This is a genomic window from Streptomyces qinglanensis (assembly GCF_900111245.1).
Classification (GTDB): domain Bacteria; phylum Actinomycetota; class Actinomycetes; order Streptomycetales; family Streptomycetaceae; genus Streptomyces; species Streptomyces qinglanensis.
Genome location: NZ_FOGO01000012.1, coordinates 172055 through 229725, shown reverse-complemented (window position 1 = coordinate 229725; position 57671 = coordinate 172055). Strand labels below are relative to the sequence as shown.

General features: G+C 73.3%; 47 protein-coding genes and 1 tRNA gene (2 of these 48 running past the window's edge). 27 read left to right on the top strand and 21 right to left on the bottom strand.

What is annotated here, in order from left to right; genetic code table 11:
• From BMX65_RS23815 to BMX65_RS23800, 4 genes are all read right to left on the bottom strand, one after another.
• Positions 1-726, bottom strand: partial view of an S-methyl-5'-thioadenosine phosphorylase gene (locus tag BMX65_RS23815; protein WP_075002386.1) — the 5' portion only. It extends 111 nt beyond the left edge of the window; only the first 726 of its 837 coding nucleotides appear in the window; it begins with the start codon at positions 724-726; its stop codon lies off the left edge, out of view.
• 161 nt (positions 727-887) lie between these two features.
• Positions 888-1253: an FmdB family zinc ribbon protein gene (locus tag BMX65_RS23810; RefSeq protein WP_075002385.1), complete on the bottom strand. Its 366-nt coding sequence runs from the start codon at positions 1251-1253 to the stop codon at positions 888-890.
• 67 nt (positions 1254-1320) lie between these two features.
• Positions 1321-2691 carry an MFS transporter gene (locus tag BMX65_RS23805; protein WP_177214337.1) on the bottom strand — a complete coding sequence of 457 codons (1371 nt, stop codon included), beginning with the start codon at positions 2689-2691 and terminating at the stop codon, positions 1321-1323.
• 553 nt (positions 2692-3244) lie between these two features.
• Complete coding sequence (locus BMX65_RS23800; protein ID WP_075002384.1) at positions 3245-4795, bottom strand: potassium/proton antiporter; 1551 nt, start codon at positions 4793-4795, stop codon at positions 3245-3247.
• 336 nt (positions 4796-5131) lie between these two features.
• Here BMX65_RS23800 and BMX65_RS23795 point away from each other — a divergent pair, with 336 nt between their 5' ends.
• Entirely contained in the window at positions 5132-7954 is a 2823-nt protein-coding gene (locus BMX65_RS23795; RefSeq protein WP_075002383.1) for a penicillin acylase family protein, read from the top strand.
• Positions 7955-8216: 262 nt separating this feature from the next.
• Here BMX65_RS23795 and BMX65_RS23790 read toward each other — a convergent pair whose 3' ends face one another.
• Positions 8217-8831, bottom strand: a complete 615-nt coding sequence (locus BMX65_RS23790; protein ID WP_275435228.1) for a 5-formyltetrahydrofolate cyclo-ligase — start codon at positions 8829-8831, stop codon at positions 8217-8219.
• Between the two features lie 106 nt (positions 8832-8937).
• Here BMX65_RS23790 and galU point away from each other — a divergent pair, with 106 nt between their 5' ends.
• The 7 genes from galU to BMX65_RS23755 all read left to right on the top strand — a co-directional run bounded on the left by galU (position 8938) and on the right by BMX65_RS23755 (position 15177).
• Positions 8938-9840 (top strand): UTP--glucose-1-phosphate uridylyltransferase GalU, encoded by a 903-nt coding sequence (gene galU / locus BMX65_RS23785; protein WP_075002427.1) that lies wholly within the window; start codon positions 8938-8940, stop codon positions 9838-9840.
• Positions 9841-9843: 3 nt separating this feature from the next.
• Positions 9844-11187 carry a molybdotransferase-like divisome protein Glp gene (gene glp, locus BMX65_RS23780; RefSeq protein WP_075002382.1) on the top strand — a complete coding sequence of 448 codons (1344 nt, stop codon included), beginning with the start codon at positions 9844-9846 and terminating at the stop codon, positions 11185-11187.
• A gap of 77 nt (positions 11188-11264) precedes the next feature.
• Entirely contained in the window at positions 11265-11777 is a 513-nt protein-coding gene (gene moaC, locus BMX65_RS23775; RefSeq protein WP_075002381.1) for a cyclic pyranopterin monophosphate synthase MoaC, read from the top strand.
• The gene (locus tag BMX65_RS23770; protein WP_079172046.1) at positions 11774-12556 is read left to right on the top strand and encodes a MogA/MoaB family molybdenum cofactor biosynthesis protein; all 783 of its coding nucleotides are present in this window, start codon (positions 11774-11776) and stop codon (positions 12554-12556) included. The genes moaC and BMX65_RS23770 overlap by 4 nt, the downstream gene beginning before the upstream one ends.
• Complete coding sequence (locus tag BMX65_RS23765) at positions 12553-13182, top strand: GNAT family N-acetyltransferase (RefSeq protein ID WP_075002380.1); 630 nt, start codon at positions 12553-12555, stop codon at positions 13180-13182. Before BMX65_RS23770 ends, BMX65_RS23765 begins: the two co-directional genes overlap by 4 nt.
• Before the next feature lie 187 nt (positions 13183-13369).
• The gene (locus BMX65_RS23760) at positions 13370-15019 is read left to right on the top strand and encodes a gephyrin-like molybdotransferase receptor GlpR (RefSeq protein ID WP_075002379.1); all 1650 of its coding nucleotides are present in this window, start codon (positions 13370-13372) and stop codon (positions 15017-15019) included.
• Between the two features lie 84 nt (positions 15020-15103).
• Positions 15104-15177 (top strand) — tRNA-Ala (locus BMX65_RS23755).
• 1178 nt (positions 15178-16355) lie between these two features.
• Here the strand turns inward: BMX65_RS23755 and BMX65_RS23745 are convergent.
• On the bottom strand, positions 16356-17834 hold the full coding sequence (locus BMX65_RS23745) for an MFS transporter (RefSeq protein ID WP_239502205.1): 1479 nt from the start codon (positions 17832-17834) through the stop codon (positions 16356-16358).
• Positions 17835-18255: 421 nt separating this feature from the next.
• Positions 18256-19086, bottom strand: coding sequence for a DUF2637 domain-containing protein (locus tag BMX65_RS23740; protein WP_239502204.1), 831 nt, complete (start codon positions 19084-19086; stop codon positions 18256-18258).
• Between the two features lie 415 nt (positions 19087-19501).
• Between BMX65_RS23740 and BMX65_RS23735 the strand changes: the two genes are divergently transcribed.
• Positions 19502-20479 (top strand): putative RNA methyltransferase, encoded by a 978-nt coding sequence (locus BMX65_RS23735; RefSeq protein WP_204357586.1) that lies wholly within the window; start codon positions 19502-19504, stop codon positions 20477-20479.
• Between the two features lie 231 nt (positions 20480-20710).
• On the opposite strand, the gene BMX65_RS23730 is transcribed toward BMX65_RS23735, so the two are convergent.
• Entirely contained in the window at positions 20711-21118 is a 408-nt protein-coding gene (locus BMX65_RS23730; protein WP_398761065.1) for a MerR family transcriptional regulator, read from the bottom strand.
• Positions 21119-21214: 96 nt separating this feature from the next.
• Here BMX65_RS23730 and BMX65_RS23725 point away from each other — a divergent pair, with 96 nt between their 5' ends.
• Complete coding sequence (locus BMX65_RS23725) at positions 21215-22060, top strand: alpha/beta fold hydrolase (RefSeq protein WP_075002375.1); 846 nt, start codon at positions 21215-21217, stop codon at positions 22058-22060.
• Here the strand turns inward: BMX65_RS23725 and BMX65_RS23720 are convergent.
• Together BMX65_RS23720 and BMX65_RS23715 are read right to left on the bottom strand one after the other, a co-directional pair.
• The gene (locus tag BMX65_RS23720; RefSeq protein ID WP_075002374.1) at positions 22039-22584 is read right to left on the bottom strand and encodes a hypothetical protein; all 546 of its coding nucleotides are present in this window, start codon (positions 22582-22584) and stop codon (positions 22039-22041) included. The two genes, BMX65_RS23725 and BMX65_RS23720, sit on opposite strands and share 22 nt — an antisense overlap.
• A gap of 399 nt (positions 22585-22983) precedes the next feature.
• A complete protein-coding gene (locus BMX65_RS23715) occupies positions 22984-23598 on the bottom strand; it encodes a DUF1269 domain-containing protein (protein ID WP_075002373.1) in 615 nt (204 codons plus the stop codon).
• Positions 23599-23799: 201 nt separating this feature from the next.
• Here BMX65_RS23715 and BMX65_RS23710 point away from each other — a divergent pair, with 201 nt between their 5' ends.
• The gene (locus tag BMX65_RS23710; RefSeq protein ID WP_075002372.1) at positions 23800-24582 is read left to right on the top strand and encodes an acyltransferase domain-containing protein; all 783 of its coding nucleotides are present in this window, start codon (positions 23800-23802) and stop codon (positions 24580-24582) included.
• Positions 24583-24618: 36 nt separating this feature from the next.
• Here the strand turns inward: BMX65_RS23710 and BMX65_RS23705 are convergent, their stop codons facing one another.
• Entirely contained in the window at positions 24619-25131 is a 513-nt protein-coding gene (locus tag BMX65_RS23705) for a GNAT family N-acetyltransferase (protein WP_075002371.1), read from the bottom strand.
• A gap of 99 nt (positions 25132-25230) precedes the next feature.
• Between BMX65_RS23705 and BMX65_RS23700 the strand changes: the two genes are divergently transcribed.
• From BMX65_RS23700 to BMX65_RS23690, 3 genes are all read left to right on the top strand, one after another.
• Positions 25231-26034 (top strand): exodeoxyribonuclease III, encoded by an 804-nt coding sequence (locus BMX65_RS23700; RefSeq protein ID WP_075002370.1) that lies wholly within the window; start codon positions 25231-25233, stop codon positions 26032-26034.
• A gap of 173 nt (positions 26035-26207) precedes the next feature.
• On the top strand, positions 26208-27119 hold the full coding sequence (locus tag BMX65_RS23695) for an alpha/beta fold hydrolase (protein WP_075002369.1): 912 nt from the start codon (positions 26208-26210) through the stop codon (positions 27117-27119).
• Positions 27120-27244: 125 nt separating this feature from the next.
• On the top strand, positions 27245-28519 hold the full coding sequence (locus tag BMX65_RS23690; RefSeq protein ID WP_075002423.1) for a cytochrome P450: 1275 nt from the start codon (positions 27245-27247) through the stop codon (positions 28517-28519).
• Here BMX65_RS23690 and BMX65_RS23685 read toward each other — a convergent pair.
• A complete protein-coding gene (locus BMX65_RS23685) occupies positions 28460-29299 on the bottom strand; it encodes a MerR family transcriptional regulator (protein ID WP_177214336.1) in 840 nt (279 codons plus the stop codon). The two genes, BMX65_RS23690 and BMX65_RS23685, sit on opposite strands and share 60 nt — an antisense overlap.
• A 321-nt stretch (positions 29300-29620) precedes the next feature.
• On the opposite strand from BMX65_RS23685, the gene BMX65_RS23680 reads away from it, so the two are divergent.
• The 3 genes from BMX65_RS23680 to BMX65_RS23670 are packed head-to-tail and all read left to right on the top strand — an operon-like array spanning position 29621 to position 33110.
• Positions 29621-31264 carry a flavin-containing monooxygenase gene (locus tag BMX65_RS23680; protein ID WP_075002368.1) on the top strand — a complete coding sequence of 548 codons (1644 nt, stop codon included), beginning with the start codon at positions 29621-29623 and terminating at the stop codon, positions 31262-31264.
• Entirely contained in the window at positions 31261-32223 is a 963-nt protein-coding gene (locus BMX65_RS23675) for an alpha/beta fold hydrolase (protein ID WP_075002367.1), read from the top strand. The genes BMX65_RS23680 and BMX65_RS23675 overlap by 4 nt, the downstream gene beginning before the upstream one ends.
• On the top strand, positions 32220-33110 hold the full coding sequence (locus BMX65_RS23670; RefSeq protein ID WP_075002366.1) for an SDR family oxidoreductase: 891 nt from the start codon (positions 32220-32222) through the stop codon (positions 33108-33110). The genes BMX65_RS23675 and BMX65_RS23670 overlap by 4 nt, the downstream gene beginning before the upstream one ends.
• 481 nt (positions 33111-33591) lie before the next feature.
• Here BMX65_RS23670 and BMX65_RS23665 read toward each other — a convergent pair whose 3' ends face one another.
• Both BMX65_RS23665 and BMX65_RS23660 read right to left on the bottom strand, forming a co-directional pair.
• On the bottom strand, positions 33592-33816 hold the full coding sequence (locus tag BMX65_RS23665) for a hypothetical protein (protein ID WP_075002365.1): 225 nt from the start codon (positions 33814-33816) through the stop codon (positions 33592-33594).
• Positions 33817-33917: 101 nt separating this feature from the next.
• The gene (locus BMX65_RS23660) at positions 33918-37421 is read right to left on the bottom strand and encodes a S41 family peptidase (RefSeq protein WP_075002364.1); all 3504 of its coding nucleotides are present in this window, start codon (positions 37419-37421) and stop codon (positions 33918-33920) included.
• A gap of 215 nt (positions 37422-37636) precedes the next feature.
• Between BMX65_RS23660 and BMX65_RS23655 the strand changes: the two genes are divergently transcribed.
• Positions 37637-39883 carry an MMPL family transporter gene (locus BMX65_RS23655; RefSeq protein WP_075002363.1) on the top strand — a complete coding sequence of 749 codons (2247 nt, stop codon included), beginning with the start codon at positions 37637-37639 and terminating at the stop codon, positions 39881-39883.
• 162 nt (positions 39884-40045) lie between these two features.
• On the opposite strand, the gene BMX65_RS23650 is transcribed toward BMX65_RS23655, so the two are convergent.
• A complete protein-coding gene (locus tag BMX65_RS23650) occupies positions 40046-40459 on the bottom strand; it encodes an SsgA family sporulation/cell division regulator (RefSeq protein ID WP_075002362.1) in 414 nt (137 codons plus the stop codon).
• Between the two features lie 283 nt (positions 40460-40742).
• Here BMX65_RS23650 and BMX65_RS23645 point away from each other — a divergent pair, with 283 nt between their 5' ends.
• From BMX65_RS23645 to BMX65_RS23630, 4 genes are all read left to right on the top strand, one after another.
• Positions 40743-41897, top strand: coding sequence for an energy-coupling factor ABC transporter permease (locus BMX65_RS23645; protein WP_075002361.1), 1155 nt, complete (start codon positions 40743-40745; stop codon positions 41895-41897).
• Positions 41898-41909: 12 nt separating this feature from the next.
• Positions 41910-42674 (top strand): cobalt ECF transporter T component CbiQ, encoded by a 765-nt coding sequence (gene cbiQ, locus BMX65_RS23640; protein WP_075002360.1) that lies wholly within the window; start codon positions 41910-41912, stop codon positions 42672-42674.
• Positions 42675-42784: 110 nt separating this feature from the next.
• Positions 42785-43534: an energy-coupling factor ABC transporter ATP-binding protein gene (locus BMX65_RS23635; RefSeq protein ID WP_075002422.1), complete on the top strand. Its 750-nt coding sequence runs from the start codon at positions 42785-42787 to the stop codon at positions 43532-43534.
• A gap of 273 nt (positions 43535-43807) precedes the next feature.
• Positions 43808-45121: a serine hydrolase domain-containing protein gene (locus BMX65_RS23630; protein WP_239502254.1), complete on the top strand. Its 1314-nt coding sequence runs from the start codon at positions 43808-43810 to the stop codon at positions 45119-45121.
• 170 nt (positions 45122-45291) lie between these two features.
• Here BMX65_RS23630 and BMX65_RS23625 read toward each other — a convergent pair whose 3' ends face one another.
• The 3 genes from BMX65_RS23625 to BMX65_RS23615 all read right to left on the bottom strand — a co-directional run bounded on the left by BMX65_RS23625 (position 45292) and on the right by BMX65_RS23615 (position 47815).
• The gene (locus BMX65_RS23625; protein ID WP_075002358.1) at positions 45292-46233 is read right to left on the bottom strand and encodes a 4-(cytidine 5'-diphospho)-2-C-methyl-D-erythritol kinase; all 942 of its coding nucleotides are present in this window, start codon (positions 46231-46233) and stop codon (positions 45292-45294) included.
• A complete protein-coding gene (rsmA, locus tag BMX65_RS23620; RefSeq protein ID WP_075002357.1) occupies positions 46230-47195 on the bottom strand; it encodes a 16S rRNA (adenine(1518)-N(6)/adenine(1519)-N(6))-dimethyltransferase RsmA in 966 nt (321 codons plus the stop codon). Before rsmA ends, BMX65_RS23625 begins: the two co-directional genes overlap by 4 nt.
• Positions 47196-47368: 173 nt before the next feature.
• A complete protein-coding gene (locus BMX65_RS23615) occupies positions 47369-47815 on the bottom strand; it encodes a MarR family winged helix-turn-helix transcriptional regulator (protein ID WP_075002356.1) in 447 nt (148 codons plus the stop codon).
• Positions 47816-47955: 140 nt separating this feature from the next.
• Here BMX65_RS23615 and BMX65_RS23610 point away from each other — a divergent pair, with 140 nt between their 5' ends.
• The gene (locus BMX65_RS23610) at positions 47956-49494 is read left to right on the top strand and encodes an MFS transporter (RefSeq protein WP_075002355.1); all 1539 of its coding nucleotides are present in this window, start codon (positions 47956-47958) and stop codon (positions 49492-49494) included.
• A gap of 53 nt (positions 49495-49547) precedes the next feature.
• Positions 49548-50666 (top strand): NADH:flavin oxidoreductase, encoded by a 1119-nt coding sequence (locus BMX65_RS23605; RefSeq protein ID WP_075002354.1) that lies wholly within the window; start codon positions 49548-49550, stop codon positions 50664-50666.
• Between the two features lie 232 nt (positions 50667-50898).
• Here BMX65_RS23605 and BMX65_RS23600 read toward each other — a convergent pair whose 3' ends face one another.
• The 3 genes from BMX65_RS23600 to rsmI form a co-directional block, all read right to left on the bottom strand.
• On the bottom strand, positions 50899-51801 hold the full coding sequence (locus tag BMX65_RS23600) for a TatD family hydrolase (protein ID WP_239502255.1): 903 nt from the start codon (positions 51799-51801) through the stop codon (positions 50899-50901).
• Between the two features lie 89 nt (positions 51802-51890).
• A complete protein-coding gene (locus BMX65_RS23595) occupies positions 51891-52181 on the bottom strand; it encodes a hypothetical protein (RefSeq protein WP_075002353.1) in 291 nt (96 codons plus the stop codon).
• A gap of 455 nt (positions 52182-52636) precedes the next feature.
• Positions 52637-53491 (bottom strand): 16S rRNA (cytidine(1402)-2'-O)-methyltransferase, encoded by an 855-nt coding sequence (gene rsmI / locus BMX65_RS23590; protein ID WP_075002352.1) that lies wholly within the window; start codon positions 53489-53491, stop codon positions 52637-52639.
• Between the two features lie 78 nt (positions 53492-53569).
• Between rsmI and BMX65_RS23585 the strand changes: the two genes are divergently transcribed.
• The 3 genes from BMX65_RS23585 to BMX65_RS23575 form a co-directional block, all read left to right on the top strand.
• Entirely contained in the window at positions 53570-55363 is a 1794-nt protein-coding gene (locus BMX65_RS23585; protein ID WP_075002351.1) for a dolichyl-phosphate-mannose--protein mannosyltransferase, read from the top strand.
• A 362-nt stretch (positions 55364-55725) separates the two neighbouring features.
• Entirely contained in the window at positions 55726-57360 is a 1635-nt protein-coding gene (locus tag BMX65_RS23580) for a penicillin-binding transpeptidase domain-containing protein (protein WP_177214335.1), read from the top strand.
• A gap of 239 nt (positions 57361-57599) precedes the next feature.
• On the top strand, positions 57600-57671 hold the start of the coding sequence (locus BMX65_RS23575; RefSeq protein ID WP_075002350.1) for a DMT family transporter. The gene runs 933 nt beyond the window's last position; the window shows 72 of its 1005 coding nt (coding positions 1-72); the start codon lies at positions 57600-57602; its stop codon lies off the right edge, out of view.

Here is a 57671-nt window from a genome sequence, read left to right as displayed (position 1 = left end):
CCGGCCGATGTTCTGGGCGAAGACCTGCAGCACCTCCTCGTGCGAGACGCCGTCGCCGGCCTCGGCACCCGCGTCCAGGTCTGTGACCAGGGCCAGCGAGGAGTAGCACAGCTCCAGTTCGCGGGCCAGGATCGCCTCGGGATGCCCGGTCATGCCCACCACGGACCAGCCCTGGGCCGCGTGCCAGCGGGACTCGGCGCGGGTGGAGAAGCGCGGCCCCTCGACCACGCACAGCGTGCCGCCGTCCACCGCCTGCCAGCCCCGGGCGCGGGCCGCCCGCAGTCCGGCCTGGCGGCCCGCCTCGCAGTAGGGGTCCGCGAAAGCGACGTGGACGACCCGGGGGACGCTGCCGTCGGGGAGTTCCTGACCGTCGAAGAAGGTCTGCTGCCGGGACTTGGTGCGGTCCACCAGTTGATCCGGGATCACGAGAGTGCCGGGGCCGAACTCCGGCTGCAGGCCGCCCACCGCGCACGGCGCGATGATCTGGCGCACGCCCAGCGAGCGCAGCGCCCAGAGATTGGCGCGGTAGTTGATCCGGTTCGGGGGCAGGTGGTGGCCGCGGCCGTGGCGCGGGAGGAAGGCCACCCGGCGGCCGCCGGTCTCTCCCAGGAAGAGTGAATCGCTCGGCGGCCCGTAGGGCGTCTCGACAGTGACCTCGGTCACCTCGTCGAGGAAGGAGTAGAAGCCGGAACCGCCGATGATGCCGATCTCTGCCTGTTCGCTCATGCGGTCACCCTAAGGGCGCACACCGGATGCGGGGCAGGGGGCCGGACCCACGGCAGAGGGAGGGACTGCGAGAGGCCCGTGCCGTCCGGCGCGGGCCCCGGGGGCGGTCGGCGGAGCCGGCGGACCGGGCCGCGGGCGGCGACGCGGTCCGAAGCGGCGGCTCAGGCCGACGTGGCCGCCTTGCTGCTGCTCTTGCTCTCGCTCTTCCCGGAGGACTTCGTCTCCGAGGAGGACGAGGAGGAGCCGGACGACGAGGAGTCCGAGGTGGAGGACGAGCTCTTGGTCTCGCCGCTCTTCGCGGTCGAGTCCGAGGAGGAGCCACCGGACGCCTTGCTGCTGCTCGACGAGGAGCTGCGGCTGTCGTTGCGGTAGAAGCCGGAGCCCTTGAAGACGATGCCGACCGCCGAGTAGACCTTCTTGAGGTGGCCCTGGCAGCCGGGGCACTCGGTCAGCGAGTCGTCCGTGAACTTCTGCACCACCTCGAGGCCCTCGCCGCACTCGGTGCACTGGTACTGATAGGTCGGCACGTTCTTCCTCCTGGCACTCTCACTCGTTGAGTGCTAACAACGCTCCATAGTGCAGCATTCCCGCGCGTCAGTCCACCGCGACTGCCGTTCGGTGACCCAGCCCACGTGCCGCGACCAGTCCGCCGTGGGCGGGGTGCAGCGCCTTGCGGAAGGCCAGCAGCACCAGCAGCGCGAGCCCGGTGCCGACCAGCGGCGTGAGGAACCCGGCTCCCGCCCCCGCGCGGTCCGCGAGCTGGCCTGCCGCTGTCGAGCCCGTGGCCTGGCCCAGCGCGACCGCGCCGGTCAGCCAGGTGAACGCCTCCGTGCGGGCGCCCGCCGGGACGAGCGACTCGATCAGAGTGAAGCAAGTGATCATGCACGGTGCCACGCACAGGCCGGTCAGCGTGCCCAGCGCACCCAGCGCGACCGCCCAAGGAGCGAGCTGCGCGGTCAGCGCCACCAGCGCCGCGGCCGCCACCAGTGCCGGGTAGGCGGTCAGCAGCCGGGTCTGCGGCCCGCGCTTCCACCGGACGGCGCCCACCGCGACAGCGGCCAGCATGTTGCCCGCGGCGAACACGCCGTACATCAGACCGTTGGCGCCCGGCCGGCCGATCGACTCGGTGAAGGCGGTGAGCGAGACCTGCATGCCGCCGAAGACCATGCCGATGCCCAGCAGCGCCGCGACGAGCACCCGCGCGCCCGGAGCCGCCAGCGCGGACGGCCGGCCTTCCGCGCCCTGTCCCCGCGCGCGGTCCGCGCCCTGTCCGGCCGGGCGCCCGGCGGCCGACGGAGCCGGCTGCGTACGGCGCTGCGCGGCGAAGACCAGCCCGCCCACCAGCGAGATGGCAGCCTCGGCGGCGAGCCCCGCGGCCGGATGCACCCCGGTGCACAGCGCCGTGGCCAGGACCGGGCCGACCACGAAGGTGAACTCGTCCGTCACCGACTCGAAGGCGGCGGCTGTCGTCATCAGCGGGGAGCCCTGCAGCCGTGCTGCCCAGCGGGCGCGCACCATCGGGCTGATCTGCGGTGCGGTCGCACCCGCCGGTACGGCCGCCACGAACAGCGCCCACAGGGGCGCGTCCAAGAGGGCGGCGGCGACCAGCGCTCCGACGGTGAGGACGTGCAGGAACGCCTGCGGGACCAGGACGGCGGCCTGCCCGAACCTGTCGGCCAGCCTGCCGCTCTGCGGCGCCAGGAGGGCCATGGCGATGCCGGCGGTCGCCGACACCGCGCCCGCCCGGCCGAAGGATCCGGTGGTGTGCTGGACGAGCAGGACGATGCTGATGGTCAGCATCGCGTAGGGCTGGCGGGCCAGGAAGCCCGGCAGCAGAAAGGACCAGGCTCCCTCGGTCCGCAGCAGTTGCCCGTATCCGGGTCGCCGGGAGGAGCGCTCGGAGTGCCGGTTCCCGGTGTTCTCGTCGGTCCGTGCGGTGTCGGTCTCGGTGGCCGGGGATTCCACGGCCGGGCCTTTCTGCCGCCTGGTAGCGCGCTCAGGGTGACGCGCCGAGAGCTGTCCTCTCGCGCAGGACCGGGGTAGATACCCGGTCCGGTGCAAGGGTGGGCTTCCGGACCGTGGCCGCCGAGCGGTCGCGCCAGCTCTGCATCAGGCAGAGTCGGGGTGAATCTTTACCGTCCTGAGGATAGCGGTCGGCGGCGGCATTCCGTAACACGAGGCGCAGACCGCGAACACGCGGCACAGCCCGCAGCCGCCCGCAGCCGCCCGGCACAAGGCACTCCGCCCACCCCGGCCGGCACGGTCCGCACCCGCGCACGGCCACGTGATGCAGGTCACCCCGAGCCATGTGGCAGACGCCGCACACACCCGCGCGTACCCGGGACGGCGGGACAGCGCGGCGAACCGCACAGGCAGCCCGAGCCGCAGCCGCGCGCCCGCATCGCCGCACCGTCCCGGGCCCGGCCGGCAGCGAACGGGTCGTCCCGAGCCCGGCCGGAACGTCACCGTCACCGGCGGAGCCCGGCCGGAACGTCACCCGCGGGACGTGGCCGGAACGTCACCGGCGCACTGCTGTGCTCCCTCCGGAGCCCAGCCAGCCGGCGAGCTTGCCGCCGCGGCTGACCGACAGCAGCCGCCGTTCGGCCGCGTCCCGGACCTGGTCGGTCGTGACGACCAGGAGCTCGTCGCCGTGCCGCAGCACCGTGGAGGGCAGGGGGACGAAGCTCTCCCCGTCCCGCACCACCAGGGTGACGGCGGCGCCCGGCGGCAGGCGCAGCTCGGTGACCTCGACGCCGTGCATCCGGGAGGACGGCGGGATGGCCACGGACAGCAGATGCCCGCGCAGCCGCTCCAGAGGTGCGGACTCGATGTCGAGGTCGGCGGCCTCGTCCCGCTCGTCGAGCCGCAGTTTCCGGGCCAGCCAGGGCAGGGTGGGCCCTTGGAGGACGGTGAAGACGACCACCAGCACGAAGACGATGTTGAAGATCCGCTGGCTGCCCTCGACCTCGGCGACCATCGGGATGGTCGCCAGCACGATGGGCACGGCCCCTCGCAGTCCGGCCCAGGTGAGCAGCGCCTTGTCCTGCCAGGGCAGGCGGAAGCGGTCCAGGCACAGGAAGACGGACAGGGGCCGGGCGACCAGGGTCAGTGCCAGTCCGATCAGCACGGCGGGCCAGAAGTCCTTCCAGAGCTGGTGCGGGGTCACCAGCAGTCCGAGCAGGACGAAGAGGCCGATCTGCGCCATCCAGGCCACCCCGTCGGCGAATCCTCGTACGGCGGGCCGGTGCGGCAGTTTGCCGTTCCCCAGGATCAGTGCGGCCACGTAGACGGCCAGGAAGCCGGATCCGTGGGCCATGGCGCCGCCCGCGTACGCCAGGAAGCACAGGGCCAGCACGGCGATGGGGTAGAGGCCGGAGGCGGGCAGGGCCACGTGGCGCATGCCGAGTTCGCCGAGCTTGCCGACGACCAGTCCCACCACCAGCCCGATGGCGAGTTCCAGGAAGATCTGCCCCAGCAGGAAGTACCAGGTGTGGTGCTCGGAGCCGAGCGAGGAGAAGGTGACCACCAGCAGCACGACGGGGGCGTCGTTGAATCCGGATTCGGCCTCCAGGATGCCGGTGAGCCGCTTGGGCAGCGGCACTCTGCGCAGTACGGAGAAGACCGCTGCGGCGTCCGTGGAGGAGACGACGGCGCCCATCAGGAGGGACGCCTGCCAGTCGAGGCCGACCAGGTAGTGCGCGGCCAGGGCGGTGACGGTCACGCTGACGGCCACGCCGAACGTCGAGAGCACGGCGGCTGCGGGCACGGCGGGCCGGATGTCGCGCCACTTCGTACCGAGCCCGCCCTCGGCGAGGATCACCACCAGGGCGGCGTATCCCAGGGTTTGGGTCAGCGCGACGTCGGAGAAGCTGAAGCCGATGCCGTCCTGCCCTATGGCGATGCCTATGCCGAGGTAGACCAGCAGGCTGGGCAGCCCGCTGCGGGAGGAGAGCCGGACCGCCACGACGGCGATGAGCAGGACGAGGGCGCTGAAGAGCAGGAGCTGGTTGAGGCTGTGGACGGTCAGGGCACGGGTCCTCTCTGGCCGGGGCTCTCTCCTTGAGTGCACGAGTCGGGTGCTCCGGACGCGGGGAATCGGCGCCGGGGCGGGGTTCCTTGAGTGGACGAGCGGGTGCGCGTGATGGTTCTGACGGCCTCCTGACGCTTTCCTGACGTGTTCTTAACGCCTCGACCATGGCGGGGCGCGGCTCCCGGACCGTTGTCCGGCAGCGGCTAGTTCGTTTGGGTAGCTAACAATTTACCATTACTTGAATATGCCCCGGCGGGAATCGGCTGAGGGCGACTCGCTGTCGGGGCGCCCCGGCGGTCGGCCTATGGTTGCTCCGTACGGACCGGGCCCGTCCGGTCCCCCGTAACGGTCCACCCTGCCCCGCTAAGGACAGCGATGCCCGCCAAGAAGACCTCGCGACGCGCCCGCCTCATCGTGATCGTCGTCGTGCTGCTGCTGGTGGCCGGCGTCGGCGGCGGCACCTACTGGGGCATCAGCACCGTCCGGGACTCCTTCCCGCAGACCACCGGTTCGCTCAAACTCAAGGGCCTGGCCGCACCGGTGAGCGTCAAACGGGACGGCAGCGGCATCCCGCAGATCTACGCCGACAACGCGAAGGACCTCTTCCTGGCGCAGGGCTACGTCCAGGCGCAGGACCGCTTCTGGGAGATGGACGTACGCCGCCACATGACCTCCGGGCGGCTCTCGGAGATGTTCGGCGACGGCCAGGTGGAGACGGACGCCTTCCTGCGCACCCTGGGCTGGCGCCGGGTGGCGGAGAAGGAGTACAAGCAACTCCCCGAGGAGACCAGGGACTACCTCAAGGCGTATTCCGCCGGGGTCAACGCCTACCTCAAGGACCACAAGGGCTCCGCGCTCTCCGTGGAGTACGCGGCGCTGGACCTGGCGGGCGAGGACTACCAGCCCGCCGACTGGAGCCCGGTCGACTCGGTCGCCTGGCTCAAGGCGATGGCCTGGGACCTGCGGGGCAACATGTCGGACGAGGTCGACCGGGCGCTGATGACCAGCCGCCTGGACAAGGACCAGATCGAGGACCTGTACCCGGAGTACCCCGTCGACCGGAACAAGCCGATCGTGGGCCAGGGTTCGGTCGACCCCGCCACCAAGAAGTTCGACCCGAAGGCCGAAGGCGGCGAGACCGGTCCGGGCACCGGCAACGGTCCGGACACCGGGACGGGAACGGGCACCGGAGGCGCTGAGCAGCCCGCTGCGGGCGCCGGGGGCGGCACGGGGACCCCCGGAGCCTCCGAGGGCTCCGGCGGCGCTCAGGGGGCCGGTGAGGCGGCCGAGGGTGCCACCACGCAGATGGGTGCCGTGGCCGACAAGCTGGACGAGATCCCCGGGCTGCTCGGGCCGAACGGCAGCGGCATCGGGTCCAACTCCTGGGTGGTGTCCGGCAAGTACACGACCACCGGCAAGCCGCTGCTGGCCAACGACCCGCACCTGGCGCCGCAACTGCCCTCCGTCTGGTACCAGATGGGCCTGCACTGCCGCTCGGTGGACAAGTCCTGCCCCTACGACGTCTCCGGCTTCACCTTCTCCGGGATGCCCGGTGTCGTCATCGGCCACAACCAGCACATCTCCTGGGGCATGACCAACCTGGGCGCCGACGTGACCGACCTCTACCTGGAGAAGGTCCGCGACGGGAAGTACCTCTACGACGGCAAGGAGGTCCCGTACCGCACCCGTGAGGAGACCATCAAGGTCGCCGGCGGCAAGGACCGGACCATCACCGTCCGCGAGACGAACAACGGCCCGATCGTCTCGGACCGCAACAAGGAACTGCGCAAGGTCGGCGACGCGGCTCCCGTCGGCAACGCGGCGCCCGACCGCGGCGACGGCTACGCGATCTCCCTCCGGTGGACCGCCCTGGAGCCCTCCAAGACCATGGACGCGGTCTTCAAGCTCAACCGGGCCGCCGACTTCTCCGACTTCCGCGCGGCGGCGCGCGAGTTCGCCGTCCCCTCGCAGAACCTCATCTACGCCGACACCAAGGGCAACATCGGGTACCAGGCCCCCGGCAGCATCCCCGTGCGCGGCAAGGGCGACGGACGCTACCCCGCGCCCGGCTGGGACCCGCGCTACCGCTGGAAGGGATACATCCCCCAGCGCGCCCTGCCGTGGGAGTACAACCCCGAGCGCGGCTACATCGTGACCGCCAACCAGGCCGTCGTGGACCGCGAGAAGTACCCCTACCTGCTCACCGACGACTGGGGCTACGGGGCGCGCAGCCAGCGCATCGACGACCTCATCCAGTCGAAGATCAAGGACGGCGGGAAGATCTCCATGGACGACATGGAGACGATGCAGATGGACAACAGCAGCGAGATCGCCAAGCTGCTGGTGCCCTACCTGCTGAAGATCGAGGTCCGGGACAAGTACGTACGGAACGCGCAGAAGCTGCTGGAGGGCTGGGACTACACCCAGGACTCCGACTCGGCGCCTGCGGCCTACTTCAACGCCGTCTGGCGCAACCTCCTCAAGCTGGCCTTCGGCGACAAGCTCCCCAAGGCGCTGCGCGTCAAGGGCGACTGCCTGTACGTCGCGCCCTCCGACGACTCCGGCCCGGTCGACGACCTGAACGGCAACCAGCGGCTGGTGCGCGAGTGCGGACAGCGCTCGGCGGACTCCGCGCAGCCCGACGGCGGCGACCGCTGGTTCGAGGTCGTGCGCAAGCTGCTCAAGCAGCCGGACAGCGAGTGGTGGAAGACCCGTGACACCTCGGTGCGCAAGGGCGACAAGAACCGCGACGACCTGCTGGCGCACGCCATGAAGGACGCCCGCTGGGAGCTCACCTCCAAGCTCGGCAAGGACATCGACACCTGGAGCTGGGGCAGGCTGCACCGGCTGATGCTGAAGAACCAGACCATCGGCACCAGCGGCCCCGGATTCATGCAGTGGCTCCTCAACCGCGGCCCCTGGGACCTGGGCGGCGGCGAGGCGGCCGTCAACGCCACCGGCTGGAACGCGGCCGGCGGGTACGACGTGATCTGGGTGCCGTCGATGCGGATGGTCGTCGACATGGGCGACCTGGACAACTCGCGGTGGATCAACCTCACCGGCGCGTCCGGGCACGCCTACAACGCGCACTACACCGACCAGACCGACAAGTGGGCCAAGGGCGAATTCCTCAAGTGGCCCTACGGCGAGAAGGCGGTCGACAAGGCGACCGAGGACCAGATGGCGCTCACGCCCTGACATCCGCCCGGCAGGGGTCCGGCCGCCCGGCAGGGGTCCGGCAGGCGTCGCGCCTGCCGGGCCGCCGCTGTGCGGCCGACGCGGCCACCCCGCTCGTGTGCGGCCGGTGCGACCGCACCGGTCGTCGTGCGGCCGACGCGGCCACCCCCGGGCCGGGCGGCCGGTGCGGCGGCCCGACGGCGCGCAGGGGTCCGCTCTGTCCGCCCGGCCCGCCGGCCGCCCGGCCCGGGACCGATCGCAGACCGCGGGGCGCCGCGCCCGATCAGCCTTCCGCGGCCTCGAAGCGGTGCACGCCGCTCGGGGTCACGGCTGTCGCCACCCGCCGGTCGTGCTCCTCGCCGTCGATACGGTCGACCACCTCGCCGTCGTACAGCAGCACCGCGCACACCGGCTGTGCGCCGCGGGCCGCCAGCCGGGCGAGCACCCTGTCGTAGCAGCCCGCACCCCGTCCCAGCCGCAGTCCGCCCCGGTCCACGGCCAGCCCCGGCAGCAGGACCGCATCTGCCTGGGTGACGGCCTCCGGGCCCAGCCGCGGCCCCGAGGGCTCCTGCAGTCCGCGCCCGGCCGGGACGAGCGTCCCGGGGCCCTCGTGCACCGCCCAGTCGAGGTCGTCGTCCTCGCGCAGCACCGGCAGCAGCACGCGCACACCGCGTTCGCGCAGTGCCTCCAGCAGCGGACCGGTGCCCGGCTCGCTGCCCACTGACGCGTACGCGGCGACCGTCGCCGCAGTGGAGAAGCCGGGCAGCTCCAGTACCTGCCGGGCCAGCGCGTGTGCCGCCGCATCCAGGTCACCAGGGGTCAAGGTTCTCCTCACCCGCAGGACAGCGCGGCGCAACGCGTGCTTACTACCGTTGCCGACGGCTTCCGGCTCGCCCATGGAGCGTCCTTTCCCTTACGCGCGTGAAACGCAACAAACCCAACAAACGCGATAAACGCCGTGGACGCTTATCTTTCCCATCAAGTGACCGGTTATGGTGCGGGACATGACTACTCCCCGCTCCCGGATCACCAAGGCAGTCATCCCCGCCGCCGGCCTGGGCACGCGCTTCCTGCCTGCGACAAAGGCCACACCCAAGGAGATGCTCCCGGTCGTCGACAAGCCTGCGATCCAGTATGTGGTCGAGGAGGCCGTCACCGCCGGTCTCTCGGACGTGCTCATGGTCACCGGACGCAACAAGCGTCCCCTGGAGGACCACTTCGACCGCAATTACGAACTGGAGCAGGTCCTGCGGGACAAGGGCGACGACGGGAAGCTCGCCCGGGTGCAGGAGTCCAGCGACCTGGCCACCATGCACTACGTGCGCCAGGGCGACCCGCGCGGACTGGGGCACGCCATCCTGTGCGCAGCGCCGCACGTGGGGGAGCAGCCCTTCGCCGTCCTCCTCGGTGACGACCTGATCGACCCGCGCGACCCCCTGCTCGCGCGCATGATCGAGGTGCAGGAGGAGCGCGGCGGCAGCGTCGTGGCGCTCATGGAGGTCGACCCCGGCAGCATCCACCTGTACGGCGCCGCTGCGGCCACCGCCACCTCCGACACCGACGTGGTGCGGGTCTCGGACCTGGTGGAGAAGCCCGCGGTGCAGGAGGCGCCCAGCAACCTGGCCATCATCGGCCGCTATGTGCTGGACCCGGCCGTCTTCGAGGTGCTCGGCAAGACCGAGCCCGGCAGAGGCGGCGAGATCCAGCTCACCGACGCGCTGCAGACGCTCTCCAGCGACGAGTCCGTGGGCGGCCCGGTGCACGGCGTCGTCTTCGACGGGCGCCGCTACGACACCGGGGACCGGGCGGACTACCTGCGTGCCATTGTCAGGCTCGCATGCGAACGTGAGGACCTGGGCCCGGAGTTCCGGGAGTGGCTGCGTGGTTACGTCACCGAGGAGATGTAAGTCGTGAGCAAGACCTGGTCGGTCGAGGAGCACCTGGAGGACATCCTCCGCAGCGTCCGCCCGCTGGACCCCATCGAGTTGAACCTGCTCGACGCGCAGGGCTGCGTCCTGGTCGACGATGTCGTCGTCCCCGCCGCGCTCCCGCCGTTCGACAACAGCTCCATGGACGGCTACGCCGTACGGACCGCCGATGTCCGGGGTGCCAGCGAGGAGTTCCCCGCGGTGCTCAGCGTGGTCGGCGACATCGCCGCCGGGAGCTCCGGACTGCCCGTCGTCGTCTCCGGTGAGGCGGCCCGCATCATGACCGGTGCGCCGCTGCCGCCCGGCGCGGAGGCCGTCGTCCCGGTCGAGTGGACCGACGGCGGTACGGGCGGCGGCCCCGCGGACGCGATGGCCGCGCACAGCGCCGCACCGGAGGGCGCCTCGGGCCAGGTGCGGGTGCACCGTCCGGTCGTCGCCCGTCAGCACGTACGGGCCAAGGGCAGCGATGTCGAGGCGGGCACAGTCGCACTCCGGGCCGGCACCGTCCTCGGGCCCGCGCAGGTGGGTCTGCTGGCGGCCGTCGGGCGCGGCTCGGTGGTGGTGCGCCCGCGCCCCCGGGTGGTGGTCCTCTCCACCGGAAGCGAACTCGTCGCACCGGGGGAAGCGTTGGGCCCCGGGCAGATCCACGACGCCAACAGCTTCGTGCTGACCGCCGCCGCACGCGCGGCCGGAGCCATCCCCTACCGGGTCGGTGCGGTGGCCGACGACGCCGAGACGCTGCGCGCCACCGTCGAGGACCAGCTCATCCGGGCCGACCTCGTCGTCACCAGCGGCGGGGTGAGCGTCGGCGCCTACGACGTCGTCAAGGAGGCGCTCTCCCGGGTGGACGCCTTCCGCGGCGGCGAGGAGGAGGACGGCACGGACGATCCGGCCCGCGACACGGTGGAGTTCCGCAGGCTGGCGATGCAGCCGGGCAAGCCCCAGGGGTTCGGCCTGATCGGGCCCGACCGCACACCCATCCTCACGCTGCCCGGCAACCCGGTGAGCGCCTATGTCTCCTTCGAGTTGTTCGTCCGCCCGGCGCTGCGTCACCTGATGGGTCAGAAGCCCGTCCGGCGCCGCACCGTGCGCGCCCGGCTGGCCGGGGACACCGCGCTGACCTCGCCGGAGGGGAAGCGGCAGTTCCTCCGCGGCGACCTGACCCCGTCCGCCGACCAGGACGGGGCGGGCACGGTCCGCGCGGTCGGAGGGCCCGGCTCCCATCTGATCGCCGCCCTTGCACACGCCAACGCGCTGATCGACATCCCGGAGGAGACCGGTCGAGTCGCCCCCGGTGACGAAGTGACCGTCGTTCCCCTGGACTGACCGCGGCCCGACGCGGCAGACCGCGCACCGGCCGCTGCCGGTACCGTGTCCGGGCACAGCACAGGACCGGGAGAACCATGACCAGCCCTCAGCAGCACCTCACCCACGTCGACGCGTCCGGAGCCGCGCGGATGGTCGACGTGTCCGAGAAGGACGTCACCGCGCGCTCGGCCCGTGCCACCGGGCGGGTGCTCGTCGCACCCCGGGTGGTCGCCCTGCTGCGGGGCGAGGGCGTGCCCAAGGGCGACGCTCTGGCGACCGCCCGCATCGCCGGGATCATGGGGGCCAAGAAGACCCCGGAACTCATCCCCCTGTGCCACCCGCTCGCCGTCTCCGGGGTCGAGGTCGACCTGTCGGTCGCCGACGACGCCGTGGAGATCGCGGCGAGGGTGCGGACCACGGACCGCACCGGTGTCGAGATGGAAGCGCTCACAGCGGTCACGGTCGCCGCCCTGACGGTCGTGGACATGGTGAAGGCTGTGGACAAGTCCGCGGTCGTCACGGACGTCAGAGTGGAGGAGAAGGCGGGCGGAGCGTCGGGGGACTGGGTGCGGCAGCCGCGCGCCGAGGCCGGCGAGGAGGGCGCATGAGCGGTTCCGAGCACTGCGAGACCGGGTCGGCCCCGCACGGCCACGGGGCGGAAGCCGCCGCGCACCGCCACGGAGACGAGGCCGCTCCGCACGGCCACCGAGCTTCGCACGGTTCCGCTGCAGGCGCTTCCACCCCTGTGCGGCCGTACCGCGCCTTGGCGGTGACGGCCTCCAATCGCGCCTCGGCAGGCGTCTACGAGGACCGGGGCGGACCGCTGCTCGTGGCGGGCCTGGAAGCCCTGGGGTTCGCCGTGGACGGGCCGCGGGTGGTACCGGACGGCGAGCCCGTCCGCGAGGTGCTCCGGGAGGCGGTGGCAGCGGGCTACGCCGTCGTCCTGACGACCGGCGGAACCGGCATCTCGCCGACCGACCGGACTCCTGAGGTGACGCGTTCCGTCCTGGAGCGCGAGATCCCCGGTATCCCCGAGGCCATTCGTGCGGAGGGAGCGGCGAAGGTGCCCACGGCGGCGCTCTCCCGCGGTGTCGCGGGAGTGGCCGACCGCACCCTCGTCGTCAACCTTCCGGGGTCCACGGGCGGCGTCAAGGACGGGATGGCCGTCCTGGCCCGGCTGCTGCCGCACGCCGTCGACCAGATCCACGGCGGCGACCATCCCGCCGAGCCGGACCGTCCCGCCGAGCCGGACCGTCCCGCCGAGCCGGACCAATCCGGTGGGCCGGACCGTCCTGGTGGGCCGGACCATTCCGGTGGGCCGGACCGTCACACCGGGCCCGGCGTCCCGCAGCGGTCCGGCGGGCACAGAGGGGACGACCCCCGCTGAACGCCCCATGGCCGGTCGAGTTGGCGGACGGTCCCACGACCCTCCGCCCCATAAAGTTGCGCGACCAGCGCGCCTGGCGGGAGGTCAACCAGCGCAACCGCGACTGGCTGCGTCCCTGGGAGGCCACGATCCCGCCCGCGCCGCCCGGCCATCTGCCGCCGCGCCGCCCCACTTTCCGCCAGATGGTGCGGCATCTGCGTACGGAGGCGCAGTCCGGCCGGATGCTGCCGTTCGTGGTGGAGCACGAGGGAAGACTCGCCGGACAGTTGACCGTCGCGGGCATCACCTGGGGTTCCATGTGCTCCGGCCATATCGGCTATTGGGTGGACCGCGCGGTGGCGGGACGGGGCGTCATGCCCACGGCAGTGGCGCTGGCCGTGGACCACTGCTTCCGCACCGTCGGATTGCACCGTGTCGAAGTCTGCATCCGCCCGGAGAACCTCCCCAGCCGTCGCGTGGTGGAAAAGCTCGGCTTCCGGGAGGAAGGAATCCGGCCGCGGTATCTGCACATCGACGGTGCCTGGCGCGACCACCTGGTGTTCGCCCTGACCGTGGAGGAGGTCCCGGAGGGCCTGCTGACCCGCTGGCACCGGTCCAGACCCGGCCACTCCACCGAAATAAAATAAACGTTCGATTTGTGGGGTCGGTCGACGTGCCGGGTTTCCCGCGCCCGCTCGTTCCGGCCAATTGTCGGCTGATTCTGCATAGCCACGGGCCATCGGTCGCAAAAAAAGTTCGACGGATCGGCCAGATCGTGCAACACGCCGGGCTGTTTGGCAGATGGGCTCACGTAATCCCCTCTACCGTGTGAGGGTGAGCAGCAGTGGCCTCATCTACGCAGTCATCGTCGGGGCCTGGGCCGCCTACTTGGTGCCGATGTGGCTTCGTCGCCAGGACGAGCTGAACGAAGCTCGTCCGACGGAACGCTTCAGCACCGCCATCCGGCTGCTGTCCGGCAAGGCCGGCATGGAGCGCCGCTACGCCAGAGAGGCGGAACGGCGCCGTGTCCGCGAGGGGTGGGCGGCCGACGACCCGTACGCACGGAGAGCCGGCGCCGAGCACGAGCCCGGCCCCTCCGCCGCGTACGGCTCCGACGGTGACGCGTACCGGAGCGACCCGGATGCCGCCACCGAGCAGGCGGTGGACGTCCGGGCCTTCGCCGATCCCAAGACCATGGTCGGCGCCCCCGGGGCTGAGGCGCTGACCGAGGTGCACGCTCACCGTGCGGAGGGCCGTCCCGTCGGAACGGTGGGAACGGTCCGCCCCGGTAGCCGGAGCAGTCGTCCGGGTGCCGCCGCGCACGCTGGCCACGACGCTCCGCAGGGCGTCGCCGGGGCAGCCGGGCCCGGGACGGGTCCGGCGCAGGTGGAAGGCCATTCCCCGGAGCACTCCGGGGAGCCCCGGTACGACCAGCAGGGCTCCGACCGGTCCGGTCCGGACGGAGCCCGCACGAGCGCGGCCGCGCGGGCGGGGGCGGCGCGCCCGCAGGCCGCCGACTCCCGGACCGCGCAGGGGGAGGGAAAGCAGGCCAAGCAGGCCAAGCAGGCCAAGCAGGCCAAGCAGGCCAAGCAGGCCAAGCGGGCCAAGCTGCTCGCCCGGCGGCGGCGCACGACGATGCTGCTCTTCCTCGCGTTCACCGTAGGGACGGTCGTGGCGGCCGTCCGCGGGCTCGCCCTGCTGTGGGTGCCCGCTGTCCCCGCCGTTCTGCTCAGCGTCTACATCGTCCACCTCCGCGTCCAGGAGCGGCGCCGCTTCGCCTTCACCATGGACCGGCGCCGGGCCGAAGCGGCCGCGCGCAGTCTGCGCGCACAGCGGCCGTACGGCGACGCCGGACTGTCCGACCGGCGCCGGGCCGAGGCGCTGCACACCGACACCGAGCCGGGCCTCCCGGTGCGTACGGAGGGCACCGGCGGCAGCGGCCGCGAGGACCGGCGCCGCGGCGAGGACCGGCACCCGCGTACGGAGCGCCGCTCCCGTGCGGCCGGCACTCCGTCGGCTGCGGCGCCCCGGCGCGAACACGAGCACAGCAGCGCACGTCCCGAAGCCGCCGCTGCGGACCGCGCGGACGCGCCCCCGGAAGCCCGGACCCGGACCGAGCAGCAGGGGGCGGCGGAGCGCCGCGCACTGGTCGAGCAGACCGACCACGCCGAGTGGGTCGACCAGCAGCGCGCCCGCGACAGGGACTCCTCCGAAGGCGAGGGCTGGGACCCGGTGCCCGTACCGCTGCCCACCTACGTCAGCGCCCCGGTCGCCCCCCGGGCGACGCGCGGCATCGACCTGGAGGCCCCCGACGCCTGGAGTTCGGCCCGCTCCAGCACCGTCCCCGCCGCCGAGCCGCACCCCGCCGCCGAGGACGGGTCCACCGGCGACGCCGCCCACCCCCGCGGCACCGCAGACCGCGACCGCACACCCCTCTTCGACCAGTACGAAGGCGACCAGCGCCCCCGCGCCGCCAACGAGTGACGGTCGCCCTGACCGCCTCCCGCCCGGTACGGGAACGGATTTCCTCCCGCCCTGGCGAGGATGCTAATGTTTCATCTGTCGCAAGGGCCTGTGGCGCAGTCCGGTAGCGCATCTCGTTCGCAACGAGAGGGTCAGGGGTTCAAATCCCCTCAGGTCCACAACACGTCAGAGCCCCTGTCGGAGTCATCCGGCAGGGGCTCTGACGCGTCGTACAGCAGCGAAGGACGGCAACTGCGTCGGCTGTCCTTGATCACTGGCCGGGGAGTCGTCGGCCGGTCCGCCGAGGTGCTTGCCGGGCTTCCACAGCGCCTTGCGGGTCTTCTCGGGCGGGGCGTGCGGACAGCCCTCCGGCCTGATCGCTGTCCCGCTGTGCCGGAGGAGCTGCCTGGAATCTCCGCACCGCCGTACGCCATCGAAAGGTGGTGTCGCTCGGTGGTGTCGCTTCTGGAGCAGGTGGAAACGCGGTCGTGGCCGACGGGGACGGTGGGATACAACGGCCGACATGACGGTCTTCTACTGCGCGAAATGCGGTGCCCAGCTCACACCGGACCTTCAGAAGCTTCCGGATGTTCCCGACGCTCCCGTGTGCGACAGGGACCGCGACCGCAGGACCTGGCTCGCGCCCTCGACCGTCCCGCGCGGCCACTACGCCATCGACCCGGAGCCCTGGGGAGCTCCTTTCGTGGCTCCGGACCCCCAGCACCCGAAGCCTTCCGGAAACCGTGCCCTCCTGATGCCGTCCGACTTGACCGACACGGTGTCCGCGGGACCCCGGAATTCCGTCGTCGTTCACCCGGATGACGTGTCCACCGTCCAGTCGACCGGAGCCTCGAGTGTCCACTGGGGGTGCTGTGGGCCGCTCGGCACCGGAGGTCGCAACATGGCATGCGCCTGCGGGACGCTCCTGGCCACCCTCGTGGCGGACTGCATAGGTCCCCATGAACTGCACCTCGATCCGGTCCGCGTGTACGCCTACACCCCCGACCCGCCGACGTGATCACAGATCGCTTGGGTGCCGCAGCGACGGTAGTTGCAGGAATCTGGCGGCTGCAGGCGCGCACGAGACCCCGTTCGCTCTGCTCGATCGGATGGGATCTCCGGCGTTTCCGGGGCGGTTCCCCGGTTGGTGCCCGAACGGGTCCGTGGGCGACGTCCGTTCTGGCGGACGACGTGATCGGTCGGCGGTGAGACGCGGTCCGGGGCCGTGGCTCAGAGGGGCGACGGGTCGGGGGATCGGCGTGTTCATGGCCGCTGGCTGGCGGCGTCCGGGTGTGCCGGGCCGGTTGCGATGTCCGGGGTGGGTGCCGTTGCGCAGGGGTGCGGACAGCGGGTCGGGTCAGGCGTTCGTCCCGCCGTGCGGCGTGCGGGTGCGGAGGAAGACCGCGGCGAGGGCGGTGCCGAGGAGGACGAGCGCGGCGTTGACGGCGACGGCGGTGGTGACGCCGTGGTGGATGGCGGCAGCGGTGGTGGCGCCTGCGGTGCCCGTGGTGACGACGGCGGACATGATCGGCGTGCCCATGGTGATGCCGACCTGCTGGGACATCGAGGCGAGTCCGGTGGCCAGCCCCTGTTCGGCGTTGGGGAGGCCGCTGGTGGCGGTGACCATGAAGCCGACGATGACGAGCATGTTGCCGACGCCGCCGAGGAAGGTGGCGGGCAGCAGCAGGGTCAGTGCGGCACCGGTGGTGGTGCCCAGGAACAGCAGGGCGGCGGTGGCGGCCGCCTGCAGCAGGCCGCCGCCGACCAGGGCGGTCAGGGTGGAGGTCCGGGCGATGGCCTTCGGCGCGACGAGTCCGCCGAGGACGGTGCCGACGCCCAGGACGCCGAAGGTGACGCCTGCGGCGAGCGGTGTGAAGTCGAGAGTCTTCTGCAGGTAGAGGGTGAGCAGGTAGACCAGCGAGGTCTCGGTGGCGAAGGCGAGGAGCCCGAGCACGTTCCCCCAGGCGACGTTGCGGCGGCCCAGGACCGTGAGCGGGACCAGCGGCTGGGCCACCCTGCGCTCGATCACGACGAACGCGGCCAGCAGCACGGCGCCGACGGCGAGGCCGACCACGGAGTGCGGGGCGGTCCAACCGTGTTCACCGGCCTGGGTGAGGCCGTGGACCAGGGCGAGGAGACCGCCGGTGACCGTGAGGGCGCCGGGCAGGTCGAGCCGGGGGCGGGCGGCGGGTGCGGGCTCCTTGATGACGACGGGCGCGACGAGGACGACGGCGAGTGCGACGGGGACGTTGAGGAAGAACGCCCAGCGCCAGGAGAGCAGGTCGGTCAGCACTCCGCCGAGGACGGCGCCGGTGGTGAACCCCGCGGACATCAGGGCGCCGTTGATGCCCAGCGCCTTCTGCCGCAGCGGACCTTCGGGGAACGCGGTGGTGAGCAGGGAGAGCCCCGCCGGTGTCGCGGCGGCCGTGGCCAGGCCCTGGGCGACGCGGGCGGCCAGGAGTATTCCCGGGCTGGTGGCCAGGCCGCCGACGAGGGAGGACAGGCCCAGCAGTGCGAGGCCGGCTATGAAGATTCTCTTGCGGCCGACCAGGTCGCTGATGCGGCCGAAGAAGAGGGTGAAACCGGCGGCGGCGAGTGCGAACGAGGTGGCGACCCACTGCAGGTCGGCGAGGGGGAAGCCGAGTCCGTCGCCGATGGCGGGCAGCGCGACGTTCAGGATCGAGAAGTCGACGGCCAGCATGAACTGGGCGACCAGCAGCACGGCCAGGACCACCTTCAGCCGCCCGGTGAGCTGCCGGGGCGCGGCCGTCGGCGCCGGCGCCACCTGGACTTCGGGTGCCGGTGTGGTCGATTGCGACACATGAGTCGTGGACATGGCTGTGCCTTCCTTCCAGGGGGCCGCTGCGGCGAAGGGCGCGGGGGCGGAGTGCGTCCGGGGCGGGAGCGGCGAGAGTGATAACGGGACTGTGGTGCCGTTATGCCTGTGAAGGTAGCACGGGGGAACCATTAAGGGAACTGTCGTCCCGATAGTGCTGACCGGTGGCTCGACGCCCGGAAAGTGAGCTGCCCCGTCGGCCGGTGTCCGGGCGGACAGGTGCCTGGCTCGCGAGCGGGCCGTCCCGCCGGTCCGCAGGCACGTCGTCGACAGGGGGCGGCGGGCGGTCCGGGTTCACGGGGCGTCTTCCGGTGGGCCGTGCGAGGCGAACCGCAGTGGGCGCAGCGGCGGTTCGGGGGCCGGGTCGGCGGTCCGCCGCCGGGGTCGACGGTGTACGACCACCGGTCGGCGGGCCGTGGGGTCAGCCCGCCGAGCGGTGGCGATTGGTGCCGCGCGCGGGGCGGGCGTGCCGGGAGGGGTGCGTGGGGACCGGGGGGAGGTCGAGCTGTCGGACGAGTTGGTGGAAGCAGAGCAGCGCCGTGATGGGCGGCAGGCCGGCCACCGCGATACCCGCCGGGGTCGGCGGCGCGTCGGCGACGCACAGCAGGGAGGCGACCGCGGCGAAGAAGAGGACGACGAGCCAGGAGTGCACCGTGCGGCGACGGTAGGCCCGGGTGCGCAGAATCGAGAGCGTGGCCGCGACCCAGGGCGCGTAGATCAGCAGCGGCCAGGCGTGCGCGACGCCCGGGGGTGCCGACTCCTGGGCGAGGTCGTAGAGCGAGGGGTAGGACGCCTTCGCGCCCAGGAAGCTGACCAGGAGGACGATCAAGGCTGTCAGCGTGACCGAGAAGGCGCTCAGGATCCGCCGCCAGCTCAGTTCCCCCCGCTGTTGCTGCTGCTTGGCCCGCTCCAGGGGGCGTTCCTTGCGGTGCCGGGCCCGGGTGGTCGCGCCGGAGGGGTCCGCGAGGCGTTCCCGCTCGACCGTGTCGAGGAAACGCGCGAGTTCGGCGTCCAGGTCCGCGTGGTGATCGGTCCGCTCGCTGCGCTCGGGGTGCGGCGAGCCGAAGCGGGTCAGCCCGAGGGTTCCGGTGTCGGTCGGGTCCAGTCGCACCGCGTTGTCGTTCCTGACCGGCGCGGCTCCCCAGGTGTGGGCCGGGTGCACATCCGGTTCAGCCGGCTTTCTCTGCCCGGGGAAGCCGGTGTCCGGATCAGGGGGTACGTAGGACGTGTACGAGTGCGACGTCTCGGTCAAGACTGAACTCTCTTCTCTGCGGGCAGGTTCAGACGACTGTGTCGAGACCGGTCCCGCACGCGCATGACGCCCTTGGTGGTGACCGACGCCGCGTCGCCCCGGTCGGATGACGGGGTGACCGTCTCGGGTACATCCCGGTCAACGAATGCTCCAGCCGGCGGAAACCCCTGCGTGCAGTACTCAGACTTATGAGTATGCGTTTTTCCGCACGTATGTCACTCCTGCGGAGGGAGCCGGGAACAGGGTGAGATGTACGGGATGTCGTTTCACCTGATCTTCGACCTCCTCGTGCGGCGCGTGGTCCCCTCGTTCGCGGCAGAGGGCGCGTGCTTGCGTCGGCCGGACGAGGAGCCGGCAGCGGCGCTCCCGGACGCCGGTAGCCTGGGGACCCGCCGTCCGAGAGAGCTGCCGCCCCATGACCGAACCGTCCGCCGCGCGAGACGCGTACCCGCACGAAGAGCGAGCGCACGACGGCCGCGACGACGCTCCAGCGCACGACCGGCCCGCGCGGCGCCGGCCGGAGCCCCGCGGCCCGTGGGAGAAGCTGGCCGGAACGGTGCGGTGCCCCGTCTGCGGGGACTCTCTGGAGGTGGCGGAACGAGCGCTGCGCTGCCCGGACCGGCACACCTTCGACATCGCCCGGCAGGGGTACGTCAGCCTGCTCTCCGGGGCCAAGCGCGCCGCGAACGCCGACAACGCGTCGATGGTGCTGGCCCGTACGGCCTTTCTGGAGGCGGGGCACTACGCGCCGCTGACCGGAGCGCTGGCACGGATCACCGCTTCGCTCGGCCTCCCCGCGCAGGACGGAGGGGGCATGGTGCTGGACGCCGGTGCGGGCACCGGGCACTACCTCGCCGCCGTCCTGGAGGCGCTGCCCGGCGCGGTGGGGCTGGCGCTGGACGCGTCGACCTACGCGCTGCGCCGTGCCGCACGAGCGCACCCGCGTGCCGGCGCGGCCAGTTGGGACGTCTGGCGGCCGTTCCCGGTGCGGGACGGCTGCGCGGACGTCGTGCTGAACGTCTTCGCGCCGCGCAACGGTGCGGAGTTCCGCCGGGTGCTGAAGTCCCACGGCGCACTGCTGGTGGTCACGCCGACCGAGCGGCATCTGCGGGAGCTGCGCGGCGCGCTGGGCCTGCTGGAGGTCGACCCGGACAAGGAGGAGCGCCTGGAGCGCACCCTGTCCGGGCACTTCGAGCGGGAGCGCGCCGAGGTACTGGAGTACCCCCTCGCGCTCTCCTCCGCGGACGTGGCGAACCTCGCCGCCATGGGACCGGCGGCGCGGCATGTCGAGCAGGAGGAGCTGCGGGCGCGGGCCGCCGCACTGGGGACGCGGGTGCAGGCCACGGCCTCGTTCGGCATCTCGGTGTACCGGCCGGTTCGCACCGCCGGGTGACCGCCGCCGGGTGACCGCCGTCGGGGCGGTCGGCGTCCGGTGACCGGTCGGGTGACCGCCTTCGGGTGACCGTGGACCCGCACTGTTCCGCCCCGGTACGTCGAACGGTCGGTCACCGCGCCTCGGTCCGCCGTGTCCCGCCGGTACCGTCGTGGCATCGGTCCGCCGTGTCGTGTCCCGGTCCGCCGTGTCCCCGTTCGTTCGCGGCGCGGTACGGCGAGGCCGGCTCCGCTACGCGGCCCGCGGTGCTCCCGGCCCTCCGGGTGCGTTCGCTGCCGCGGCCTGCTTGAGGTGGTCGGGGGTGGCGTCCAGGACGTTGTCGAGCAGGCCGCGTGAGGTGTGCAGGGCCTCGATCTCCGTGGTCATCCGGTCTCGCTGGGCGAGCAACTGCCCCACCAGGTCGGGGCAGGTCGGCACGAGGCGATCGCCCTCGTCCCGCAGGCACGGCAGGATCTGCGCGATCGCCGACGTCGACAGCCCCGCTGTCAGCAGGCAGCGCACCCGGCGCACCGTGTCGACATCCGTCTCGCTGTACTCGCGGTAGCCGCTGGGCAGCCGCTGCGGGCTCAGCAGGCCCTGCTTCTCGTAGTAGCGCAGCAGCCGTTCGTGGACGCCGGTACGGCGCACCATCTCCTTCATCCGCACGGCTTGTTCGCCTCCTCGGAGCCGCCGGAAGCATCCCGCTCCGGATGCGGCTTGACTCTGACACTGATGTCGGAGTTTAGCTTCTGGAACATGACCGAGAAGCACACCGCGGCTGCGGCCGCGATCCCGTCCCTGGACGTACACGTGCGCGGCAGTGGTCCCGCGCTGCTGCTCGCACATGGCGCGGGCGGAGGAATCGAGGCCAACTTCGGACACGTGCTGGAGGATCTGGCGTCCGACCACACGCTGATCGGACCGCACTACCCGGGTGCCGGCGGCTCGCCCCGGGCAGCGGGGCCGCTCGCACTGGACACGCTGGTGGACGCCGTCGTGGACGCCGCGGTCTCGCGAGGGCACGAGCGCTTCACGGTGCTGGGGGAGTCCCTCGGGACGGTGGTCGCCCTGCGGACCGCGGCACGGTACCCGGAGCGGGTGACCGGGCTCGTGCTGACCGCCGGTTTCGCGGTGGCCGACCCGCTCCTGGAGTTCGCCTCCGGCCTCGTCACCCGCCTGGGGCGAGCCGGGGAGTGGGACGCGGTGGCGCGCATCGCCACCCAGTCCGCGCTGTTGGACGGCGACATCAGTGAACTCACCGCCGAGGCACTGGAGGAGGCCGTCGCGGCGACCCGGGAGGGGTTGCCGCCGGGCACGGTGGACCACTTCGACCTGGTGCGCAGGGTCGACGTGCGCGGCGACCTCGCGGGCATCCGGGTGCCCGCTCTGGTGGCGGTGCCCACAGGTGACCGCCTCGTCCTCCCCGACAGCTCCCGTCGGCTCGCCGCCGCCCTCCCGGACGCCGCCCTGGTGGAGATTCCGGGCGGCGCCCACGTCCTGGGCGAGCAGGACCGCAAGGTGTGGCTGGGGCACGTGCGGGAGTTCCTCGCCGGGCTGCCGGAGGGCGCGGGGCAGGCCGCTCAGCAGCCGCCGCAGTTGTAGTAGGTGACGTCCCAGTGGTTGCCCTCGCGGTAGTAGATGTTGCCCGAGGCCGACTTCCACTTGGAGCCGCCGATGGAGGTGAACGCGCCGGTGATGTAACTGTCCAGGCAGCTCGAGAGGGACATGTCGAGCTTGTAGCCGTTCCAGTGGCTGTAGGTGCCGGAGGCGTGCCCGGTCTCCGTGCCGCCGGTCAGCCGGACGGCACAGCCTGACGCCCTCTTGAGAGTGACGGCGCCGTTCGCGGTCTGCGACCGGAGGCCCTGGAAGGAGGTGCAGGTGGGGTTGTTCCGGTCCGAACAGCCGCCGCTGGACGTCCAGGTGATCCCGGCGGACCGGAAGAGGGACGTGGCCTGGGAGTGCGTCAGCTTCGCGAGGAGCTGCGGGCTCCCGGCGGCCTGCGCCGGGCTCTGGGAGGCCGCCGGGGATGCCTGGGCCGCCTGCGCGTTCACCGGCGCGGTGAGCGCCAGCGCGGCAGCCGCGGCGGCGCCGAGGAGTCCGGTCAGAGCGTGGCGAGTGGGTCTCATGGGTGCCTGCCTTCCCGAGGGGACGGGGTGGGGGGTGCACGACTCGCGGAGCGTCGGGGGCGGTGGTCGGGCGTCAACGTAGTGGCATGGCAGGGGCATGTAAACAATGTCCCCGAGTGGTCCGGCCATTGGCGTTCAGGGCGCTCCCAGGCGCACGCTCCGGGCGCCGGACAGCGTGCACCAAGGGCGCGTCCGGGGACACTGCGCGCACGGCGGGCCGGTGGCATCGACCGGCAACCGGTACCAGTTGCCGGCAACGGGTCCGGCTTCCCTTCCGCGCCGACGGCGCCCCGGGCGTCATCCGCACCCCCCCCGTCGCACCCCTCTCCCGCCGTCGTCGCCTGTGTTCTCCCGCCGTCCGTGCTCGCCCGGCTCCGCCCGTCGTCCTGTCGGCCTCCGCTAGCGCCGCCACCAGTGCGTCTGGCGGCCGCTCGCCCGCTCCTTCTCGCCCTCGCCGAAGCGTCCCGTGGCGTGGCCTGTGGTCGCGGAGCCGGTGGGCGCGTCAGAGGCGTTGGGGCACGACTGGGGCTTCGAGAGGATGTCCTCGACCTCCTGCCGCACCGCGGCCGCGAGATAGTGGCTGACGCCCGGCCCCAGCGCCTCCTTCACGGCGCCGGTGGAGGTCTCCTTCACATCGGCGACCACCACCGTGCTGGCGGGCGGGATCTCCGCGGTGAGCTCCTCCAGCCCCTCGTTCGTCTCCACGACCCGGCGGGCGTCGTGGCCGCCGCCGATCAGGCCCCCGGTGGTGAAGCCGAGCAGGGCACCCCGCGGCCCGCCCACCAGACCCACCAGCGCACCGACGAGGCTGCCGACGGCGAACCCCGCGGCGCCGCTGATGTGGTCCACCTCGCCGACGATCTCGGCGCGCCCGTCCGGGTCCCGGCTGATCACCCGGGCCTCCCGCAGGTCGAGCGCGCCCTGGCTGTGCGCGCGCTCCAGCTTCTCCAGCGCGTGCTGTGCCGCTCCGGTTCCCCGGTCGGTGAAGTCGGCGCACACGATGTATTCCGTCATACGACCCACGATCCGCGCTCTCGCGGGCTCCGGCATCCCCAGTCCGGCAACACCCGCGCGACCTGCGGATTCGGCCCGACGACGGCCGCCGCGGCCCGGATCCCCGGCCGGTCTCGTCCGGGCCCGGTGCCGCGTTCCGCCGCGCGGTCCGTACGGTGCTGTGACTGGCACCGGCGGGGTGCCGCGGGTGAGGGTGGCCCCATGAGCGTCGCGTTCCTCTTCCCCGGCCCCGACTCGCTGCGGGCCGGCATGCTGCACCGGCTGCCGGACACGGCCGCCTCGGCGACCGTGCTGGCCGAGGCGGAGTGGGGGCATCCGGGAGGGGTCGCGGAGCTGGACACCGCCGAGGCGCTGGCCGGGTCCGAGGTGGCGCGGCACGTGAGTCTGCTGGTCGCCGGGGTGGCCGGCGCCAGGGCGCTGGTCGAGGACGAGGAGGTCCTCCCGGCCGCCGTGGCCGGCCACGGGCTCGGCGGGTACGCGGCGGCCGTCGTCGCGGGACTGCTCACCTTCCCCGAGGCGCTGCGGGCGGTGCGGCTGCGTGCCGGACTCCTGGAGCGGGCGGAGGAGCCCCCGCACGATCTGGGGATCCGGATGGCCCAGCACCTGGCCACGGTGCCGCGCCGGGCGCACACGCTGCCCTACGTGGCCGGCACCAGCGGTGTGTGCCTGCACGGTGACCCCAACGGTGTCTTCGACGACCTGGCCCGCTCCGTCGCACTGCCGGTCCGGCACGAGGCCGTCACAGCCGCCCTGCGGGAGACCGGCGCCGACCGGTGGATCGAGCTGCCGCCCGGCCGGGCGCTGACCGCGCACCTGGCCGGTGGCGGGGCCGACGCCGTGGGGCCCGGGGTGCGGGTCGTCTCGGTCGAGGAGATCGGCATCGCGCAGGCCGCCGACTTCGCCAGAGGCGTGTCCGGAGACGTGACGGGGTTCGGGGCGGGATTCGGGGATGTGACCGGGGACGGAACCGCGCCCGTCTGTTGACCGGGTTGTCGGACGACCCCGCTGACCGCGGTGCGGTCAGTCGGTTCCGCGCAGCGGTTTGACGAAGCAGCGGCTCTCCCTGTGGAACCGGTAGTGGCCGAACTTCGAGGGGGCCGGTACGTATCCGGATGACGTGTACAGCGCGATGGCTTCCGGCTGCTGCAGTCCGGTCTCCAGCACCACACGGGTGCGGCCCGCCTCCCGCGCGTCGTCCTCCAGCAGCGCCAGGATCCGGCGCGCGAGGCCCTGGCCGCGCGCCTCGGGCACGACGAACATCCGCTTGAGCTCGGCGTCGCCGTCCGCGTAGTTCTCGTCCTCCTCGTCCGGCCCGTGAGCGGCGTCCCGCGCGCGCCAGGCGCCGGTGGCGACCGGCCGCTGCTGCGCGTCGTAGGCCAGCAGGTACAGACCGCGCGGCGGCTGGAACATCGACGGGTCCAGCGGCGTCGCGTCGCCTTCCGGGTCCCCGTAGCGCAGCGCGTACTCCTGGAGCACGAGGTCGCTGAGCTTCCGGGCGTCCGGGTGGTCGTAACCGACGGGAACGATCTGCATGCGGGCATCGTAGAGCGGACGGACGTGCGAGGGGGCGGCCGGTCGATGGCCGCTCCGGCATATGGTGCGAAGGATGCGCGTACCGATGAGGAGCAAGTTGTGCACAAGGTGAGCACGGTCAACGTGAACGGATTGCGGGCCGCGGCGAAGAAGGGGTACACGGAGTGGCTGGCGGCCACCGACGCGGACGTGATCTGCCTCCAGGAGGTCCGCGCGGAGCCCGAGCAACTGCCCGATGCGGTGCGGTACCCGGAGGGGTGGCACGCCTTCTGGGCGCCGTCCTCCGCGAAGGGCAGGGCCGGTGTGGCGCTGCTCACCCGCCGGGAGCCCGACAGCGTGCGGGTCGGCTTCGGCACAGCCGAGTTCGAGGAGTCCGGCCGGTACCTGGAGGCGGACCTGCCCGGCCTGACCGTCGCGAGCCTGTATCTGCCCTCGGGGGAGGTCGGCACCGAGCGGCAGGACGAGAAGGAGCGCTTCATGGCGGCGTTCCTGCCCTACCTGCGCGATCTGCGGGAGCGGGCGGCGGCCGCCGGACGGGAGGTGCTGGTCTGCGGCGACTGGAACATCGCCCACCAGGAGGCCGACCTGAAGAACTGGCGCGGCAACAAGAAGAGCTCCGGGTTCCTGCCCGAGGAGCGCGCCTGGCTCTCCCGCGTCCTCGACCCGGAGGACGGCGGTTGCACGGATGTCGTCCGCGCGCTGCATCCGGACGTCGCGGGCCCGTACTCGTGGTGGTCGTACCGGGGGCGCGCCTTCGACAACGACACGGGATGGCGGATCGATTACCACATGTCCACGCCGGGTCTGGCCGAGCGGGCGGTGAAGGCGTACGTGGAGCGTGCCGCCACGCACGCCGAGCGGTGGAGCGACCATGCGCCGGTGACCGTCGACTACGGGGCCTGAGCCCGGGCGCTTCCGCACCGTGCTGCACGCCTCTGCCCGGCCGTCCGCGGGCGTGCGGGACACCGTCGCGGGGCCGGTCCGACGGCGGTGCCGTGGTCTTGTGCGGCAGGTGCGGACCGGGCCACCGTGGAGCCGGTGGGGCGAGGGCCCTGCCGTCCCCAGGGGAGGCCGCCATGGACGCTGCCGCGGAGTGCGGAGCCGAGGACGGGACGGGAACGGACGGGACGGGAGCGGCTGCCGCTGCCGTCCCGTTGCCCGCCACCCGGATCGGCGACGGTGCGCACCATGTGATCGCCGTGCACGGCTGGTTCGCGGACCGGCGCGCCTATGCACCGGTGTTCGACGTGCTCGACCGCGCCACGTTCAGCTACGCCGTTCCGGATCTGCGCGGCTACGGCGAGGCGCGGGACATTCCGGGTGCCTGTACGGCGGTTGAGGCCGCTCGGGACGTGCTGGCCCTGGCGGACGCGCTCGGCTGGGAGCGGTTCTCCCTCGTCGGGCACTCCATGGGTGCGGCCGTGATGCAGCGCGTCGTGCTGGCGGCGCCCGAGCGGGTGCGGCGGATGGTGGGGATCGCGCCGGTGCCCGCGAGCGGGGTGCCGCTGCGGGGGGAGCAGTGGGAGCTGTTCGCGGAGGCCGCGCGGCGCCCGGCCAACCGCAGGGCGATCATCGACTACACCACGGGCAACCGCCGCCCGGACGCCTGGCTGGACCTGGTGGTCGAGCGCTCGGTCTCGTGCAGCGATCCGGCCGCGTTCCGCCGCTGGCTGGACTCCTGGGCCCTGGAGGACTTCCACGGGGAGGTGCGGGGCTGCCGGGTCCCGGTGCGGCTGGTGGTCGGGGACGGCGACCCGGTGCTGTCGGCCGAGGTGGTCCGCACCACGTGGCTGCGCTGGTACACGGCCGCCGAACTGGTGGAGTTGCCCGCCGCCGGTCACTATCCGCTCGACGAGACCCCGCTGGAGACCGTCCGGGCCGTGGAGGACTTCCTGCGCGCGGACGGACAGCCCGGCGAGGGGCCAGACGGCGGCCGGGGCGGCGGTCCGGGTGAGGACCGCGCTCCGCGCGGGCGGGAGGGCGTGTGAGCGGCGCCGTACCGGACCCCGCCGTACCGGACCCCGGCGCACCGGACTCCGCCGAACCGGAACCCGCCCTGGTCCCTGACCCGGAAGATGCCCCGGACCCCGGCGCACCGGTTCCCGACCGGGACGTGTTCGATCCGCGCCGCTACGCGCGCGGACTGCCGCACGAGGCGTTCCGTGCGCTGCGGGACGGCGAGCCCGTGGCCTGGCAGGAGGAGTACGAGGTGCTGGGCTGGCCCGCGGGGCCGGGGTTCTGGGCGGTGACCCGGCACGCGGACGTCCTGCGGGTGCTCCGCTCGCCCGGCGACTTCTCCTCGTACGAGGGCGCCACCCAGATCCGCGATCCGGCGCCGGAGGATCTGCCGTTCATCCGCCGGATGATGCTCAACCAGGATCCGCCGGCCCACAACCGGCTGCGCACCCTGGTCAGCCGTGCCTTCACCCGGCGCCGAGTGGAGCGGTTCGAGGCCCAGGTGCGGCAGCGGGCCCGCAGGTTGCTGACGGGGGCGCTGCGGCCGCTGCGGGAGCGGGGGAGCTGTGATCTGGTGGCTGCCGTCACCGACGACTTCGCGCTGCTGAACCTCGCGGATCTGCTGGGAGTGCCCGCCGGGGACCGGGGGCTGCTGCTGGAGTGGACCGAGCGGATCATCGGCTACCAGGATCCGGATCAGGCCCGCACCGTGCTCGGCCCGGACGGCCGTCCGGCCGATCCGCGGTCGCCCGCCATGCTTCAGGAGATGTTCGACTACGCGCGCCGGCTGGCGTCCCACAAGCGGGCGCACCCGGCGGACGATGTCATGACAGCGCTCGCACACGAGTTGTCGGGTGCCGAACTGGAGATGTTCTTCTTCCTGCTGACGGTCGCGGGCAACGACACGGTGCGCAGTGCGGCCCCCGGCGGGCTGCTCGCGCTGGCGCAGCATCCGCACGCCCAGCGCACCCTGCGGGAACTGGTGCGGGCCGGACAGTTGCAGGCGCAGGCCGTTGCGGTGGAGGAACTGCTGCGCTGGCACACCCCGGTGCTCAGTTTCCGGCGCACCGCGGCCCGGGATCTCGAACTGTCGGGGCAGCGTGTCGGTGCGGGGGAGAAGGTGGTGGTCTTCCACGCGTCCGCCAACTATGACGAGCGGGTCTTCGAAGCGCCGCACACACTGGATCTGGCCCGAGCGCACAATCCGCACGTGGCGTTCGGCGCGGGGCCGCACGTGTGCATGGGTGCCCATTTCGCGCGCCTCCAGTTGCGTGTTCTGCACCAGGAGGCGGCGCGGCTGCTGCCGCCGTACGAGCTGCTGCCGCCGTACGAGCTGCTGCCGCAGGGGGAGGGGGCCGGGCAGGTGCGCCGGCTAGTCTCCAACTTCATCCACGGGATCAAGGCGCTGCCCGTCCGGCTGTCCGGTGCCTAGCCAGTCCTCCAGCTCGGCGCGCACCCGCCGGTCCAGGGCCAGGCCCAGTTCCGCCTCGACGATCTGTTTGGCGGTCGGTGCCAACTGGGTGAGCAGGTCGTTGAGCTCCGCCGGGTCGGTGGACTGCTGCCGGGGCAGCAGGTGGGAGCGGAAGAGGCGGGCGAAGGTGGCGGCGATCTCGTCGGTCTGGGTGCGCAGTTCGCGGGCAGCGGCCAGCACGTCGGCCAGCGGGATGCCCTTGGCGACCAGTTCGGCGGAGCTGTCCAGCAGGCGGCGGCTGGTGTGGACGAACTCGTCGCCGTCGACGGCGACGTAGCCGAGGTCCAGCGAGTCGGCCAGGTTCTCGGGGGTGACCTCGCCCTGGAAGCGGTCGGCGAGTTCCTCCGGGGTGAGCCGGACGGGGATCTCCTCGGAGAAGGGGGTGACCACCGCGCTGTCCAGGCCCATGACCTCGGCGGCGGTGCGGACGTCGCGGCCCTTCTCGAAGGCGTCGAGGAGGTCGGCGATGCCGCCGAGGGTGTGGCCGCGGGCCAGCAGCGCGGTGATGCTGCGCAGTCGCGCGAGGTGGTGTTCGTCGTACCAGGCGATGCGGCCCTCGCGGCGGGGCGGCGGCAGGAGTTTGCGTTCGCGGTAGAAGCGCAGGGTGCGGGTGGTGATTCCGGCGGCCTCGGCCAGTTGGGGCGCGCGGAACTCCCGCTTCCCGGCAGTCGGCCCACCGGCCGGGTCCTCGGCGGGTGGGTCGGCTCCGTCCGTCGTGTGTTGCTCGTTCGCGCTCGCCACGTCCCCCAGCCTAGGTCGTGTCCGCAGAGCCCGGTCTGCTCTCCGGGCGGCTGACGCTCCTTCGAGGACACTCCCCGGCGGAGACCGGGGAAGAGACCGGGGAAGAGACCGGGGAAGAGGCCGGGGAAGAGGCCGGGGACGGCCGTTCCGGTGCGACCGCCGGTAACTTTCCTCGCGCCGACCCCTACCCATGAGTATGCGACTGCCCTACTCTCATGACTGTGCCAGTGATTACTGGCACGGTTTGGGGTCCGCAGTGCGCGAGCGCGGCAGGACGCGACACCCACGACGCAGCACGCGACAGATCCGGGAGGCGGCGGCATGGCGGCCGAGCACGAGCAGGAGCACGTACGGGTGGCGGTGATCGGCACGGGGTTCGGGGGCCTGGGAGCCGCCGTGCGGTTGCGCCGCGCGGGGATGACGGACTTCGTCGTCCTGGAGCGCCGGGAGGCCGTCGGCGGCACCTGGCACGACAACACCTATCCGGGGTGCGCGTGCGACATCCCCTCGCACCTGTACTCCTTCTCCTTCGCGCCCAACGCCGACTGGCCGCGCAGCTTCTCGCCCCAGCCGGACATCCGCGCCTACCTGGAGCAGGTCGCCGACACCTTCGGACTGCGCCAGCACATCCGCTTCAACACCGAGGTCCAGCAGCTGAGCTGGGACGCGCAGGAGCTGCACTGGCGGGTGGAGACCTCGGCGGGCACGCTGACGGCCGACCTGGTCGTCTCCGCCACCGGACCGCTCTCCGAGCCCAAGCTGCCCGACATCCCCGGCCTGGACTCCTTCGAGGGGAAGGTCTTCCACTCGGCCACCTGGGACCACGACTACGACCTGCGGGGCAAGCGGGTGGCGGTGATCGGCACCGGCGCCTCGGCGATCCAGATCATCCCCGCCATCCAGCCGGTCGTCGGCGAGCTGACCGTCTTCCAGCGCACCCCGGCCTGGGTGCTGCCGCGCAACGACCGCCGCATCAGCGCCACCGAGCGGAGACTGCACGCCCGCTTCCCCGCCACCCAGAAGCTGCGCCGCTTCGCGCTGTGGGGCGTACGGGAGCTGGAGACCCAGGTTTTCGCCAACTACCCGAACCTGCTGCCCGCCGTGGAGAAGATCTCCAAGCTGCACATGAAGCGCGCCGTCAAGGACCCCGAGCTGCGCCGCAAGCTGTCGCCGGACTACCGCGTCGGCTGCAAGCGCACGCTGCTGTCCGACGACTACTATCCGGCGCTCGCCCAGCCCAACACGCACGTCGTCGACTCCGGCCTCAAGGAGGTCCGCGGCAACACGCTGGTCTCCGCGGACGGCCGTGAGGTGGAGGTCGACGCCGTGGTCTTCTGCAGCGGCTTCCACGTCTCCGACATGCCGCTCGCCCACCTGGTCAAGGGGGCCGACGGCGAGACGCTGGCCGAGTCCTGGGCCGAGGACGGGATGAACGCGCTGCGCGGGACGACCGTGGCCGGCTTCCCCAACTTCCTCTTCGTCATCGGGCCGAACACCGGCCTGGGCACCAGCTCGATGGTGCTGATCATCGAGGCGCAGCTCAACTACCTGGTCGACTACGTGCGGAAGCTGGACACCCTCGGCGGCGGCGAGAAGGCCGCACTGGACGTCCGGCCGATCGCGCAGCACACCTACAACGCCAAGCTGCGCGAACGCATCGCCTCCAGCGTGTGGGAGACCGGCTGCACGAGCTGGTACCTGGACGCGCAGGGCCGCCCGGTGGCCGTGTGGCCCGGCACCACGGCCGAGTTCCGCAAGGCCACCCGGGAGGTGTGGCTGGAGGAGTACGAAGTGCTGCGCCCCGGCGGCGGAGGTGCGGCCCGCCGCAAGGCGCCGCTGCTCGCGGGGAGCACGAGCCGGGGCGCGGCCACCGGCGCTTTCCACGCGGCGGAGGACATGCCCGCTGCGGCGCGGAGCGGCAGTGCCGCCGCGGCCCGCCGCGACACCACGGAGGACGTGCGATGAGCCGCATTCTGCAGGGACTCACCGGGCGCTACGCGCCGCCCGCGCCGGCGCGCGAGCTGACGGCACGCTCCGGGGACGGGGTGCGGTTCCCCGTCGAGGTGCACGGCCGGGCCGGCGACCCCGCGATCGTCCTCGCCCACGGCTGGACCTGCTCGACACTGTTCTGGGCGCCGGTCATCCGGGACCTGACCGCCGGCGGCCACCGCGTCGTGGTCTACGACCAGCGCGGGCACGGCCGCAGCCCGGCCCCAGCGGCCCCGATGGCGTACAGCACCGCCATGCTCGCCGACGACCTGTGCGCCGTCCTGGAGGCGGCGCTGGAGCCGGGAGAGCGCGCCGTCGTCGGCGGTCACTCGATGGGCGGTATGACGATCATGGCAGCGGCGGGCCGGCAGCGGCTGCGCGAGCACGGCGCCGCGCTGCTGCTGTGCAGCACCGGAGCGCAGCATCTGACGGGGCAGGCCCGGGTGCTGCCGTTCCGCTCGGAGCGGGTGCGCGCGGTCGCGCACCGCGCGCTGCTGGGCTCGTCCGCGCCGCTGGGTCCCGTCACCCCGCTGACCCGCAAGGCCCTCGCCTACGGCACGCTCGGGCCACGCCCCGAACGGGACGCCGTCGAGGCGACCGCCCGCATCGCGCACGCCTGCCCCACCCGGGTGCGGTCGGCGTGGGGCGGGGTGCTGGCCGGGCTCGACCTGTCGGCCAAGGTCCCGCACCTGGACGTGCCCACCGCCGTCGTCGTCGGTACCCACGACCGCCTCACCCCGCTCCCGCACGCCCACCGGATGGCGGCTCTGCTGCCGGACTGCACAGGCGTGCACCAGCTCGAAGGGCGCGGGCACATGACGCCGCTGGAGGAGCCGGAGACGGTCGCCGCGGTCCTGGCCGGGCTCGCCCGGGACCACCTCGCCACCACCGGGCGCACGGCGAAGCCGTCGCAGACGAAGGAGAAGAGCGCATGAGCAGGGTCGCACTGGAGGGGCAGGTCGCCGTCATCACGGGCGCGGCGCGCGGCGTGGGGGCGCTGCTGGCCCGGAAGATGGCGGCACGCGGCGCCAGGATCGCCCTCGTCGGGCTGGAGCCGGCCGAACTGGAGCGGGTGAGCGCGTCCCTGCACACCGAGTCGGCGCACTGGCACGCCGACGTCACCGACCACGAGGCGATGGCCCGGGTCGCACGCGAGGTCAAGGCGCACTTCGGGAAGGTCGACATCGCCGTCGCCAACGCCGGGGTGGCGGCGGGCGGTCCGTTCATGGACTCCGACCCGGTCGCCTGGCGCCGGGTCATCGAGGTGAACCTCATCGGCGGCGCCGTCACCGGCCGGGCCTTCCTGCCCGTACTGCAGGAGTCGCGCGGCTACTTCCTGCAGATCGCCTCGCTCGCGGCGATCACCCCGGCGCCGATGATGACGGCGTACTGCGCCTCCAAGTCCGGCGTGGAGGCGTTCGCGCACAGCCTGCGGGCCGAAGTCGGGCACCAGGGCGTGGGGGTCGGCGTCGGCTATCTGAGCTGGACCGACACCGACATGGTGCGAGGCGCGGACGCGGACGAGGTGATGCGCGACGTACGGCAGCGGCTGCCGTGGCCCACCAACAAGACCTATCCGCTGGGCCCGGCCGTCGACCGGCTCGTCGCGGGCATCGAGCGCCGCTCCCCGCATGTGTACGGGCAGTGGTGGCTGCGCGGGATGCAGGGCATCCGCGGTTACCTCGCCCCGCTGATCGGCGGCCCCCTCGGACAGCGCGAGATGAAGGCCGTCGCCGCCCGGCTGGAGTCCGGCGGCGGGGTGGCCACCGGGCTCGTCGGCGCGGGCGGCGAAGCGGACGAGAAGGCCCGCGCGGAGCGCTGACGCGCCTGCCGCCGCTGCCCCGACAGGCCGGGCGGTGGCCCTGCGGGCCGTGCCCCGGACCGGCGTGCGGGTGACCGTCCTGCTGGGCGGGAGCCGCCCCGGCCGGTGCTGATCCGCAGGGCAGGGCCTCTGGCCCCCCGGGGAAGGGGGCTGATCCGGCGGACCGGATGCTGCCCCGTCCGGGCGGCATCTGCCTTGGCGAGGCGCTGCCGGGGGCGGGGCCCGCGGGCCAGGAGCCCGCGGGCATGGGGGGCCGGGCGGGGTCACCCGGGCCGGGTGCTGTTCCCTCAGGGGGACCGTCGGCGGACGGCTGACAGGCGGGGGCGCACCGGCCTACGACGTGCTGCGGCTTCCTGCCGCCGTCGCGGGGGCAGGAAGCCGCAGCACGCCGAGGGACAGCCGGGACATGCGCCTCCGCGTCCGCGGGGCCTCCCGCCGAGCGGGGACCGGCCGTCGGGCAGGGGGCGGGCCGTCCGCTGCCTCAGTGGTTCTTGTCCTTCCACTCCTGGGCGCGCTGCTGGGCCTTGTCCTTCAGCTCCTGCGCCTTGTCGGTGGCGTCGTCCTTCAGCTCCTGCGCCTTGTCGGTGGCACCCTGGCCACCGCCGTGCTTGCGGTCACCGCCGTGCTTGCGGTCGCCGGACGAGGACTTGCCGCCCTTGTGCCGGAGCTGCTCGGCCTTGGACTTGAACTGGTCTGCGAGACCCATCGTCACTCCTTCGGACGTGTGTACGGACGGGCACTCTCCACCCTGCCACGCGATCCCATATGTCGCATGACGTGCAAAAGCGACCTGTCCCCCCGCTCCGGTCAGGGGCGCGGCGGGAGCGGGGGACGGGAGCGGTCGGGGGCGTCCCCGTATCCGGGCGGGGTCCGGGCGGGGTGCCGTTCCAGCAGGTCGAGGGCGGTGCGTACGGCGGTGCCCAGCACGGAGCTGCGGCCCTCGGCCCAGTCCAGCGGAGTGCGCAGGACCTCGATGTCCGGCTCGACCCCGCGGTTCTCCACCGACCATCCGTACCCCTCGAACCACGCGGCGTTCATCGGCACCGTGATCACGGTGCCGTCGCCGAGCCGGTGCCGGCCCGTCATGCCGACGACGCCGCCCCAGGTGCGGGCCCCGACGACCGGCCCCAGGCCCAGCAGCCGGAACGCGGCGATGATCATGTCGCCGTCGGAGGCCGTCGCCTCGTCCGCCACGGCGACCACCGGGCCGCGCGGCGCGTCGCCGGTGTAGGTGACCGGCTGCGCGTCGCGGGTGAGGTCCCAGCCCAGGATGGTGCGGGTGAGCTTTTCCAGCACGAGTTCGCTGATGTGCCCGCCCGCGTTGCCCCGGACGTCGACGATGAGCGCGGGCCGGGAGACCTCCAGCCGCAGGTCCCGGTTGAACTGCGCCCAGCCGGAGCCGCCCATGTCGGGGATGTGCAGATAGCCGCAGGCGCCGTCGCTCAGCTCGCGGACGACGTCCCGGCGCCGGGCCACCCAGTCCTGGTAGCGCAGCGGACGCTCGTCGATCAGCGGGACGGCCGCGACCCGCCGCGGCCCCGCCTGCCGGAGCGTCAGCTCCACGGTGGTGCCGCCCGCCGCGGCCAGCAGCGGCGCGGGGCCGGCCACCGGGTCGACGGGGCGCGCGTCGACGTGGGTGAGCACCGCGCCCTCCCGCACCGGGGAGCCGGCCAGCGGGGAGCGGGCCCGGGAGTCGGAGGAGTCGCCGGGCAGGATCCGGGCGAGCTGCCAGTCGCCCTCGGGGGTGTGGATCAGATCGGCGCCCAGGAAGCCGAGGGGGCGCTGGTAGTGCGGTGGCCCCTCGTCGCGCCGCGCCGGGGTGACGTAGGCGTGCGAGGTGCCCAGTTCGCCGAGCACCTCGCGCAGCAGGTCGGCGAACTCGTCCGGGGTGGCGACGCGTTCGACCAGCGGCCGGTACTGCTCCAGGACGGCCGCCCAGTCCACGCCGCTCATCCCCGGGTCCCAGAAGTAGGCCCGCACCAGCCGGCCCGCCTCCGCGTACGCCTGCCGCCACTCGGCCGCCGGGTCGACGTCGTGCAGGATGCGGCGCAGGTCGATGAAGGTGGTGGTGTCCGCGTCGGCCCGCTGGTCGGCGGGGACCACCCGCAGCAGCCCCTCGTCGTTGACGACCAGCCGGGTGCCGTCACCGCTGGGTGCGAACCAGTCGATGTCGCTGGTGAGTTCGGTGCGCTTGGCGGTGGTCGGGTCGAAGTGCTCCAAGGTGGGGCGGCCCGAGGTGTCGGCCGGGTTGGCGAAGGTCTCGCCGAGCGCGCCGGAGATCGGGTAGCGCAGCCAGATCAGCCCGCCCCCGGCCACCGGGCACAGCGCCCCGTACTTCGAGGCCGTCACCGGGAACGGTGTGACGCGGTTGGCCAGCCCCTCCGCCTCCACCAGCACCGGGGTCCCGCCGCCCTCCTCCGCGCCGTCCCGGCGGTCCTGCGGGTCCAGCCCGCCCGCGGCCGGGCGCCCTTCCGGGGTCAGCGCGAACGGGGAGAGCGTCGCGGAGGAGAGCGGCACCAGGTACGGGCGGCAGCCCAGCGGGAAGGAGAGGTCGCCGGTGTGCACGTCGTAGACCGGGTCGAAGCCGCGCCAGGAGAGGAACGCCAGATAGCGGCCGTCGCGGGTGAAGACGGGCTGCTCGTCCTCGAACCGCCCGTCCGTGACGTCCAGGACCGGGCACGCGCCCGCTGCGGCGCCGTCCCGTTCGGCGACCCTCGCGATCCGGATGCAGGACAGCGAGCGGCCCACCCCCGGGTGTGCCCAGGCCAGCCAGCGGGAGTCGGGGGAGAAGGCCGGATCGTGCACCGGGCCGTTGGCGGACCGCACGACCTCGCTGATCGCGGGCTCCGGGACCACCGCGTCCGGGACCACCGCGTCCGGGGCCGCCGTCCCCGCTGCCGCCGTGCCGTCCTCGACGGCTTCCGGTGACTCCCCGGCACCCCCCGGGGACTCCGCGGCGGCTTCTGCGGCTTCCGCGGCCTCCGGGGGCTCCACGGCATCCGGGGGCTCCGCGGCCTCCGGGGTCTCCTCCGGGCCGGGCACGTCGACCAGCAGCAGCCGCCCGTCGTGCGTGGCGACGGCCAGCCGCTCGGCGGACGGCGCGGCGACCAGCTCCCGGACCCGCCCCAGCCGTCCGGCGGCGATCCGGTAGGCGGGCCGGGGGCGGGAGGCGCGGGGCAGGTCGGCGATCTCGATCGCGTCCTCGCCCTCCGCGTCGGTGACGTAGGCGATCCGCCCGGTGTCGCCCAGCATGGTGGGCAGCCGCACCCGCACCCCGGGGGTGTCCGCCAGGGCCCGGGCCGGGCCGTCGCGGTGGGTGAGCCAGTACAGGCTGCCGCGTACTCCGACCGCGCCGGCCCGGCCGGTGGGGTCGACGGCCAGCGAGGTGACGTGCGCGCCCGCGGGCACCTGGTAGGGGCGGCGGCCCGCGCGCTGGCTGCCGGTGCGGACATCGAGGCGGCGGGGCCGGGCCGCGTGCGCGAAGTCGTCGACCAGCCACAGTTCCCCCGCGCACTGGTAGACCACCCGCCGTCCGTCGGTGGCCGCGTGCCGGGCGTAGAACGCGTCGTGATCGGTGTGCCGCCGCAGGTCGGTGCCGTCCGGGCGGCAGGAGTAGAGGTTGCCGACGCCCTCGTGGTCGGAGAGGAAGGCGATCCGGTCCCCGACGAGCAGTACCGAGTCCAGGTGCCCGTCGAGGCCGGGCAGCAGCCGCTCGCCCTGGAGCCACAGCCGTCCCGTGGCGCCGCCCCGGTACCGCTTCCAGTTCGCGGGCTCGTGCGGCGGTGTCCCGGTCAGCAGCAGCGTGCGGCGCTCGCCCCGCTGCTCGGCCACGGCGATGTCCGACACCGGGCCCCACGGCAGCCTGCTGCCCGGGCAGGAGGAGTCCGGCCCGCCCGCCGGCGGGCCGTCCGGGCCGTCGACCGGGACCCGGTAGGCCCAGGCCCGGTGCGCGAAGGGCTCGCCGTGCGAGGCCACCGCCAGGACGTCGCCCTCCGGGGTCCAGCCTCGTACCCGGGTGTCGGTCGCGCCCCAGTACGTCAGCCGCCGGGACGCGCCCCCGCGGACGGAGACCAGGTGGATCTCCGGGTCCAGGCTGCGCCAGCTGATGTAGGCGATGCGCTCCCCGGCGGGGCAGAAGCGGGGGTGGCTGATCCGGGTGCGGTCCACCGTCAGCCGCCGGGCCCGCACGGAGGGCGCCCCCGGCTCCGGGAGCCGGACCGCCCACAGGTCGTCCTCGGTGGTGAAGCAGAGCAGCTCGCCGTGCAGGTGCGGATAGCGGAGATACGCGCCGTCGTCGGTCACCTTTCCCATGGTTCGGGGGTATTTGCGGCCGGGCAAGTTGTGATGTGCCCCACATGTCCCGGTGCGGACTCATCCTGCGGGTGCGAGCGAGCGTCGATTGACATGAGCTCTCATAGTCGGCTCGCGGCGCCCCCCCGTCGTGCACCTTCGGCTCGGTCGGCCCTGCCGTCCCTGCTCCACCGCACCGTCCCACTGTCCGACCTCGAGACCGGAGAACCTCTCTCGTGGCCACCTTCCTTCACAAGCTCGGCAGACTCGCCTTCCGGCGGCGCCGCATCGTCGCCCTGATATGGGTGGCGCTGCTGGTCGCGGCCGGCGTCGGCGCGTCCACCGCATCGACTCCGCCCGACGACGACTTCGCGCTGCCCGGCACGCAGGCCCAGAAAGCCTTCGACCTGCTGGAAGAGCGCTTTCCGGAAGCCAATGCCGAAGGCGCGACGGCCCGTATGGTCTTCCGCGCGCCGACCGGCGAGAAGATCACCGCCGAACCCAACAAGGCCGCCGTCGAGAAGGCCCGCGAGGAGCTGGGCGGCGGGCAGGCGGCCAACGTCTCCGACCCGTTCGTCAAGGGCAGCGGGGCCGTCAGCAAGGACGGCAGCATCGCCTACGCCTCCGTCCAGTACAAGGTCCCGGCCCAGGACATCACCGACAAGACCCGGGAGGGCCTGGAGGACGTCGCGAAGGAGGCCCGCAAGACCGGGCTGACCGTGGAGACCGGCGGTGACGCGCTGATGGTCGAGCCCGAGATGGGCAACGCCGAGGTCATCGGCATCGGCATCGCGGCCGTCGTGCTCATCCTCACCTTCGGCTCGCTGATCGCGGCAGGGCTGCCGCTGGTCACCGCACTGATCGGGGTGATGATCGGCATCTCCTCGATCACCGCGCTGGGCGCCACCCTCGGCCTGTCGGCCAACACCACGACGCTGGCGATGATGATCGGCCTGGCGGTCGGCATCGACTACGCGCTCTTCATCGCCTCCCGCTACCGTGCGGAGCTGACCGAGGGCCGGGAACGCGAGGAGGCGGCCGGACGCGCGGTCGGAACCGCCGGGTCCGCCGTGGTCTTCGCCGGGCTCACCGTGGTGATCGCACTCGTCGGGCTCTCCGTCGTCAACATCCCGGTCCTCACCAAGATGGGTATGGCGGCCGCGGGCACGGTGGTCATCGCCGTCCTGGTGGCGCTGACGCTGGTGCCTGCCGCGCTCGGCATGGTCGGCAAGCGGATCTTCGGCCGCCGGGTGCGCAAGGCCAACCCCGCCACCGGGGTGCCCCCCGCCGCCGACGCGGAAGGCCAGCGCCCCAAGGCCGGTGCCCGCTGGGCGGGCTTCGTGCTCCGCCGCCCCGTCCTGGTGCTGGTCACCGCCGTGCTGGCACTCGGCGCCCTGGCGCTGCCCGTCGGCTCCATGCAGCTCGGGCTGCCCGACGAGGGCAACCAGCCGGAGAGCACCACCCAGCGCAAGGCGTACGACCTGCTCTCCGACGGCTTCGGCGCGGGCTTCAACGGTCCGCTGATGGGCGTGGTCGACCTCAAGGGGGCCGACGACCCGAAGGCCGCGGCCGCCGACGTGCAGAAGCGGCTGCAGAAGGTGGACGGTGTGGTCGCCGTCAGCCCGCCGCAGCTCAACAAGAGCGGCGACACCGCCACTCTGACGGCTGTCCCGAAGTACGGTCCCAGTGACGAGCGCACCGAGGAGATCGTGCACGACATCCGGGACCAGTCGGGTGCGATCGAGCAGAAGACCGGTGCCACGCTGCTGGTCACCGGTGCGACGGCGGTCGCCATCGACTTCTCGCAGGTCATGAACGACGCCCTGGCGCCCTATCTGGCGCTGGTGGTGGGCCTGGCCTTCGTGCTGCTGATGCTGGTCTTCCGCTCGGTGCTGGTGCCGCTCAAGGCGGCCCTGGGCTTCCTGCTCTCGGTGCTGGCGGCGCTGGGTTCCGTGGTGGCCGTCTTCCAGTGGGGCTGGCTGGCCGGACTGATCGGGGTCGAGCAGACCGGGCCGATCATGAGCATGATGCCGATCTTCATGATCGGTGTGATCTTCGGCCTCGCGATGGACTACGAGGTCTTCCTGGTGACGCGGATGCGCGAGGCGCACGTCCACGGCGAGAGCCCCGGCCAGGCCATCGTCAGCGGCTTCCGGCTGGGTGCACGCGTGGTGACCGCCGCGGGCGTCATCATGATCAGCGTGTTCGCCGGGTTCATCGGGTCCTCCGAAGCCATGATCAAGATGATGGGCTTCGGGCTCGCCGTCGCGATCCTCTTCGACGCCTTCGTGGTGCGGATGGCCATCGTGCCCGCGGTGCTCGCGCTGCTGGGGGAGCGCGCCTGGTGGCTGCCGCGCTGGCTGGACCGGCTGCTGCCCAACGTCGACGTCGAGGGTGAGGGCCTCCGCAAGGAGCTGAACCTCGACAAGGCGTCGGCCGCGACCGTTCCCCCGCCCCGCGAGCCGGAGCGCACCGGCGTGTGACCCGCGCCGGGCGCCCGCCCCGGCCGTCCCGGTGCGGGACCGCCGCACGTCCTCGCCCGCCCATCCGTTCCCTTCCGGGAGCGGGTGGGCGGGCGCTGTTCTTCCGGGAAGGACTCGTGCACCGGCCGCCCCCCGGGGCTGCGTGCGGCCGGGATCCCGCGGTCAGACTCCGCGCAGCAGCGCGGCGAAGCCCTCTTCCAGATCCAGCAGCGCCCGCTCGGCGCCGGCAGGCACCAGTTCGTAGCTGTGCCGCAGGAAGCGCTCCAGGTCGGCGGTGCGGAACTCCAGCACCGCGACCCCCTCACCCGCGTGCAGCTCGACCACCGTCCGCTCCCGTCCGTCGGGGCGGACCTGCACGTCGCCCTCGCCCGCAACCCCGCGCAGCCCCTCGGCGAGCAGGTCGCGGGAGAAGGCCCAGGCGACCTCCGCGCCGTCGAGGGAGATCTCGGCGGGGAAGACGATCCGCACCGCCAGCGGATCGTCCGTCTCGTAGCGGAGCGCGGGGGTCAGCGGCCGGGCCGCCGGCGGCCGGACGATCAGTTGGGCCTGCACGGTGCGGGTGATGACCTTCGACACTTCTGCTCCTCCGGATCGGGGGTTCCCGGCGCGCTCATCGCTCCGGCCGGGTTGCCCCTTCGCCCTGTCAGACGCGCAGCGGGGCCGCCCGGACACCCGAACCGGCCGGTGAGTTCTGCCACAGGCCGCAGACCAGGGGGGCGTCCCCGCCCATTCCGGACGTCCCCGACGCCCTCTTGCGAAGACTTTGCATCTGACCGCTATTCTCAAAAGGCTGGAGACGGCCGCTGCCAGGCCATTGCCGGGCCGTTGTGAGAAGCCGTGAGAAAGCGGAGTGCCCCCGATGCACGTACCTGATGGATTCATCGATGCCCCCGTTTCGGCCGGTACGGGAGTCGTGGCCGCCGCGGCCCTCGCCGTCTCGCTGCGCGGCGCACGGCGCGAACTGGGCGGCGGCCCCGGCGGAGCCGGGGAGCGGACGGCACCGCTGGCCGGACTGGTGGCGGCGTTCATCTTCGCCGTGCAGATGCTCAACTTCCCGGTGGCCGCCGGGACCAGCGGCCATCTGCTGGGCGGTGCGCTGGCCGCGATACTCGTGGGGCCGTACACGGGCGTGCTGTGCGTCTCCGTCGTACTGCTCCTGCAGGGTGTGCTCTTCGCGGACGGCGGCCTGACCGCGCTGGGCACCAACATCACGGACATGGGCGTGGTGACCGTCCTGGTCGCCTACGCCGTCTTCCGCGGGCTGCTGCGGGTGCTGCCGCGCCGCCGCTCGGTGGTGACCGGCGCCTCCTTCGTCGCCGCGCTCGTCTCGGTGCCGGCGGCCGCGGTCGCCTTCACCGCGGTCTACGCGCTCGGCGGGACGACCGACGTCTCGCTGGGCAAGGTCTTCGGCGCGATGGTCGGTGTGCACGTGCTCATCGGCATCGGCGAGGCCGCGATCACCGCCGCGACGGTCGGCGCCGTTGTCGCCGTCCGCCCCGACCTGGTCCACGGGGCGCGCGACCGGCTGGCCGCGCCACTGGAACTGCGGCCCTCGCCCCTGTCGGACGCCGAAGCGCCCGGCGCCGAAGCCCCGGGTGCCGAGCCCCGCCCGGCTGCCGCTCCGGCCGACGCAGCCCCGGCCGCTGCCGCCGGGCGGCGCCGCTCGGTGCGCCCGCTGTGGATCGCCGGGCTCGTCGTCACCCTGGCCTGCGCGGGCGGGCTCAGCTTCTACGCGTCCTCCGACCCCGACGGGCTGGAGAAGGTCGCCGCCGACAACGGCATCGACAAGCAGGCGGAGGACCACGCGGCGGAGGACTCGCCGCTGGCCGACTACGGCGTCCAGGACATCGCCGACTCCCGGCTGTCCGGCGGCCTGGCGGGCGTCATCGGCGTGGGTGCCACCCTCGTCGTCGGCTCGGGCGTCTTCGTCGCCGTGCGCCGCCGCAGCAACAGCGGCGCCCCCGTCGAAGCCGGTGCCTCCGCCGCGTCCGGCCCGCCGGCGACCGAGCGCTAGGGGAGGGCCGACATGGGTGCCGGACACGCGCACAAGCTCTACAAGCACGGCCACTCGCCCGTGCACGCGCTGCCCGCGCACTGCAAACTGGCAGCGGTCTTCTGCTTCGTCCTGCTGGTCGTCGCCACCCCGCGGGAGGCCGTGTGGGCGTTCGGCGCCTACGCGGTGCTGCTGGCGGCGGTCGCCGCCGTCTCACGGGTGCCGCCGCGCCATCTGCTGACCCGCATGGCGATCGAGGTGCCGTTCGTGGCCTTCGCAGTGCTGCTGCCGTTCGTCGCGGAAGGGGAGCGGATCACCGTCTGGGGGCTCTCGCTGTCCGAACCCGGCCTGTGGGGCGCGTGGAACGTGCTCGCCAAGGGCACCCTCGGAGTGGCCGCTTCGGTGCTGCTCGCCTCCACGACCGGGCTGAACGACCTGCTGCTGGGCCTCGCGCGGCTGCGGATGCCCGCGCTGCTGTGCCAGATCGCCACGTTCATGGTGCGCTACGCCGACGTCATCAGCGAGGAGATGCGCCGGATGCGCACCGCACGCCTCTCGCGCGGCTTCGAGGCCCGCGGACCCCGCCACTGGGGAGTGCTGGCCAAGTCGGCCGGTGCGCTGTTCATCCGCTCCTACGAGCGGGGTGAGCGGGTGCATCTGGCGATGCTCAGCCGCGGCTACGCCGGCAGCATGCCGCCCGCGCTCGGAGCGGGCCCCGCCGCGCGCGCGGAGTGGGCCCGCTCGGCCGCGCTGCCGGTGACCGCCCTCGCGATCTGCCTGCTGGGATGGGTGCTGTGACTTCCTCCACCGACACGAACGCCGACCCGAACGCCGACCCGAACGGCGACACGGATACCGGCACGACCGCCGGGACCGCTGCCGGGGCGGCCGCAGACGATGCGGCGCCGGTGCCCTCGCTCCAGGTGAGCGGCCTGGCCTACGCCTACCCCGACGGCCACCAGGCGCTGTTCGGCGTCGATCTGACCGTCCCGCGCGGGCAGCGGGTCGCCCTGCTGGGCCCCAACGGCGCGGGCAAGACCACGCTGGTACTGCACCTGAACGGCATCCTGACGCCCGGCGCCGGCTCGGTCACCGTGGCCGGGCTGCGCGCCGAACGCGCCCATCTCGCGGAGATCCGGCGCCGGGTCGGCATCGTCTTCCAGGATCCGGACGACCAGCTCTTCATGCCGACGGTCCGCGAGGACGTGGCCTTCGGCCCGGCCGCCGCGGGACTGCGCGGTGCCGAACTGGAGGCCCGGGTGCAGGAGGCGCTGGAGCGCGTCGGGATGGCCGAGCACGCCCACCGGGCGCCGCACCACCTCTCGTTCGGCCAGCGGCGCCGCGTCGCGGTCGCCACCGTGCTGGCCGGCCGCCCGGAGATCCTGGTGCTGGACGAGCCGTCCTCCAACCTGGACCCGGCGGCCCGCCGTGAGCTGGCCGACCTGATCCGCTCGCTGGACCTGACGGTGCTGATGGTCACCCACGACCTGCCCTACGCGCTGGAGCTGTGCCCCCGCTCGGTGGTGCTCAGCGACGGGGTGCTGGTGGCCGACGGCACCACCCAGGAACTGCTCTCCGACGCCGAGCTGATGCGCGCCCACCGCCTCGAACTCCCCTTCGGCTTCGACCCGCGCTCGGTGACGGCGCCGGTCGCCTGAGCGGTCCCGGCGCCCGTCGCCCGAGCCGGCCCGGCGCCCGTCGCCCGAGCCGGTCCGGCGCCGGTCCCCCGAGCCGGCCCGGTCCCCCGAGCCGGCCCGGTCCCCCGAGCCGGCCCGGTCCCCCGAGCCGGCCCGGTCCCCCGGGGCGACCCGGTCCCCGGGGCGGGGCCGCACGGTCGAGGCCGCCCCCGGCGCACGGCACCGTGCGGCGCGTAGGACCATGGGGGGCGCGGCGCCACAAAAGCGCCCCCAGGCGACAGGAGCGAAGGAAACGTGGCAGAGGTCGTTCACACAGCGGTGGCCGAGCACGGCGCGGAGGTGGCGGTGCACGGCACGGTGGCGGACGGGTACGAGCCCGTCCGGGACGCCTTCGTACGCAACTTCGAGCGGCGCGGTGAACGCGGCGCGGCGCTGGCGGTGCACCGGGACGGCCGCAAGGTCGTCGATCTGTGGGCCGGCAGCACCGATCCGGCCGATCCGGCCGCCGCGCCCTGGGGACGGGACACCGCCGTGCTCGTCCGGTCGGCCACCAAGGGGCCGGCGGCGGCCGTCCCGCATCTGCTGCACCAGCGCGGCCAGCTCGACCTGGACGCACCGGTGGGCGCGTACTGGCCGCAGTTCAAGACGGCCGGCAAGGAACGCCTCCTGGTCCGCCACCTGCTGACGCACCGTGCCGGACTGCCCGCGCTCGGCACTCCGCTCACCCCGCGGGAGGCGCTGGAGCCGGGCCGTGCGGCGCGCGCGCTCGCCGCGCAGACCCCCGAGTGGGAGCCGGGAGCCGCACACGGCTACCACCCGCACACGTTCGGCTGGCTGCTGGGCGAACTGGTGGCGCGCGCCAGCGGCGGCCGCAGCCTGGGGCGCTGGTTCGCCGACGAGGTGGCCGCACCCCTCGGGCTCGACCTGTGGATCGGACTGCCCCAGCAGGTGGCGGACGACGGCCGGGTGGCCCGGGTCGCGGAACAGGAAGCGCCCGCGCCGGAGCCGGGCGCGCTGCGCACCCGGCCCAAGCGCGCGGTCACCGCCGCCTACGCCGATCCGGACTCCCTCACCCGCCGCGCCTTCGGCGCCCTGGCCCCGAAGCCCGACGAGAACGACCCGGCCTACCGGGCAGCCGAACTCCCCGCCGCGAACGGCATCGCCACGGCCCGCTCCCTGTCCGCCTTCTACGCGGCGCTACTGGGCCCGCTGGACGAGCACGACGCCGACGCCGACTGCGCCGAGAGCGCTGCCGACCGCGCCGACGGCGGCGGCACCGCCGAGCGGCGCTCCCGCACGGCCCGGCGGGGTCTGTTCACGCCCGCGACGCTGGCCCAGGCCCGCGCCCTGGACGCGGACGGGCCCGACCGGGTGCTGGTGGTCAACACCCGGTTCGGGCTGGGCTACATGCTGCACGGCTCGGCCTGCCCGCTGCTGGGGTCCGGCTCGTTCGGCCACCCCGGGCGCGGCGGCTCGCTCGGCTTCGCCGACCCGGAGACGGCCCTCTCCTTCGGCTACACCACCGGCACCCTGCACCGCTCGGTCACCAGTGACCCCCGTCCGCAGGCCCTGATCCGCGCGCTGCGCTCGGTCGTCGCACAGCCGTGACGGGCGGAACGGACATGACGGTCGGGACTGTCCCGACCGGCGTGACCGTCTGGGCTCGGCCGCGGTGACCGTCCCCGCGGGACCGCCGTCGCGGGCCGACCGCGGTTCTCGGGCTCCCGGTCACCGGCTGCCGCGGGGCGCGGGGACCGAAGAACCGCGGGCACGCGGGCTCACACGAGACTGGCGCCCGGCGCCGGGCCCGCGGTGGCGCGCGCCCCGCGGCAGGTGCCGGACGCGGTGAGGGCGTGTGCGATGCGGGTCGCCGAGTCGGGGTCGGCCACCAGGAACGCGCAGGTGGGGCCGGAGCCGGAGACCAGCGCTGCCAGCGCCCCCGCGGCCAGCCCGGTCTCCAGGGTCTCGGCCAGTGAGGGGCGCAGCGAGAGCGCGGCCGGTTGGAGATCGTTGCGCAGGGCGGCGGCCAGCGCCGCGGCGTCGCCGGTGCGCAGCGCCGCCAGCAGCTCCTGCGAGGCGGCCGGTTCGGGGACGTCGGCGGCGGAGGAACCGGTCCCGGTGGCCTCCCGCAGCCGGTCGCACTCCCGGTAGACGGCCGGGGTCGACAGCCCGCCGTCCGCGACCGCGAACACCCAGTGGAAGGTGCCGCCGACCTCCAGCGGGGTCAGCAGCTCGCCCCGGCCCTCGCCGAGCGCGGCGCCGCCCGCGAAGCTGAACGGCACGTCCGAGCCCAGCTCGGCGCAGAGCTCCAGCAGTTCCTCGCGCGGGCTGTCCAGCCCCCACAGCCGGTCGCAGGCCAGCAGGGCAGCCGCGGCGTCCGCGCTGCCGCCCGCCATCCCGCCCGCGACGGGGATGTCCTTGGCGATGTGCAGGTGCACATCGGCGGCCAGCCCGTGCCGCGCGGCCAGCAGCGCGGCCGCGCGTGCCGCCAGGTTGGTGCGGTCCTGCGGCACCAGCGCGGCGTCCGGCCCGGAGACGGTGAGCAGCGGCGCGTCGGCGCGGGTGGCGCTGACCGAGTCGTACAGGCCGACGGCGAGGAACACGTTGGCCAGCCCGTGGAAGCCGTCGGGGCGGACTCCGCCGACCGAGAGCTGCACATTGACCTTGGCAGGGACGCGGACCGTGACCGTGTCGGCGGTGCTGGCTGCTGGCTGGGTCACGTGCTGCGCTCCTCGTGCGGGTTCCGGTCGCCGGGGGGTCCGGCGGGCCGCTGCGGTGGGCCGTCGCGGCGCGGGCCGTGCGCGGCGACGGCGGCGAACTCGGCGACGGTCAGCGACTCGCCGCGCGCCTGCGGGGACACCCCGGCCGCGCGGAGGGCCTCCTCGGCGGCGGCGCCGGAGCCCGCCCACCCGGAGAGCGCGGCCCGCAGCGTCTTGCGGCGCTGGGCGAACGCCGCGTCCACCACGGCGAACACCTCCGCGCGCGGTACGTCGGCCGCCGGCGGGTGCGGGCGCCGTACCAGCGAGACCAGCCCGGAGTCGACGTTGGGCGCGGGCCAGAAGACGTTCCGCCCGATCGCCCCGGCGCGTTTGACCTCGCAGTACCAGGCGGCCTTGACCGACGGTACGCCGTACACCTTCGAGCCGGGCGGCGCGGCGAGCCGGTCGGCGACCTCCGCCTGCACCATCACCAGGGTCCGCTCGATGCTCGGGAAGGCGGCCAGCAGGTGCAGCAGGACCGGAACGGCCACGTTGTAGGGGAGGTTGGCCACCAGCGCGGTCGGCGCCGGACCGGGCAGCTCCTCGATCCGCAGCGCGTCCTCGTGCACCAGGCGGAAGTCCGCGGCCCGCTCGGGCAGCCGGGCGTGCACGGTCGCGGGCAGGGCCGCGGCCAGCGCGTCGTCGATCTCGACGGCGGTCACCGCCGCCGCTGTCTCCAGCAGCGCCAGGGTGAGCGAGCCGAGCCCGGGGCCGATCTCCAGGACGACGTCGTCCGGGCGGACCCCGGCGGTGCGCACGATGCGGCGGACCGTGTTCGGGTCGATGACGAAGTTCTGCCCGCGCTGTTTGGTGGGCCGCACCCCGAGGGTCTCCGCCAGGTCCCGCACTTCTGCGGGGCCGAGCAGCACTCCGCTGCCGGAGGCGTCGGGCGTGGCGGACGGGTCGGAAGGGGCAGCGCTCACCGCGCCAGTTTACGGCCGTGCGGGGTGCGCCGGGCCGCCGGGCGGTGCCGCGGCCCGCGGCGGGCGGCCGCGGGCCGCGAGAGCCGCGGGCCCGGACGGTCTCCGGCTGCCGTGCGGAGCGTCGCGGCCGCCGGGTGCCGTCGCTCCGGGGGTGCCGTCGCTCCGGGGGTGCGCTACTCCGGGAAGACCGTTCCCAGCAGCCGGTACAGCTCCGTGCGTTCCTCGCCCGAGAGCTTGTCCAGGGCCTGCTGGGTGCGGTGCATCGTCTCGCGGACGGTGTCGATGGTCCGCTCGCCCTCTTCCGTGAGGACGACGTTCTTGATCCGCCGGTCCTCGGGGTTCACCTCCCGCCGTACGAGGGCCCGCTTCTCCAGGCGGTCCACGATGCCCGTGATGTTGGACGCGTCACAGGCCAGGCTCGTGGCCAGGGAGCGCATCGAGGCGGGGGAGCGGCGCAGTACGCCCAGCGTCTTGGCCTGGCTGGCGGTGAGGTCGGACGCGGCCGCCGCGGCCGTGAAGTCGGCGACGTGCGCGCTGAGCACGTGCGCGAGCAGCTCGATGAGCTGGGTCTTGGTGGGGTGCGCTGGACCGGGTCCGGGGGCACCAGTGGCGTCCGGCATGTGGTCACAGTACTCCGCAAAGCTTGACTATCTCAATTGCCTGGGGCTACCTTCGGCACTTACTTGAATTTATCAAGCATGTAGATACTCAAGCATTGGTCTCCGGGCACCCCGGTACGGCCTCACCCCTGGGAACACCTATGACCTCCACACACCCTCCGTCATCCGCGCCCCGCCCCGCCGGATTCGGGCTCGTCCTGGTCCTGGGCCTCGCCGCCATGGTCGTCTCGATGATGCAGACCCTGGTGGTGCCCATCCTCGGCGTCATCCAGCGCGATCTCGACACCAGCACCTCCGGCGTCAGCTGGGTCACCACCGCCACGCTCCTCTCGGCCGCCGTCTTCACCCCGCTGCTCGGCCGCTTCGGTGACCAGCACGGCAAGAAGCCGACCCTGGTGGGCGTCCTGGTGCTGCTGGCCGCCGGTTCCGTGCTGGCCGCGACGACCGACTCGCTGAGCCTGCTGATCCTGGCGCGCGTGCTGCAGGGCGCGGCCACCGCCATCTTCCCGCTCGCGCTGTCCGTGCTTCGCGAGGAGATTCCGCACGAGCGGCTGCACACCGCGATGGCCCTGGTCAGCGGCACGCTCGCGTTCGGCAGCGGTCTGGCGCTGGTCGGCGCCGGCCTGCTGACGCAGGGCGCGCACCCCGACTACCACCGGGTCTTCTGGCTGGCCTGCGGGCTCGCCGTCCTCGCGCTGATCGGGGTGCTGCTCGTGGTGCCCGCCTCGCGGCACCGGACCGGAGGACGTACCGACTGGCTCGGTGCCGCCGCCCTCGCCGCGATGCTGGTCCTGCTGCTGCTGCCCATCTCCCAGGGGCACGAGTGGGGCTGGACCTCCGGCCGCACGCTCGGGCTGTTCGCCGGCTCCGCCGCGACCGCCGTGGTGTGGGTCCTGATCGAACGCCGGGTGCGCGAGCCCATGGTCGACATGCGGATGTTCGTCCACCGTCCGGTGCTCTTCACCAACATCGCCGGACTCCTGGTCGGCTTCGCGATGTTCGCGCAGTTCCTCGGGGTGTCGTATCTGGTGCAGATGCCCGAGGAACTCACCGGGTACGGCTTCGGGGCCTCCGTGCTCCGCGCCTCCGTCGAGTACCTGCTGCCCACCACACTCGTCTCGCTCGTCGCCGCCCAGTTCGGCGGCATGCTGGTGAGCCGGATCGGGGCGCGGATGACGCTCGTCGCGGGTGCCGCGTTCGGCGTCACCGGCTTCGCCTGGCTGACCCTCCAGCACGACAGCACCCCGGACGTCATTCTCGCGGGAATGGTCGTCGGCGTCGCCATCAGCTTCGGCTACGCGGCGATGCCCGCCCTCATCGCGGCAGGCGTCCCGCACCACCAGAGCGGCATCGCGAACGGCATCAACTCCATCTCCCGGTCCGTCGGCAGCGCCGTCGCCAGCGCGGTGATCACCTCCCTGCTCGCCTCGAAGACCATCCAGCATCTGCCTGCCGGTGCACCCCCGCTGCCCGAGGAGAGCCAGTTCACGCTCAGCTTCGTGCTCGCCGGGGGAGCGTTCCTCCTCGTGGCCCTCGCCGCCCTGGTCGGGCTGGCGACGACACGCCGCGCGGGCGGGCAGGAAGCGCACGCCGTCTCCGGCGCGGCCACCGGCAGCGTGCCCGCAACGGGCGCGGGGAGCGTGCCGGAGGCGGTCGCCGAGCAGGCGCCGGCCCGATGACGAGGCCCGACGCGGCCTCCGGAACCCCACTCACCACACCGAGAGGACACGACATGACCCACCAGCAAGCCGACCGCGCCGCCCGCAGCCTCTCGCGTCCGTTCGGGGTGCGCGGACTCCACGTGCCCAACCGGATCGTCATGGCGCCGATGACCCGGCAGTTCTCCCCGGGCGGCGTCCCCGGGCCCGATGTGGCGCAGTACTACGCCCGACGGGCCGCCGCCGGCGTCGGGCTGATCGTCACGGAGGGCACGTACGTGGACCACGCCTCCGCCGGCACCAGCGACCGGGTGCCGCGGTTCCACGGCGACGACGCGCTCGCCGGCTGGTCGGACGTGGTGGAAGCCGTGCACCAGGCGGGCGGGAAGATCATCCCGCAGTTGTGGCACGTGGGCGTCACCCGGACCCCGGGAGCTCCTCCCGTGCCGGACGCCGAACCGGTGAGCCCGTCGGGGCTGTCCCTGCAGGGCGAGCCCAAGGGCCGCGCCATGACGCAGCAGGACCTCGACGACGTCGTCGCCGCGTTCGCCACCGCTGCGGCGGATGCCGAGCGCCTCGGATTCGACGGCGTGGAACTGCACGGTGCCCACGGCTATCTCATCGACCAGTTCCTCTGGTCCTCCACCAACCGCCGCACCGACGCCTACGGGGGCGGCGTCGCCTCCCGGGCCCGCTTCGCCGCCGAGATCGTGGCCGCGTGCCGCAGCGCGGTGTCCGACTCCTTCCCGCTCTTCTTCCGGCTGTCCCAGTGGAAGATGGACAACTACGAGGCCAAGCTGGCCGAGACGGCGACGGAACTGGACGCGCTGCTCGCTCCGCTGGCCGAGGCCGGAGCCGACGCCTTCCACGCCTCCACCCGCCGCTACTGGCTGCCGGAGTTCGACGGTTCCGATCTCAACTTCGCCGGCTGGGTGAAGAAGATCAGCGGCAGGCCGACCGTCACGGTCGGCTCGGTCGGCCTGGACGGCGACTTCTTCAACCTCTTCCAGGGCAGGGGCTCCGGCGCGACCGGCATCGAGCAACTCCTCGACCGCCTGGAGCGGGACGAGTTCGATCTCGTGGCGGTCGGCCGCGCCCTCCTCGCCGATCCCGAGTGGGCCGTCAAGACCCTGACCGGAAGGACCGCGGACATCACCTCTCCCAGTGGGGAGGCGCTCAAGACGCTGCACTGACGACGACCGGCCCGGACGCGGCGCCGGGGCGCGGGGAAGGGGAAGCGGTACCCCGGGACGTCCCGCCCCCTCCCCCCTGCGGCCAGACCGTACGGGGACGGCTGACGGCGCCGTCGGGGCTGCGGTGCGCGGACGGCTCCCGGCGACGTCGGGGGCTGCGGCGCGGGGACGCTCCCCGGCGACGTCGGGGGCCGCGCACGCAACGGCGCCGGGCCCCGCGGGTGTCCGGGCCTCAGTAGCCGAAGGCGCGGGCCGTGTTCGCGGCCACGTGGCGGGCCAGCCGTTCCTCGTCCAGGTCCTTGGTCCGCGCCATGGCACGGAGCGTCACCGGGATCAGGTAGGGCGCATTGGGGCGGCCGCGGTAGGGCGCGGGGGTCAGGAACGGCGCGTCCGTCTCGACCAGCAGCAGTTCGGGCGGTACCACCGCGAGGGCGTCGCGCAGCGGCTGGGCGTTCTTGAACGTGATGTTCCCGGCGAAGGACATGAACCAGCCCTTGGCGGCGCACAGCTTCGCCATCTCCGCGTCCCCCGAGAAGCAGTGGAAGACGGTCCGCTCGGGGGCGCCCTCCTCCTCCAGGATGCGCAGCACGTCCGCGTGCGCCTCGCGGTCGTGGATGACCAGCGCCTTGTCCAGCCGCTTGGCGAGTTCGATGTGGGCGCGGAAGGAGCGCTGCTGGGCGGCGACGCCCTCCGGGCCGGTGCGGAAGTAGTCCAGGCCGGTCTCGCCGACCGCCAGCACCTGGGGGAGCGCGGCGAGCTTCTCGATCCCGGTGAGCGCCTCGTCCAGGGCTTCCGCGCCGCCCTCGGCGCTCAGCCGGGGGGCCTCGTTCGGGTGGAGCGCGACGGCGGCCCACACGTTCTGCCACGCCGCGGCCGTCTCGGCGGCCCAGCGGGAGCGCTCCAGGTCGCAGCCGACCTGGACGACCGTCGTGACGCCCACGGCGGCGGCCGCGGCGAGCGCGTCGGCGACGGCCGGCTCCTGCATGTCCAGGTGGGTGTGGGAGTCCGCGACCGGGAACGCGAGCGGCTCGGGCAGCGGCGGAGGCGCCTGTGCCGCCCGAGCCTTCGCGGCGTTCGTGGCCGTGGTTCCGGCCGCGGAGTGCGCTGCGTCGTCAGGGGTCGCGGAGGGGGGCATACCGGCGATGATAGAACCCGCCGTCCCCCCGGTCCGCACCGAGGCGGAGCCCGGCGGGGGCCTCGGCCCGCGACCCGCGGCGCACGCCCTCAGTGGTGCGGCCGCGCCGCCTCGGCCTTGGAGACCCGCCCCGAGCGCATGATGCGGACAACATGTCCGTCGCAAAAGCGGCACGTGGGCTTGGTGAGCGGCGAGGGGACGCGCTTGCCGTCCGCGTAATACACGACCAAGGGCCTGCCGTCGGTGTATTCGAGGTGCTGTATCTCGTAGTCCTGCTCCCACCCGTGCCCGCACTTCATGCAGGCGAACGAGTACGCCTCGTGCACCGTCTCCGGTGTCTGGCCGGCCGGGTCCGTGCGGTTGCCGCTCTCGTGCTTCATGGCAGCTCCTTCCTTCGGGCGGATACGCCCACAGCCAGTGCACTCCTCGCGACCGCCGTCCGAAAGGCGGGACCGGGGGTCCTTTCTCTTCGTTTGTGGAGATTTTGGCCGGACGTCAAGGTGGAGGGCTTCCCTGGGCAATTCCTTTGCGTATCCGCAAAAGTCTTTTACTCATATTTACCGCTCAATCGCGGATTACCGTGCTCACCCGCGCGCCCGCCACTGCTCCCGCCGCGCACATCCGTAATTCGGCGCCCTCTTCCACGCCGGGCGCGCACGCCGCTGCGCCTCTGCGCGCTCCCCGAAGCTGCCCCACCGACGCGGTCGCCGTACCCGACGCGGCCGCACCCGATGCGGCCGGGCGCGCAGGCGCGCAGGCGCGCAGTCCGGCTGTCCGGCTGTCCGGACGGGGACACCGCGGCGGGCCGGCCCGGACAGCGGGTCCCCGCCGCGCGCTACTCGCGCGGACCGGCGTTCTTCGCGGCGACCACCGCGTCGAAGACCTCCCGCTTGGGCACCCCGGCGCCGCGGGCCACCTCCGCGATGGCCTCCTTGCGCTGCTGGCCCGCGGCCTCGCGCTCCGCGACCCGGCGCGCCAGCTCCGCCGCGTCCGCCTCGCCCGCGGCGGGCGGCTCGGCCCCCCGGACCACGACCGTGATCTCCCCGCGTACGCCCTCAGCGGCCCACGCGGCCAGCTCCGCCAGCGGGCCGCGCCGCACCTGCTCGTAGGTCTTGGTCAGCTCCCGGCACACCGCGGCCTCCCGCTCCGCGCCGAACACCTCGGCCATGGCGGTGAGCGTGGCCTGCAGCCGGTGCGGCGCCTCGAAGTACACCAGGGTGCGGCGCTCCCCGGCCGCCTCGCGCAGCCTGCCGCGCCGCTCGCCGGGCTTGCGCGGCAGGAACCCCTCGAAGCAGAACCGGTCCACCGGCAGCCCCGAGACCGCCAGCGCCGTCAGCACCGCGGAGGGGCCGGGGACCGCGGTCACCCGCACCCCGTGCTGCACGGCGGCGGCCACCAGCCGGTAGCCCGGGTCGGACACCGAGGGCATCCCCGCGTCGGTCACCAGCACCACCCGGGCGCCGCCCGCCAGCTCCTCGGCCAGCTCCGGCGTGCGGGCGGCCTCGTTGCCCTCGAAGTAGGAGACGATCCGCCCGCCCGGCGCCACCCCGAGCGCCTGGGTCAGCCTGCGCAGCCGCCGGGTGTCCTCGGCGGCGACGATGTCGGCGGCGGTCAGCTCGGCCGCGAGGCGCGGCGGGGCGTCGGAAGGGTCGCCGATGGGGGTCCCGGCGAGGACGAGCGTTCCAGTCACCCGTCCATCCTCGCAGCGTCACCCGTCCGATCCCGCAGCGGTGACGCGGCGGCACGCGCCGCCCCCGCGGTCCCTACGATGGCCCGCGTGACGACCAGTGACACCGTGGGCGACGCCGACCGCAGGCAGGACGGGCCCGGCAGCCCGGGCTGCGAGGGCAGCACCGGGGACGAGGGCGGTCCGCCGCCGCTTCCCCGGTGGCAGGTGCGGCTGCGCCGCTTCGGCTACGCGGCCCGGCCGCGTGCCGGTGTCCGCGAACGCCTCACCCCGCCGTTCCCGGCGCCGGATCCGCGGCTGGGCGCGGTCTTCGGGCTGGGTCCCGAGGTGTCGCTGCGGCTGGCGCGCTGGGCGGCCTGGGGCGGACCGCTGCTGGTCGCGCTCCTCGCGGGAGCCCTGCGGTTCTGGCAGCTCGGCTCGCCGCACGCCGTCATATTCGACGAGACGTACTACGCCAAGGACGCCTGGTCGCTGATCCACTTCGGGTACGAGGGGACCTGGCCGGACAACGCCAATGAGCGCATCCTGGGCGATCCGCAGCGCATCCCGCTCTCGCCGGAGGGCTCCTACGTCGTCCACCCGACCGTCGGGAAGTGGGTGATCGGGCTCGGCGAGGCCGCCTTCGGGCTCGACCCGTTCGGCTGGCGGTTCATGACGGCGCTGCTGGGCACCCTCTCGGTGCTGATGCTGTGCCGCATCGGGCGCCGGCTGTTCCGCTCCACGGCGTTGGGCTGCCTGGCGGGCGCCCTGATGGCCGTGGACGGGCTGCACTTCGTGATGAGCCGGGTCGCGCTGCTGGACCTGGTGGTGATGTTCTGGGTGCTGGCCGCGTTCGGCTGCCTGCTCGTCGACCGCGACAGGTCCAGGGAACGGCTCGCGGCCCGGTTGCCGCAGGCCGGTGGTGACGCGGGCGACGACGGCGCTCCGCTGCCCGACGCCGTCGTGGCGGACCGGACGCGACTGGGCTGGCGGCCGTGGCGGCTGGCGGCCGGGGTGTGCCTGGGGCTGGCCTGCGCCACCAAGTGGAACGGCCTGTACGTGCTGGCCGCGTTCGGCCTGCTGACCGTCCTGTGGGACATGGGGGCGCGCCGTACCGCGGGCGCCTCCCGCCCGGTGCCGGCGATGCTCACCAGGGACGCGGGGCCCGCGTTCCTCTCCGTGCCCTGCGTCGCGGTGGCCACCTACATCGCCTCCTGGACGGGCTGGTTCGCCACCTCCGGCGGCTACTTCCGGGACTGGGCGGACAAGCAGGGCGCCGCCGGCCCGTGGGGCTGGCTGCCGGGACCGCTGCGCAGCCTGTGGCACTACGAGAGCGAGGTCTACGACTTCCACGTCAACCTCACCTCCGGGCACACCTACCAGTCGAACCCGTGGAGCTGGCTGGTCCTGGGCCGTCCCGTCTCCTACTTCTACGAGTCGCCCAAGGCGGGCTCCGACGGCTGCACCGACAAGGCCGAGGGCTGTGCCCGCGAAGTCCTGGCGCTGGGCACCCCGGTGCTGTGGTGGGCCGCCTGCGCGGCGCTCCTGTACGTCGGCTACCGTTGGCTGCTGCGCCGCGACTGGCGCGCGGGCGCGATCCTGTGCGGTGTCGCCGCCGGCTACCTGCCCTGGTTCCTCTACCAGGAGCGCACCATCTTCCTGTTCTACGCCGTGGTGTTCCTTCCCTTCCTGTGCCTCGGGCTGGCGATGGCGGCCGGGGCGCTGACCGGGCCGCCGGGTGCGGACGACAGACGGCGCACCCTGGGCGTGGTCGGGGTGGGCGTGGTCGGGCTGCTGATCGTGTGGAACTTCGTCTACTTCTGGCCCATTTACACCGGACAGACGATTCCGCTGGGCGAGTGGCGGCACCGGATGTGGCTGGACTCCTGGATCTGACCTGAAGTAGGCGCTTTCCGATCGGAAATGGCTGTCGAGTGACCTGGCAGATCACGAAAACGCTCAGCGAAGATCGCGATTCGGACACAAGGCCGTGATACGGAACCGATCGCCCCGCGCTGCTCGTCTGCCCCAGGGGCCGCGCCAGCGCGGCCGCGGGGGCCGGCGGTTCCGTTCCCCGGTCCGGACCGCCGGGAAGCGGCGGAATCCGGGACACGCGGGGGAGCGGAACGCCGGAAGAACCGGAAGAAGGGGCTGAACGGGCATACGGGGGCACGTTCTGTCATGGACGTGCTCTAGGGTGCCTCGCGTCAGGACTTCGGCCGGTAGACCGGGCCAAGGCGTGGAGGGGCAGAACGCGGATGCGCGACACACAGAAGATGGCCGTGATCGGCGGGGTCGCCGCCGCCGTCGTCGGGCTCGCCGGCGTCGGCGTCTACGCCCTCGTCGGCGGCGACGGGGAGGAGGCCCAGGGCACCGTCGCCGCGGACAGCAAGGCGGCCGAGGCCAAGAAGGGCCCGCTCAGCGCGGCCGAAGTGCGCACCGCCGCCAAGGAATTCCTGGGCGCCTGGGCCGAGGGCGACACCAAGAAGGCCGCCGCGCTGACCGACGACTCCGCAGCGGCCGCCAAGGCGCTCGGCGCCTTCCGCAGCAAGGCCCACGTCTCCAAGGTCGCGGCCACCCCCGAGGCGGCCGACGGCGAGAAGGTGCCCTTCGGCGTCACCGCACGGGTCGCCTACGGCAAGAAGGACGCCGCCTGGAAGTACGACTCGGCGCTGAAGATCGTCCGGGCCTCCGGGACCGGCGAGCCCGTGGTCGAGTGGAAGCCGTCCGTGCTGCACCCCAAGCTCGAGGACGGCCGCACGATCGTCACCGACGAGTCGGGCACCCCGCCGGTCACCGCCGTGGACCGGGACGGCTCGCCGCTCAGCGCCGACGACCACCCCGCCCTCGCCGGAGTGATCCGCGACATCGGCAAGCGCTACGGCGACAAGACCGAGGGCTCCCCGGGCGTGCAGACGCGCCTCGTCGACGCCAAGGGCAAGACCGACACAGTGCTGCGCCAGCTCTCCGAGCCCACGCCCGGAAAGCTGAAGACGACCATCGACGCCGGGGCGCAGCGCGCGGCCGAGGCCGCCGTCAAGGGCAAGAAGAAGGCATCCGTGGTCGCCGTCAAGCCCAGCACCGGCGAGATCCTGGCCATCGCCAACTCCCCTGCCAAGGGCTTCAACGGCGCACTGCAGGGCTCGCTGGCCCCCGGCTCCACCATGAAGGTCGTCACCAGCGCCATGCTGCTCGACAAGGGCCTCGCCTCGCCCGGCAAGACCCACCCGTGTCCCAAGTACTTCACGTACGGCGGCTGGAAGTTCCACAACGACGACAACTTCGAGATCAAGCACGGCACCTTCGCGCAGAGCTTCGCCCGCTCCTGCAACACCGCCTTCATCAGCCAGGCGCCCGAGCTGAAGGACGACGACCTCACCAAGGAGGCCCGGGACGTCTTCGGCATCGGCCTCAACTGGAAGACCGGCACCACCACCTTCGACGGCCGGGTCCCGGTCCAGTCGGACGCCCAGATGGCGGCCTCGCTCATGGGCCAGGGCGGGGTGCGGATGAACCCGCTCAATATGGCGTCGGTCTCCGCCACCGTGCAGAACGGCACCTTCCGGCAGCCGTACGTGGTACCTCCGTCGGTCGACGACCGCACCCTCGCCAAGGCGCCGCGTGCCATGAAGCCCGGCGTCCAGAAGGACCTCAAGTCCCTGATGAAGGTCACCGCCACCGGCGGCACCGCGGCCCAGCCGATGTCCGGGTTGAGCGGCGACTTCGGAGCCAAGACCGGATCCGCGGAGGTCGACGGGCAGAAGAAGCCGAACGCCTGGTTCACCGCGTACTCCGGTGACGCCGCCGCGGCGGCCGTCGTGCCCGCCTCCGGACACGGCAACGAGAACGCCGGCCCGATCGTCCGCAAGGTGCTGGACGCCGCCCGCGGCTGAGGCCGCCGACGGCCGCCCGCGGGCCGGTACGGCACCGCCGTACCGGCCCGCGGAGCACACCGCCGCCGGGGCTCATCCGGCACCGCCGCTGCCCGGGCCGATCCGTCATCGCCGCCGGGCCCGTACGGTACCGCCGCCGCCGGGCCCCGGTACCCCGGTAAAAGCGCTGATCAACGCGGCGGTAGCGTCCTGTGCATGACGCATCGACTCCGTGACCGCGCCGCCCGCGGCAGCGCAGGGTGACCCCGACAGTCGTCGCCGCGGTGCTGGCCGCGGCGCTCACCCACGCCACCTGGAACGCGCTGGCGCAC

Coding starts and splice junctions, on each gene's coding strand:
- BMX65_RS23795 (WP_075002383.1), top strand. CDS start 5,132: ATGCCCGCCAAGAAGACCTCGCGACGCGCCCGCCTCATCGTGATCGTC.
- BMX65_RS23790 (WP_275435228.1), bottom strand. CDS start 8,831: ATGGGCGAGCCGGAAGCCGTCGGCAACGGTAGTAAGCACGCGTTGCGC.
- galU (WP_075002427.1), top strand. CDS start 8,938: ATGACTACTCCCCGCTCCCGGATCACCAAGGCAGTCATCCCCGCCGCC.
- moaC (WP_075002381.1), top strand. CDS start 11,265: ATGACCAGCCCTCAGCAGCACCTCACCCACGTCGACGCGTCCGGAGCC.
- BMX65_RS23770 (WP_079172046.1), top strand. CDS start 11,774: ATGAGCGGTTCCGAGCACTGCGAGACCGGGTCGGCCCCGCACGGCCAC.
- BMX65_RS23745 (WP_239502205.1), bottom strand. CDS start 17,834: ATGTCCACGACTCATGTGTCGCAATCGACCACACCGGCACCCGAAGTC.
- BMX65_RS23735 (WP_204357586.1), top strand. CDS start 19,502: ATGACCGAACCGTCCGCCGCGCGAGACGCGTACCCGCACGAAGAGCGA.
- BMX65_RS23730 (WP_398761065.1), bottom strand. CDS start 21,118: ATGAAGGAGATGGTGCGCCGTACCGGCGTCCACGAACGGCTGCTGCGC.
- BMX65_RS23725 (WP_075002375.1), top strand. CDS start 21,215: ATGACCGAGAAGCACACCGCGGCTGCGGCCGCGATCCCGTCCCTGGAC.
- BMX65_RS23720 (WP_075002374.1), bottom strand. CDS start 22,584: ATGAGACCCACTCGCCACGCTCTGACCGGACTCCTCGGCGCCGCCGCG.
- BMX65_RS23715 (WP_075002373.1), bottom strand. CDS start 23,598: ATGACGGAATACATCGTGTGCGCCGACTTCACCGACCGGGGAACCGGA.
- BMX65_RS23710 (WP_075002372.1), top strand. CDS start 23,800: ATGAGCGTCGCGTTCCTCTTCCCCGGCCCCGACTCGCTGCGGGCCGGC.
- BMX65_RS23705 (WP_075002371.1), bottom strand. CDS start 25,131: ATGCAGATCGTTCCCGTCGGTTACGACCACCCGGACGCCCGGAAGCTC.
- BMX65_RS23695 (WP_075002369.1), top strand. CDS start 26,208: ATGGACGCTGCCGCGGAGTGCGGAGCCGAGGACGGGACGGGAACGGAC.
- BMX65_RS23680 (WP_075002368.1), top strand. CDS start 29,621: ATGGCGGCCGAGCACGAGCAGGAGCACGTACGGGTGGCGGTGATCGGC.
- BMX65_RS23675 (WP_075002367.1), top strand. CDS start 31,261: ATGAGCCGCATTCTGCAGGGACTCACCGGGCGCTACGCGCCGCCCGCG.
- BMX65_RS23670 (WP_075002366.1), top strand. CDS start 32,220: ATGAGCAGGGTCGCACTGGAGGGGCAGGTCGCCGTCATCACGGGCGCG.
- BMX65_RS23665 (WP_075002365.1), bottom strand. CDS start 33,816: ATGGGTCTCGCAGACCAGTTCAAGTCCAAGGCCGAGCAGCTCCGGCAC.
- BMX65_RS23660 (WP_075002364.1), bottom strand. CDS start 37,421: ATGGGAAAGGTGACCGACGACGGCGCGTATCTCCGCTATCCGCACCTG.
- BMX65_RS23645 (WP_075002361.1), top strand. CDS start 40,743: ATGCACGTACCTGATGGATTCATCGATGCCCCCGTTTCGGCCGGTACG.
- cbiQ (WP_075002360.1), top strand. CDS start 41,910: ATGGGTGCCGGACACGCGCACAAGCTCTACAAGCACGGCCACTCGCCC.
- BMX65_RS23615 (WP_075002356.1), bottom strand. CDS start 47,815: ATGCCGGACGCCACTGGTGCCCCCGGACCCGGTCCAGCGCACCCCACC.
- BMX65_RS23610 (WP_075002355.1), top strand. CDS start 47,956: ATGACCTCCACACACCCTCCGTCATCCGCGCCCCGCCCCGCCGGATTC.
- BMX65_RS23605 (WP_075002354.1), top strand. CDS start 49,548: ATGACCCACCAGCAAGCCGACCGCGCCGCCCGCAGCCTCTCGCGTCCG.
- BMX65_RS23600 (WP_239502255.1), bottom strand. CDS start 51,801: ATGCCCCCCTCCGCGACCCCTGACGACGCAGCGCACTCCGCGGCCGGA.
- BMX65_RS23595 (WP_075002353.1), bottom strand. CDS start 52,181: ATGAAGCACGAGAGCGGCAACCGCACGGACCCGGCCGGCCAGACACCG.
- BMX65_RS23585 (WP_075002351.1), top strand. CDS start 53,570: ATGGCCCGCGTGACGACCAGTGACACCGTGGGCGACGCCGACCGCAGG.
- BMX65_RS23580 (WP_177214335.1), top strand. CDS start 55,726: ATGCGCGACACACAGAAGATGGCCGTGATCGGCGGGGTCGCCGCCGCC.